The sequence below is a fragment of the Paenibacillus sp. 4624 genome, assembly GCF_050435065.1.
GTDB classification, from domain to species: Bacteria; Bacillota; Bacilli; order Paenibacillales; family Paenibacillaceae; genus Paenibacillus; species Paenibacillus amylolyticus_D.
Genome location: NZ_JBNDJR010000016.1, coordinates 1 through 57,671 on the forward strand (window position 1 = coordinate 1; position 57,671 = coordinate 57,671).

The 57,671-nt window shown below is 47.0% G+C and carries 47 protein-coding genes, 1 tRNA gene and 2 other annotated features (1 of these 50 running past the window's edge); of the genes, 3 read left to right on the forward strand and 45 right to left on the reverse strand.

Annotated features, from left to right (window positions below; genetic code table 11):
- Nucleotides 1–518 precede the first annotated feature (518 nt).
- The 44 genes from ABIE27_RS27170 to ABIE27_RS27385 form a co-directional block, all read right to left on the reverse strand.
- On the reverse strand, nt 519–2,144 hold the full coding sequence (locus tag ABIE27_RS27170; RefSeq protein WP_429351997.1) for a LysM peptidoglycan-binding domain-containing protein: 1,626 nt from the start codon (nt 2,142–2,144) through the stop codon (nt 519–521).
- A gap of 199 nt (nt 2,145–2,343) precedes the next feature.
- Entirely contained in the window at nt 2,344–3,225 is an 882-nt protein-coding gene (gene ilvE / locus ABIE27_RS27175) for a branched-chain-amino-acid transaminase (RefSeq protein WP_123064540.1), read from the reverse strand.
- Between the two features lie 145 nt (nt 3,226–3,370).
- Nucleotides 3,371–4,246: a prephenate dehydratase gene (pheA, locus tag ABIE27_RS27180; protein WP_123064541.1), complete on the reverse strand. Its 876-nt coding sequence runs from the start codon at nt 4,244–4,246 to the stop codon at nt 3,371–3,373.
- Nucleotides 4,243–5,211, reverse strand: coding sequence for a homoserine kinase (gene thrB / locus ABIE27_RS27185; protein ID WP_123064542.1), 969 nt, complete (start codon nt 5,209–5,211; stop codon nt 4,243–4,245). Before thrB ends, pheA begins: the two co-directional genes overlap by 4 nt.
- Complete coding sequence (thrC, locus tag ABIE27_RS27190) at nt 5,208–6,278, reverse strand: threonine synthase (RefSeq protein ID WP_123064543.1); 1,071 nt, start codon at nt 6,276–6,278, stop codon at nt 5,208–5,210. The genes thrB and thrC overlap by 4 nt, the downstream gene beginning before the upstream one ends.
- 103 nt (nt 6,279–6,381) lie before the next feature.
- Complete coding sequence (locus tag ABIE27_RS27195) at nt 6,382–7,668, reverse strand: homoserine dehydrogenase (RefSeq protein ID WP_429351998.1); 1,287 nt, start codon at nt 7,666–7,668, stop codon at nt 6,382–6,384.
- A gap of 46 nt (nt 7,669–7,714) precedes the next feature.
- Complete coding sequence (locus ABIE27_RS27200; protein WP_110898886.1) at nt 7,715–8,152, reverse strand: ACT domain-containing protein; 438 nt, start codon at nt 8,150–8,152, stop codon at nt 7,715–7,717.
- Between the two features lie 253 nt (nt 8,153–8,405).
- Nucleotides 8,406–9,716: a GTPase ObgE gene (obgE, locus tag ABIE27_RS27205; protein ID WP_123064545.1), complete on the reverse strand. Its 1,311-nt coding sequence runs from the start codon at nt 9,714–9,716 to the stop codon at nt 8,406–8,408.
- Nucleotides 9,717–9,732: 16 nt separating this feature from the next.
- Nucleotides 9,733–10,470, reverse strand: a complete 738-nt coding sequence (locus ABIE27_RS27210; RefSeq protein WP_123064546.1) for a Spo0B domain-containing protein — start codon at nt 10,468–10,470, stop codon at nt 9,733–9,735.
- A gap of 150 nt (nt 10,471–10,620) precedes the next feature.
- Entirely contained in the window at nt 10,621–10,932 is a 312-nt protein-coding gene (gene rpmA, locus ABIE27_RS27215; protein WP_110898889.1) for a 50S ribosomal protein L27, read from the reverse strand.
- Between the two features lie 23 nt (nt 10,933–10,955).
- Nucleotides 10,956–11,285, reverse strand: coding sequence for a ribosomal-processing cysteine protease Prp (locus ABIE27_RS27220; protein ID WP_429351999.1), 330 nt, complete (start codon nt 11,283–11,285; stop codon nt 10,956–10,958).
- 13 nt (nt 11,286–11,298) lie between these two features.
- Nucleotides 11,299–11,610, reverse strand: a complete 312-nt coding sequence (rplU, locus tag ABIE27_RS27225; RefSeq protein WP_090919085.1) for a 50S ribosomal protein L21 — start codon at nt 11,608–11,610, stop codon at nt 11,299–11,301.
- A 14-nt stretch (nt 11,611–11,624) separates the two neighbouring features.
- Nucleotides 11,625–11,708: a sequence feature (ribosomal protein L21 leader region), on the reverse strand.
- 56 nt (nt 11,709–11,764) lie between these two features.
- Nucleotides 11,765–13,015: an Rne/Rng family ribonuclease gene (locus ABIE27_RS27230; RefSeq protein WP_123064548.1), complete on the reverse strand. Its 1,251-nt coding sequence runs from the start codon at nt 13,013–13,015 to the stop codon at nt 11,765–11,767.
- A gap of 109 nt (nt 13,016–13,124) precedes the next feature.
- Nucleotides 13,125–13,985, reverse strand: a complete 861-nt coding sequence (locus ABIE27_RS27235) for a M50 family metallopeptidase (protein ID WP_123064549.1) — start codon at nt 13,983–13,985, stop codon at nt 13,125–13,127.
- Nucleotides 13,978–14,919, reverse strand: a complete 942-nt coding sequence (locus ABIE27_RS27240; protein WP_429352000.1) for a peptidoglycan DD-metalloendopeptidase family protein — start codon at nt 14,917–14,919, stop codon at nt 13,978–13,980. The genes ABIE27_RS27235 and ABIE27_RS27240 overlap by 8 nt, the downstream gene beginning before the upstream one ends.
- A gap of 299 nt (nt 14,920–15,218) precedes the next feature.
- Nucleotides 15,219–16,013, reverse strand: coding sequence for a septum site-determining protein MinD (gene minD / locus ABIE27_RS27245; protein ID WP_090919093.1), 795 nt, complete (start codon nt 16,011–16,013; stop codon nt 15,219–15,221).
- Between the two features lie 3 nt (nt 16,014–16,016).
- Nucleotides 16,017–16,679, reverse strand: a complete 663-nt coding sequence (gene minC, locus ABIE27_RS27250) for a septum site-determining protein MinC (protein ID WP_123064551.1) — start codon at nt 16,677–16,679, stop codon at nt 16,017–16,019.
- Between the two features lie 74 nt (nt 16,680–16,753).
- Nucleotides 16,754–17,287, reverse strand: coding sequence for a rod shape-determining protein MreD (locus tag ABIE27_RS27255; RefSeq protein WP_123064552.1), 534 nt, complete (start codon nt 17,285–17,287; stop codon nt 16,754–16,756).
- The gene (mreC, locus tag ABIE27_RS27260) at nt 17,287–18,159 is read right to left on the reverse strand and encodes a rod shape-determining protein MreC (protein ID WP_429352001.1); all 873 of its coding nucleotides are present in this window, start codon (nt 18,157–18,159) and stop codon (nt 17,287–17,289) included. Before mreC ends, ABIE27_RS27255 begins: the two co-directional genes overlap by 1 nt.
- A 180-nt stretch (nt 18,160–18,339) precedes the next feature.
- On the reverse strand, nt 18,340–19,374 hold the full coding sequence (locus tag ABIE27_RS27265) for a rod shape-determining protein (RefSeq protein WP_090919103.1): 1,035 nt from the start codon (nt 19,372–19,374) through the stop codon (nt 18,340–18,342).
- Nucleotides 19,375–19,567: 193 nt separating this feature from the next.
- Complete coding sequence (radC, locus tag ABIE27_RS27270; RefSeq protein ID WP_123064554.1) at nt 19,568–20,257, reverse strand: RadC family protein; 690 nt, start codon at nt 20,255–20,257, stop codon at nt 19,568–19,570.
- A gap of 31 nt (nt 20,258–20,288) precedes the next feature.
- Nucleotides 20,289–20,903 carry a Maf family protein gene (locus ABIE27_RS27275; RefSeq protein WP_429352002.1) on the reverse strand — a complete coding sequence of 205 codons (615 nt, stop codon included), beginning with the start codon at nt 20,901–20,903 and terminating at the stop codon, nt 20,289–20,291.
- An 88-nt stretch (nt 20,904–20,991) separates the two neighbouring features.
- Nucleotides 20,992–21,234, reverse strand: a complete 243-nt coding sequence (locus ABIE27_RS27280; RefSeq protein WP_090919108.1) for a DUF4321 domain-containing protein — start codon at nt 21,232–21,234, stop codon at nt 20,992–20,994.
- 146 nt (nt 21,235–21,380) lie between these two features.
- Nucleotides 21,381–22,646 carry an SPOR domain-containing protein gene (locus ABIE27_RS27285; RefSeq protein WP_123064556.1) on the reverse strand — a complete coding sequence of 422 codons (1,266 nt, stop codon included), beginning with the start codon at nt 22,644–22,646 and terminating at the stop codon, nt 21,381–21,383.
- 278 nt (nt 22,647–22,924) lie between these two features.
- Complete coding sequence (murC, locus tag ABIE27_RS27290; RefSeq protein WP_240036866.1) at nt 22,925–24,244, reverse strand: UDP-N-acetylmuramate--L-alanine ligase; 1,320 nt, start codon at nt 24,242–24,244, stop codon at nt 22,925–22,927.
- 56 nt (nt 24,245–24,300) lie between these two features.
- The gene (locus ABIE27_RS27295; protein WP_429352030.1) at nt 24,301–25,677 is read right to left on the reverse strand and encodes a bifunctional folylpolyglutamate synthase/dihydrofolate synthase; all 1,377 of its coding nucleotides are present in this window, start codon (nt 25,675–25,677) and stop codon (nt 24,301–24,303) included.
- An 88-nt stretch (nt 25,678–25,765) separates the two neighbouring features.
- A complete protein-coding gene (locus tag ABIE27_RS27300) occupies nt 25,766–28,429 on the reverse strand; it encodes a valine--tRNA ligase (RefSeq protein WP_429352003.1) in 2,664 nt (887 codons plus the stop codon).
- 59 nt (nt 28,430–28,488) lie between these two features.
- Nucleotides 28,489–28,773: a binding site (T-box leader), on the reverse strand.
- Nucleotides 28,774–28,940: 167 nt separating this feature from the next.
- The gene (locus tag ABIE27_RS27305) at nt 28,941–30,479 is read right to left on the reverse strand and encodes a LysM peptidoglycan-binding domain-containing protein (protein WP_429352004.1); all 1,539 of its coding nucleotides are present in this window, start codon (nt 30,477–30,479) and stop codon (nt 28,941–28,943) included.
- A 199-nt stretch (nt 30,480–30,678) separates the two neighbouring features.
- A complete protein-coding gene (locus tag ABIE27_RS27310; protein ID WP_123064560.1) occupies nt 30,679–31,599 on the reverse strand; it encodes an RluA family pseudouridine synthase in 921 nt (306 codons plus the stop codon).
- A complete protein-coding gene (gene hemL, locus ABIE27_RS27315) occupies nt 31,596–32,900 on the reverse strand; it encodes a glutamate-1-semialdehyde 2,1-aminomutase (RefSeq protein ID WP_429352005.1) in 1,305 nt (434 codons plus the stop codon). Before hemL ends, ABIE27_RS27310 begins: the two co-directional genes overlap by 4 nt.
- Nucleotides 32,901–33,149: 249 nt before the next feature.
- Nucleotides 33,150–34,151: a porphobilinogen synthase gene (gene hemB, locus ABIE27_RS27320; RefSeq protein WP_429352006.1), complete on the reverse strand. Its 1,002-nt coding sequence runs from the start codon at nt 34,149–34,151 to the stop codon at nt 33,150–33,152.
- A gap of 100 nt (nt 34,152–34,251) precedes the next feature.
- The gene (gene cobA, locus ABIE27_RS27325) at nt 34,252–35,811 is read right to left on the reverse strand and encodes a uroporphyrinogen-III C-methyltransferase (protein ID WP_429352007.1); all 1,560 of its coding nucleotides are present in this window, start codon (nt 35,809–35,811) and stop codon (nt 34,252–34,254) included.
- A gap of 4 nt (nt 35,812–35,815) precedes the next feature.
- Nucleotides 35,816–36,766, reverse strand: a complete 951-nt coding sequence (hemC, locus tag ABIE27_RS27330) for a hydroxymethylbilane synthase (RefSeq protein ID WP_123064564.1) — start codon at nt 36,764–36,766, stop codon at nt 35,816–35,818.
- A 2-nt stretch (nt 36,767–36,768) separates the two neighbouring features.
- Nucleotides 36,769–37,461 carry a precorrin-2 dehydrogenase/sirohydrochlorin ferrochelatase family protein gene (locus ABIE27_RS27335; RefSeq protein ID WP_429352008.1) on the reverse strand — a complete coding sequence of 231 codons (693 nt, stop codon included), beginning with the start codon at nt 37,459–37,461 and terminating at the stop codon, nt 36,769–36,771.
- Entirely contained in the window at nt 37,424–38,251 is an 828-nt protein-coding gene (gene ccsA, locus ABIE27_RS27340; protein ID WP_429352031.1) for a cytochrome c biogenesis protein CcsA, read from the reverse strand. The genes ABIE27_RS27335 and ccsA overlap by 38 nt, the downstream gene beginning before the upstream one ends.
- Nucleotides 38,252–38,265: 14 nt before the next feature.
- Complete coding sequence (gene hemA, locus ABIE27_RS27345) at nt 38,266–39,651, reverse strand: glutamyl-tRNA reductase (RefSeq protein WP_123064566.1); 1,386 nt, start codon at nt 39,649–39,651, stop codon at nt 38,266–38,268.
- 344 nt (nt 39,652–39,995) lie between these two features.
- A complete protein-coding gene (gene yihA / locus ABIE27_RS27350; RefSeq protein WP_123064567.1) occupies nt 39,996–40,658 on the reverse strand; it encodes a ribosome biogenesis GTP-binding protein YihA/YsxC in 663 nt (220 codons plus the stop codon).
- 233 nt (nt 40,659–40,891) lie between these two features.
- Nucleotides 40,892–43,231, reverse strand: coding sequence for an endopeptidase La (lon, locus tag ABIE27_RS27355; protein WP_123064568.1), 2,340 nt, complete (start codon nt 43,229–43,231; stop codon nt 40,892–40,894).
- An 86-nt stretch (nt 43,232–43,317) separates the two neighbouring features.
- Nucleotides 43,318–45,075: an ATP-dependent protease LonB gene (lonB, locus tag ABIE27_RS27360; RefSeq protein WP_429352009.1), complete on the reverse strand. Its 1,758-nt coding sequence runs from the start codon at nt 45,073–45,075 to the stop codon at nt 43,318–43,320.
- Nucleotides 45,076–45,317: 242 nt separating this feature from the next.
- Nucleotides 45,318–46,415, reverse strand: a complete 1,098-nt coding sequence (gene ispG, locus ABIE27_RS27365; protein ID WP_123064570.1) for a flavodoxin-dependent (E)-4-hydroxy-3-methylbut-2-enyl-diphosphate synthase — start codon at nt 46,413–46,415, stop codon at nt 45,318–45,320.
- Nucleotides 46,416–46,535: 120 nt separating this feature from the next.
- Entirely contained in the window at nt 46,536–47,789 is a 1,254-nt protein-coding gene (gene clpX / locus ABIE27_RS27370; protein WP_090919142.1) for an ATP-dependent protease ATP-binding subunit ClpX, read from the reverse strand.
- 12 nt (nt 47,790–47,801) lie between these two features.
- On the reverse strand, nt 47,802–48,392 hold the full coding sequence (gene clpP / locus ABIE27_RS27375; protein ID WP_090919143.1) for an ATP-dependent Clp endopeptidase proteolytic subunit ClpP: 591 nt from the start codon (nt 48,390–48,392) through the stop codon (nt 47,802–47,804).
- Nucleotides 48,393–48,777: 385 nt separating this feature from the next.
- Nucleotides 48,778–50,118 carry a trigger factor gene (gene tig, locus ABIE27_RS27380; protein WP_123064571.1) on the reverse strand — a complete coding sequence of 447 codons (1,341 nt, stop codon included), beginning with the start codon at nt 50,116–50,118 and terminating at the stop codon, nt 48,778–48,780.
- A gap of 135 nt (nt 50,119–50,253) precedes the next feature.
- Entirely contained in the window at nt 50,254–51,144 is an 891-nt protein-coding gene (locus ABIE27_RS27385) for a hypothetical protein (protein WP_429352010.1), read from the reverse strand.
- A 277-nt stretch (nt 51,145–51,421) separates the two neighbouring features.
- Between ABIE27_RS27385 and ABIE27_RS27390 the strand changes: the two genes are divergently transcribed.
- The 3 genes from ABIE27_RS27390 (at nt 51,422) to ABIE27_RS27400 (ending at nt 54,656) form a co-directional block, all read left to right on the forward strand.
- Nucleotides 51,422–51,495 (forward strand) — tRNA-Arg (locus tag ABIE27_RS27390).
- A gap of 964 nt (nt 51,496–52,459) precedes the next feature.
- Nucleotides 52,460–53,698, forward strand: a complete 1,239-nt coding sequence (locus ABIE27_RS27395; RefSeq protein ID WP_429352011.1) for a CynX/NimT family MFS transporter — start codon at nt 52,460–52,462, stop codon at nt 53,696–53,698.
- Between the two features lie 367 nt (nt 53,699–54,065).
- A complete protein-coding gene (locus ABIE27_RS27400) occupies nt 54,066–54,656 on the forward strand; it encodes a GNAT family N-acetyltransferase (RefSeq protein ID WP_429352012.1) in 591 nt (196 codons plus the stop codon).
- A gap of 137 nt (nt 54,657–54,793) precedes the next feature.
- On the opposite strand, the gene ABIE27_RS27405 is transcribed toward ABIE27_RS27400, so the two are convergent.
- On the reverse strand, nt 54,794–57,671 hold the 3' portion of the coding sequence (locus ABIE27_RS27405; protein WP_429352013.1) for a S8 family serine peptidase. It continues 1,022 nt past the right edge of the window; only the last 2,878 of its 3,900 coding nucleotides appear in the window; the start codon falls outside the window, past its right edge; it ends in the stop codon at nt 54,794–54,796.

A 57,671-nucleotide genomic window follows, 5' to 3' on the forward strand; every position in this document is an offset into this window, starting at 1 on the left:
CAGCGTTCGTCCTGAGCCAGGATCAAACTCTCCAATAAAGTTATTGAAAAGAGCGATAAGCTCATTTTGAATCTGACGAGATTAAAAATCTCATTTGTTCATTCTGCAAGCAGAATGTTTACTCACTCGTTGTTCAGTTTTCAAAGATCAAACACGATTGTGTTACTTCATTCTCGTCTTCGCTAAGTTTCAGCGGCGACTTAAATAATGTAACACACGGCCAAAATTAATGCAAGAGTTTTTTAATAATACGTTTAATTTTCTTAAAGGTCTGCAAGTACACTTCAATTGAAAGCTACTTCCAATCCAAAATTAAAGCGCATACATATTATAACATAATATCGAACGGGCTTTCAAACGTTATCTGCAATATTTTTGTTTATTCGACACCTCCATTATTTCAGACACATCTTCTTTTTATCAATCTAACTACGCAAGCGAAAAGGTCAGTTCTAATATGTTGAACTGACCTTTTCGCAACAACCATCACTCTATATCATGTTCTGCTTTGAACCATCTTAATGTTGAATCCAGGGATTACGACGTTTCTTGGCTGGTTTTTGTGAATTTGATGACGTCCTGTTTTCTCTAGTAGATTTCCCAGATACAGCTACCTTTGATTTACTTTTCGCAGGTGTTTTACTTGTTCTTCGCTTTGCCGTTCCATTTTTAGTTGGAGTTGACTTCGGTTTCACCTCAAGTTCAGCACCCGCCTCTTCAAAAGATGCCTGGCTTAAGTTCGCGTTTTCACGTCCTCCCTTTTTCCCACTATTGGAGCCATGAACTTCGGATGGATACATCTCCCCAAAAGCACCGAGCGGAGATGGAGGAACCATATTTTGAGCTGGATACGGATTTTGATAAGCATATTCCATTGGATGATTCGGCATGACAGAAGTTGACATTTCAGGTGGCATGCCATTCGGGTGACCATACATGCCCCAAGTCGGTTCCTGATAACCATACGTAGGATAAGTATATTGAGGAGCATTCATATGCGATCCACATCCGCACGGAGGATACGGAAGCATAGAGTATGGGGAAATAAATGGCGGTTGATTATTCATCTGGTTCGTTGCAGCTGCTACACTTGGGAAAGGACTGTTTATCTGAGCTGCTGGTGAAATTGGAAATGCATTATTCGTCATCTCAGGAGATATATTTGGCATTACGTTATTGTGATTATAAGTTTGTTCAGCTCCCGTCCATGGGCTATTTGGCATGCTACCCATACTATAGGCACCAACATCCTGAACACCAGGGAATGGAGAGTTATTAACCATCCCTGCCGTGTACATGTTGTTTTGCTGAACAGCGTATACCTCTTGTGCAGGTACAGGCACCTGCATATAAGGATGTTCCATCGGAGCATGGAGCATTTTTTGACCACAATCACATGGTTCCTTGACTGTTGGCGCAACATTCACAGCCGGTTCGATGTTAGGCATTACAGGCAGAGGCATCACCTCAGGTGAAAGATTGGGCATTTGAGGTTTTTTCGCTTCGGTTACAGGTTGGACTTGAACCTCCGGCTTCATCTCCTCTTTCTTGTCTGTTATCTTCTCAGGCTTCATTTCAGGCATTACTGGTAATTGCGGTAAAGCCTCCAATTCAGGCATAATATTAGGCTTAGCGGGGGTAACAGGCGCTGGGGCTGGAACAGGGACTGGCGTTTCAACTGCTTGAGGTGGAGGAGATGGCACGACAGGTTCCGTTCCTTCTTTTACACCCGTATACTCTTTGCCTTCAGGTGATAACTTTTCTTGCGCGCCCATATTCCCCATTTGAGTATTCGCGGCCTGATTACCTTGTGTATGCATGGAAGGAATATAGACGGTCTCTCCAACCAGTAGAGCATTTGGGTTCTTCAACTGCGGATTCGCATTGATCATGTCTTTCAGCGGAACTCCCCAAGCTTGTGACAACTTCCATAACGAATCTCCTTGTACTACCTTGTGACTGTGCAGTACACCCTCTGGCTTTGGTGTTACCGGCTGTGCAGGGATTTTGACCTTCATCCCAATATCCAACTTGTCGGGATCTGCAATCTGCGGGTTGGCCGCAATCAATTTGTCCAGTGCGACATTGTATTTTTGGGACAGCAGATATAAGGTGTCGCCTTTTTTCACCATGTGTATTTTCACAGGGAACTAACCTCCTAGACGTCATACTTGGGCAGTACATTCGCCCATACCGTTACTACATCCTATGCAGCAACCGGGCTAATGACATCATTTGAACAAAAAAAATCCTCCCGCCTTCTAAAATCCCACATGCACTAGGCATGCTACATTTTATCGGACAAGGAGAATTCCTGTTATTTATTCAATTCGACATATCCATTTATTCCCACACCTTGTAACCGTCTTTGTCGACAATCTGGCGGAAAGCTTCAAGTAATTTTAATGTAACCGGGCCCGCTACACCAGAACCAATCGTTCTGCCATCCACTTCACAAGCCGCAATAACTTCAGCAGCTGTTCCTGTGAAAAACACTTCGTCTGCAATGTACACATCATGAAGCGTGAAGGGTACTTCTTTTAACTCAATACCCAGCTCCCCGCACAGATCGATAATCGCTTGACGGGTAATGCCTTCGAGTGCTCCAAGGTAACAAGGCGGAGTGTAAACCACACCGTTTTTGATAATGAAAATGTTGTCGCTTGAACCCTCGGTCACGTAGCCTTGGGAGTTCAGCATAATAGCCTCACCTGCACCCGAAAAGTTCGATTGCAACTTGACAAGGATGTTGTTCAGATAGTTGAGGGATTTAATCTTCGGATTCAACGCATCCGGGATGTTACGACGCTGGGATACGGAAACGGCCTTCAATCCTGTAAGATAAGCTTCTTCCGGGTAGATCGCTAGCTGTTCCACAATAATGATCACGGAAGCTTTAGGGCAACGTGTCGGGTCAAGACCCAGGTTCCCTGGTCCGCGCGAAACGATCAGACGAATATAACCGTTACGCATATCGTTGCGGCGCACCGTTTCAGCCATCACTTCAAGCATCTCATCGTAAGACAGCGGAATGTTCAAACTGATGGATTTTGCCGAATCATACAAGCGATCCAAGTGAGCCTTACATCTGAAAATATTGCCATTGTAAATCCGAATACCTTCAAAGATCCCATCTCCATACAAAAATCCATGGTCATATACCGAAACTTTTGCATTTTCCTTGGTTACATACTGACCATCCAAATAGATCCATTGTTCTGACATGACTAACTGCACCTCCATTAAATATGCATTTCCTATATTCCGAAACATAATGAACCTGTCCATTTTACATCATAACTAACAAAAAAACTCTCTAATTTCACATAGATGCCGGAAGATCTCTTTGCATCATCCAACCACTATCCGGTTATTTCCGTGAAGGGTATGTATAACATGGATAACTTCCAAGAACACGTACCTGACAATTCAAAGCCTCGATTTCGGCCATAGCTGCCGTGAGCAATACGGAATCAACCGTTTCAATGACATCAATGTAAAAATAGTAGCTACCCAAACGTTTTTTCGTTGGACGGGATTCAAGACGAGTCAAGTTCAGCTTTCTCCAGGCAAAAGCCGACAACACCTGATGGAGTGCACCCGGTGCATCCTCAGGCAATGTTACAAGCAAGCTTGTCTTCACATGGTCTGCTTCACGCGGAATGCTGACGGGTTCATGGCCAATCAGTACAAAACGGGTGTAGTTATTGTCATGATCCGTCACACGTTCCGCCATGATATCGAGACCATGCTTTTGAGCCGCGAGCTTCGTACCGATTGCAACCCAGCCCTTTCCTGGATTTTTCTTCACAATTTCCACTGCTTCAGCTGTGCTGTTCACGCCTTCGAGATCTGCATCGGGTGAATGCTGCCGAATAAAATTCTGACACTGTGGGATGGCCACGGGATGGGATAGAATCTTAGTAATTTTACCAAAATCATATGTGCCATCGCCTGTGACAAATTCGTTCCCGTGTCCGATAACATTCTGAATGGAAGGGTAGACCCACTCCGCTTGCATGGGGATATCCACCTCATTCACAAGCCAGTCCATATGCAGGCTAACGGAACCTTCAATTGTATTTTCAATTGGAATCACACTGTACTGTACACTCCCGCTATCCACCGCACGAAAAATGTCCGAAATGAGTTTGGAATGTTGTAAATCGAGTGCTTCCCCATTGAAAAGAAAATCGATTGCTTCGTGTGAGACTGAACCTTCTGGTAACACTGCAATTCGTTTCATGCGTTAACTTCCCCTTTGATCCTGTCCAAAAAAGGACGTTCATCTTGATCCGGCAGTATGAGGGCTCCGTCCAGATCCGGGTCCAGCCACAAGGCAGAGGCCGTGATCCCCTCCTGCTTCATGATACCCATTAAATATTGTTCCAGTTCATCTTTGCGGATATCGTGTCGATCCACCAGTGTAAGCACAGTTGGTCCAGCTCCGCTTAGCGCAGCACCCAGCGCACCATGTTCAGTAGCACGTTCTAAAATCTCCGTCATGCCGGGTACCAACGAGGCACGATACGGCTGGTGAATTCGATCGGACATTGCCTTTTGAATCATATCCAGCCTGCCACTGGCTAAAGCAGCAACAAGCAATGAAGAACGGCTTACGTTGTGTACGACATCAGACATACCAAATTGCTGTGGAATAACGTTCCGTGCTTTGGAAGTAGATAGCTGGAAGTCTGGCACGATAACCAAAGTCTGCAAATCCTGATGAGGCTCGATACGAAGGTAGTCGACGCATTGACCATCCCAAGCTGCTGTAATGATTCCGCCATATAATGATGCACCAACATTATCCGGATGTTTCTCCAAAGCTGTCGCCAAATCCAGCAGTTTATCGTTAGACAATGGGCTGCCGATCAATGCATTGGCACCAACCAGCGCACCAACAATTGCCGAAGCACTGCTTCCAAGTCCCCGAGTAAGGGGGATATCTGAATACATCGAAATTTCAAGCTCAGGTACAGAGACCCCAGCCTCATCAAATACCATTTGCGCCACTTCAAAAATCAGATTTGATTTATCCGAAGGCAAGCCCGTCAGATGGTCTCCATACAGGTGAAATGTGGTCTGTGATGCCGGTTTAATCTCAAGCCAGGCATACAAAGACAAGGCCATGCCCAGGGTATCAAACCCTGGACCCAGATTGGCTGTGCTTGCCGGGATTTTTACGGTTACTTTTTCACGCAAGCTCATACAGACCGTTGCTCCAGTTGGGCAATAGCTGCCATAACTGCCTCTTCTGTATCTTCAACCACCAGCGGCTCCACAGCAGCTGTCTTAATCGCAACATTCGGATCTTTCAGTCCGTTACCTGTTAACACGCATACAACCGTTTCTCCACCTTTGAAGTAGCCTTCACGATGCAATTTGTACACACCAGCCACAGATGCAGCAGAAGCCGGTTCAGCAAATACCCCTTCACGTGCCGCAATGGTGCGGTATGCCGCCAAAATCTCGTCATCCGTAACATAGTTAATCTGACCACCGGACTCTTCCGCTGCAGCCACTGCTGTTTTCCAGCTGGCAGGGTTACCGATTCGAATCGCTGTAGCTACAGTTTCTGGCTCAAGGATTGGTTCTCCTTTAACAATTGCCATAGCTCCTTCTGCCTCGAACCCAACCATGCGCGGCAATGTGTTGGATTTCCCTGCCTCGTTATACTCTTTAAAGCCTTTCCAGTATGCTGAAATGTTACCCGCATTACCAACCGGAATAGCCAGAACGTCCGGTGCATCTCCCAATTGCTCAACCAATTCAAAAGCAGCTGTCTTCTGTCCTTCAATCCGGTATGGATTCACAGAGTTTACAAGTGTAATCGGATGTTTAGCCGTAATTTCACGTACAATTTCAAGGGCACGGTCAAAGTTACCATTGATCGCGATGACTTTGGCACCATAGATCATCGCTTGAGCGAGTTTACCCAGTGCAATATTGTTATTTGGAATCAACACGATACAATTCAACCCACCACGTGCGGCATAGGCTGCAGCAGCTGCGGATGTATTACCAGTAGATGCACACATAATTGTACGGCTGCCTTCTTCCATCGCTTTGGCAACAGCCATAACCATTCCGCGGTCCTTGAAAGAACCTGTGGGATTCAGTCCTTCATATTTGAAATACAGATTCAAACCGAGTTCCTTCGACAGATTCTCTGCATGAATCAGTGGCGTATTTCCTTCTTGAAGTGTAAGCTGCGGCGTATTTTCATTGACTGGAAGGTGTTCTTTGTACGTTTGCAATAATCCTTGATATCTCATTGTGGGTAAACTCCTTTAGGTTTAGTGATCTAGATTTATGAATTGATGATTTGCTTACATAAGAAAAATTTTAAACTAATTATATTTTAAAATGACTTAATAACTAGCCTTCTACGCGATAAACACTCTTAATCCGGCGAATCACGTTAAGTGATTCAAAATGCTTGAGTACCTTGTCCATGCTGGCCTTACTTGCATTATGCGTAACGATAATGATCTCAGCGTCAGGATTGTGCTCATTCGGCTGTTGCACAACGGAAGCGAGACTGACTTCATACTCGGCAAAAATTTGCGTAATCTGCGCCAGCACCCCTGCTTTGTCGTCCACGTGCAGTAATATGAAATTTTTCGAAAAAATCTGCTCATCACTCTGAAGTCTCTTCTTTTTATACGGTACGATCGCTTTTACTCCGTTTACCCCAAGCTTGAGGTTTTTCGTTACAGCAACAATGTCAGCAACTACGGAAGTCGCTGTTGGCATTTCACCCGCCCCTGCTCCGTAAAACATCGTCTCGCCTACCGCCTCACCGTGCACATACACGGCGTTGAACACACCGTTTACCGATGCGATTGGGTGGTTCTTTCTCACCATCGTTGGTTGCACACTAATCGTAATCTCATCATCGATACGGTCTGCGATACCAAGCAGCTTCAACTCATACCCTAATCTTTTAGCATACGTGATATCTTCACGCGTGACAGCGGAGATCCCCTTAACGGCAACATCCTTCAATTCCACATTCGTACGGAAACCGAGGGTGCCCAAGATTGCCATTTTACGAGCAGCATCGAGTCCTTCCACATCTGATGTCGGGTCTGTTTCCGCATACCCTAAAGCTTGTGCTTCTGCAAGCACCTCTTCATAGGATGCGCCTTCCTGACTCATTTTCGTCAAAATATAGTTCGTTGTGCCGTTCACAATCCCCATAATTCGAGTGATCCGGTCCGAAGAGAAACCTTCAATCAGCGTGCGGATGATCGGGATGCCTCCAGCCACACTGGCTTCATAAAACACATCGCATTGCTTTTCCTGTGCTTTAGCCAAAATCTCTGAACCGTGCAATGCCATAAGATCCTTATTCGCTGTTACGATATGCTTCCCACGTTCCAGTGCTTCAAGAATATATTCTTTCGTCTGATCGATGCCGCCCATCACTTCAACGATAACATCAATGTCCGGGTGACGAATGACTTCCCAAGGGTCCTCTGTCAGCTTCGCCCGGTCAATGGGAATAACACGATCCTTCTCCGTGTTCTTCACCGCAATCTTCTCAATGATAATTGGCGACCCCACCTGGCTGCTAAGATCCTCCTGATTCCCTTCCACAATTCGGACAACGCCCGTTCCAACCGTGCCCAGGCCCAACAATCCGACTTTTACCGGTTTCACTAACGACCTACCCCCTATTGTCTAATCCTATATTCTCAAAGTCCGATCAACCTTGACCTACAATCCGTGTACGCTTCACTCCAGGCATATCTTGCATTCGGTCCAGCATTTCACCAATCTCTCCATGCAGATGCGTCGTTTCCACGGAGATGACAACATTGGCTCGGCCCTGAAGTGGAATACTCTGATTAATCGTAAGTACGTTGGCTCCATAACCTGCAAAATGTCCAAGCACGCGAGACAGAATACCGGACTGATGCTCCAGGTCAATCGAGATCGTTACGATACGTTCACGCTCCAGCTGATTGATCAGATGAATTCCATCTTTGTACTTGTAAAAGGCACTTCGGCTTAATCCGACCTGTTCGACGGCCTCATGCACTGTTTTGACATCCCCGGAAGCAAGCAGCTCTTTCACCTGCATCGTTTTTACCACAGCTTCAGGCAAAATATCTTCCCGTACTAAGTAATAGCGTTCATTCACAGAACGTCCTCTCCTCAAAGACTCATGTATTCATATAGTGGACATTATATAGGATGAATCCCAAAAGGGCAATACGTAACATGTCTATTTTTCAAAAACTGTTTCCCACAGTATACAGGCTAATGCCTCCATCATGTCAGAAAACAAACAAAAAAAACGCAGCACCACGGTAACTTCCCGTTTCGCTGCGTTTCTCATTTTATTTAGCAACCATCAGCCGATGATGTTTAAAGAATTTTTTTGGCCTAGCAGCTTAGTAGTAACTGCTGCTTTCCACAAATTCAAACTCGAAATCTCCAATACGCACAATCGTGCCTTCCACGGCACCGCGTTTACGAAGCTCATCATCCACACCCATGTAACGAAGTGTACGTGCCAGCTTCAGAATAGCCTCGTGTGAATTCAACTGCATCCGTTTCATCATGCGATCAATCTTGGCACTTTCCACAATGAATGTATCGTTCTCACGCACAATGCGGAAACCTTCGTCCTCTTTTTTCTCCAAACTGTATACTTTACGCTCGGAGAGGTCGGCTACTTCTTCTACCTCAGGCTCATCCGGAATCTGATCCAACAGATCAGCCGCTCGGTACAACAGTTCCTGAATACCTTGACGGGTCAGAGAGGAAATAGGCATCACTTCGATATCTGGCTTCACTTCACGAACCTGTTGCAAGAACTGCTCCAGATTGGCTTCAGAATCCGGCATATCCATTTTGTTCGCAGCTACAACCTGCGGTCTCTCGGCTAGGGCAGGATTGTATAGTCTCAGCTCATCGTTAATTTTCTGCCAGTCTTCGAAAGGATCGCGCCCTTCTGAACCAGACATGTCTACAACATGAATAATAACCCTTGTCCGCTCAACATGTCGCAGGAACTCATGTCCAAGTCCAATACCCTCATGTGCCCCTTCAATTAGCCCCGGCAAATCGGCCATAACAAAACCGCGGCCCTCACCCACATCAACGACACCCAAGTTAGGTGTAATGGTTGTAAAGTGGTATGCCCCAATCTTCGGCTTGGCAGCAGATACAACGGACAGCAACGTAGATTTACCCACACTCGGGAACCCGACTAGTCCCACATCCGCCATGACTTTAAGCTCAAGCACGATATAACGCTCTTCGCCTTCCTCACCATTCTCGGCAAGCTCAGGTGCCGGGTTTCTTGGCGTTGCAAAGCGAATGTTACCCCGACCGCCGCGGCCACCTTTGGCTACAACCACCTGCTGACCATGTCGCGTTAGATCAGCTAATACTTCCCCGCTGTCTTCATCCACAATAGTCGTACCCGGCGGGATACGCACAATCATGTTCTCTGCATTTGCACCATGCTGGCTTTTGTTACGACCCTTTTCTCCACGTGGAGCTTTGAAGTGACGCTGGTAACGAAAGTCCATTAATGTCCGCAGACCTTCATCTACCCGGAAAATAATATCGGCTCCCCGGCCGCCATCGCCGCCGGCAGGGCCACCCTCCGGTACATATTTCTCACGACGGAAAGAGACGATGCCGTCTCCTCCATCTCCTGCTTTTACATAAATCTTCGCTTTATCAACAAACATTGGTTACCCCTTCTTCCTATATTCCACAAGGCATTCTGAATTGTACAAACGTATCCCCAGACGGAAGCTGCTCCGTTCTGACTTTTTTACCTTTGAGTACAGCTGTTAATTGCCGCAGCGTTTCTGGATCTGGGGTCTGATCTCCGTCCAAACGGACGACGACATCTCCATGATCCTGTCCGAAGTTCAAGGTCAGTTTGCGCACCTCTCCCCAAGACGACCGGCCACCGCCATACTGATAGGCCCGAATTGCATCCGCAATCGCCCCCGTAAGCGACTCGCCATCCTCGGGAGAGACCAGAGCACTGAGCTGCAGCTCTTCTTCTACTTCCACATGCAATTCCAGTGCAGCTCCACTGGCCCGAAAAGATTGCAAATAAAAGACGAGAGAAGGTATACCTAATTTAGATATCCGGCTTTCTTCCGTTACCCGCTCTTTTATTCTTTCCACACATTGCAGGGATTTATCAAGTTTGCCCAGCCTAAGATATCCATATAACACTTGGAGATCGTTCATCCAGTCATGCCGATGATGATTTAATGAAGCTATTGCTGTTTTTTCCATGGATTGAATGATGATTCTGCGTTCCGCCTCCGCCTGCTTTTTCATCGCATATCCTGATACTAACATCACTGCGACGGACCAAAATGCGCACACAGCGCTCGCAAAAGGCGCCGGATACAACATAACGAAAACCAAAGGAATCACAAGTGAACATGCCGCAATCCACGGCACTCTTTTCCAGGATTTCATGGCTTCTCCCCGTTCTACCAAACTCGGTTGGTTTCAACCCACCGTAACCAAGTATAACATGTCTTTTCTGCCAGTTCATTATCGAATAGTCGCAGAATGCAAAAAACCTCCGGCAAAAATGCCGAAGGCTCCTTAGGCGGAATGCCGATATTAAGCTTCTACTGCAGCTGCTACTGGAGCAACGTCTACAGGGTAGATGCTTACTTTTTTACGATCGCGACCCCAACGTTCGAATTTAACAACGCCGTCGATTTTCGCGAACAAAGTGTCATCTTTACCGATACCCACGTTTGTTCCTGGGTGAATTTTCGTTCCGCGTTGGCGAACGAGAATGCTACCACCAGTTACAGTTTGGCCATCTGCACGTTTAACACCCAGACGTTGTGCATTACTGTCACGTCCGTTCTTCGTGGAACCTACACCTTTTTTCGATGCGAACAACTGAAGATTTAATTTCAACATGATTGGTTTTCCTCCTTCTTTGCTTATTTGTGTTGCTGTATTTGAATATACTTCCCGTATGACTCTGCAATATTAGAGAGCATAACTACCATGGATTCGAGCAACAACTGTACCTGAGAAAAAGTTTCCCCTTTTTCCAGCATCGGTAAAGAACCGCTTAAAAAGCCATTCTTCATCTTGGCATCCATCTCGACACCAGTTAATGCCTCAATCGAGTTCACTGTACCTACTGTAACAGCAGATACCCCGGCACATACGATATCTTCTCCACGCTTGGCAAAATTGGCATGCCCTTCAATAGAAAAGCGTTCGATGTTCCCGTCCTTATCACGAAAGATTTGAACGATAATCACTTATCGCACCTTCTTACGCTTTGATTTTTTCGATAGTTACTTTAGTGTACGGTTGACGGTGACCTTGCTTCACATGGTAGTTCTTTTTCGGTTTGTATTTGTATACAACAACCTTTTGACCTTTGCCATGTTTCTCAACCTTAGCCGTTACAGTAGCTCCGGAAACCAATGGTGTACCTGCTGTCAAACCTTGATCGTTAGATACAGCCAGGACACGGTCGAACGTTACGCTTTCGCCGTCGTTCGCATTCAATTTCTCGATGAACAGAACATCGCCCTCTTGGACTTTGTACTGTTTGCCGCCTGTTTCAATAATTGCGTACATTTGCCTTGCACCTCCTCATGTCTCAGACTCGCCCGTTCTCAGGTGACAATGCCTTGCGGAACTGTTCTTAAACCTGGTCAGTGCGGTTACAGCATGTGCAAGACCAATAGGCTAAACACATACTTGATGATTATATCACGCAGTATATTAAAAATCAATGCAAAGGTGAAATATATCTTTTCCCCGTGCCATGACAGGAAGAACAAGCCTCTACGTAGGGCAAGGTGCTCTCTTCTCTTACTTTTTTACGGGTCAGTTCAAGCAATCCAAGCTTCGTCCATCCCATCACAAAAGCTTTGGTTCGATCCTTGCGCAGCGCCTGCTCCAGCACAGACGCTACATCATACCGATTCGACGCCTCTTCCATATCGATGAAGTCAACGATAATCATGCCGCCAATATCCCGCAGTCGCATTAACCGAGCAATCTCAACTGCAGCCTGCATGTTGGTTTCGGTTACCGTCTCTTCCAAGCTGTCTCCACCTGCTCCGGTATACTTGCCTGTATTCACATCAATCACTGTCAGCGCTTCGGTATGATCAATAACGATATATCCACCTCCGGGCAGCCAAACTTTGCGTGCAAAATCTTTGTTCAGCTGTTCTTGCACCCCGTAAGCATCAAAGATGGATTCCGTTCCGGAATACACTTGAACTCGAGGCACATGCCCTGGACAAATCTCTTCAAGCAACGTCTGTATTACGCGAGCTTGTTCTTCACTATCCGTGATCACCTCGTCACTACCAGGAGTGTACACATCTCTAATCACTCGCTGAATCATGCTTTGGTCCTGGTGCAGCAAGCTTGGAGAAGGCAAACTGTCTGCTTTTTCTCGAATCAGAAGCCACTGAGCGCGCAACGTCTCCAAATCAGTCTGAATGGCCTCATGCGGCTCTTCCGCAGATACGGTACGAATAATCAGTCCTTCTTCGGCCCGGAGCAACTGCTCTCCCATCGCTTTGAGGCGGGAACGATCTCCCTCCCGGGCAATCTTTTTGGAAACAGCCACATAACCCGCTACAGGCATGTAAACAAGCCAGCGGCCCGGAAGTGAATAATGAGTCGTCACCCGGGCTCCTTTGCTTCCGACCGGTTCCTTCAGAACCTGTACAATTAATTCCTGACCCGGACGCAGCAACTCCGAGATGGAAGGTTTTATTTTGGGTTGCTTCTCCAGATGGGGATGAAGCACATCATCCACATACAGGAACGCATTTTTTCTCTGACCAATATCCACAAAGGCAGCCTGCATACCCGGTAACACATTCACTACCCTTCCCTTGAAAAAGGAACCCAGCAGTCCGCGCGCACGTGTACGCTCTGCCGTGAATTCCACAGCTTTGCCTTCTTCCAGAAGCACCATTTGCATGAGGTTATGTTCATTATGTACAATCATTTGTTTCATGGCTTCACCTCTAGAAGACCCTTCAATTCATCCACATCCATTTCATATTATGGGCAATAATTATCAAAAATGTATTACCCCGTTTGAGAACAGGTTCATCAGCAGGCTTTCACAATTTATCGGTATTTTGTTGAAAATAAGAACCGATCACACGCTGTTCGGGCAAAACTGCCAGGATACGTCCCTGCTTATTCATCACGTATACCATATGGTACCTTTCCCTTTTTAATAGACGCAAAATAGTGTCCAAAGGTTTCGCTGGAAACGAGATTATTGGTTGGGCTAAGCCACCTGTAGCTGCATACCGGACAAAAACGGCTTCCCGGTTCATCAGAAAACGGATGAAACGGTAAGGCACGTTCCGATAATCCGTAAAGTTGGAGTAAAACAAAAAAAGACCTATTAATAAAAGGTTCAACGGAAGCCCGTAATCGCCGGAAATCCACTTGCTAATCGCAACCAAAATAACCCCTGCGCTACACAGGATACTGATGCGATAAGTCCACATGAGCGTAGTATAGTAAGGAGCCCACAGGCTGACAATCGCCTGAACGATTTTCCCCCCATCCAGTGGCAGTACAGGCAACAGATTAAACAAAGCAATGAGCAGGTTGGCTTGGATGATATAATCCAGAAAGAGTGGGTCCCCCAACTGAAATCGCCTCAGAAGCAGTACTATGCCAACCATCAGAATGTTCTGCAACGGTCCTGCCAAGGCTATGACAATCTCGCGGTAAGCCGTCAGTTTGCCTCCATCTTCAATCACAGCCACTCCCCCAAAGGGAAGCATCTGTATAGATAGTACACGGCAGCCCAGAAGGGCCGCCGCAGCAGCATGTCCGCATTCATGAATAAATACGATGGCAAACAGCGTGATTAGTTCAATAAAATGTCCAGTTAGCAGGGAAGTCATCATGATGATGACAAAAAACGGGTGAAGCGAGATTCGCACTCCCCACACCCTAATCAAGGGCAACAACTTCCGCAGGGTCTACGTACTCTTCTCCTTCTTTTATCGCAAAATAAAGCGTAGCAGGCTGATCCGTACTTCCACCTTTTAAACTTCCCACCACATTCCCCGCTTCGACCCAATCGTTCACCTGGACGTCACTCTCGTTCATTCGGCCGTATATGGCAGTCACCTTGCCAGCGTGCTGGATAACGACTGTATATCCGCTGGCTGCATCCCCCAGAACCTCAAGCACACGCCCGGCACCTGAGCTGACGACTTGCACGAGCCCTCCTGTAGTAGCGGCATCTGGAACAATCTCGATCCCCTTCATACTTAAAGCAAATGGCTGAACAACCGTACCTGAAATCGGCTTTCCGAGAAGATGCTTGATTCCTGAGCCGTTCACTACATCGGTGGTATGTCCAAGCACTGGCAGGAAAGAAGGTGTCCCACCGAAATTCCGTTCATACCATGCCGTAGCCGCAGCAAAATCCATATCGTTATGAAGTACATCAGCAATAACGGTTTTGGGTGCTATTGTCCATGATGCATTTAATTGAAACAGTCCCCACACGCCTGCAAATAGTACTGCACTGACTACCGTACGCCGCAGTAGCGATCGAAACAAATTAAAACCAGAACGTCCTGTAGGGCCGAAATGTCCGTTTTCCTTCTTCCACAGCCATTCCGGGTCTCTTTCCGCTGGTTCCTCTACAAAAGCAAACGGCTTCTGCCGGTTCGGTTCATCATGCTCTCTATTTCTGCCTTGATCTTTACTTCCATCTATACTTATGTCTATATTTCTCTCTCTCTCACTGCCTTGGTCTCTTTCTCTTCTACTATCCCATCGAAAAGCCGGCTTTTGTTCTTGTAACACTTCGTGCACTGCCCCATCCATAAGCCGCCGAATCCGTTCTTCTCTTCTCTGTTTGATTCTTTGTTTTGTATTCATACCATGTCCTCCCACTGAGGCTTGTTTACTACATCTTATGAATCAACAGCAAAGAATATGAACAAGCCTCCATACGAACTGAACCGTAAATAGAGCTTTATCTTCACAGCTGGAATGTTGTCGTGTGGGAGTGTCACTACGGCAGTTTACCAAACAGCTGACGCATGCAATAAACCAAAACAATGCTTGTGAGCAGTGAGTATACGAAGTATACACAAAAAAACAGCCGGACACGCTGTCCCGGCTGTTTTTTTTTAAATTTCTATTTAACTAAATTTGTTTCACGCTATACATATCCTTTAGCCCATTCCAAAAAATTTCTTGAAACGAGAAAATGCGCCCTTCTTCTGCTCCATCTGCATTAAAGGAACGGTGTCTCCCAAAATTCGTCTTGCAATATTACGATAAGCAATAGCAGCAAGTGAATCCGGGTTCATCACTGTAGGTTCGCCTGAATTAGCAGCCTTGATGACAAGTTCATCATCCGGCACGATGCCAATCAGGTCGATGTTAAGTACTTGTAAAATACCATCGATATCAAGCATGTCACCTGACTTCACCATATTGTTGCGAATCCGGTTCACCACCAGCTTAGGAGACTGAATATGTGAACTCTCGAGCAAGCCGATGACACGATCCGCATCACGCACTGCTGCATTTTCCGGTGTAGTGACCACGATGGCCTGATCTGCTCCTGCTACCGCATTTTTGAATCCCTGCTCAATCCCTGCCGGGCAGTCAATAATGACGTATTCAAAATCTTTTTTAAGTTCCAGGATGATATCTTTCACCTGTTCTGGCGATACAGAGTTTTTGTCTCTCGTCTGCGCTGCAGGCAACATGTATAATTCTTCAAAACGCTTGTCTTTGACTAATGCCTGATTTAGACGGCAACGGCCGTCCGCAACATCGCACAGATCGTAAATAATGCGGTTCTCGAGTCCCATCACAACATCCAGATTACGAAGGCCGATATCGGTATCGACCAGACAAACCTTTTTGCCAAGCAGCGCCAGGGCTGTCCCGATGTTTGCCGAGGTGGTCGTCTTACCCACACCGCCTTTACCCGAAGTGATCACGATCGCCTCTCCCATGAGCTACACTCCTTTAAACACATTAAAATCTCGGCGCAACCGAACGATATTGCTCATCTTGTCGATCTGCATCTGATTGTCCTGCAAATAAGCAAATTCCATTCCGGTTTCATGGCTCTCCCATTCATCCGGAGGACGACTGATCACATCAGCAATACGCAACTGTGTTGGTGCAAATACCGATGCTGCAATAATAGCCTCTTCGTCCCCGCTGATTCCAGCATGAGCCATACCTCTGAGTGAACCCAAAACATATATATCCCCAGTACACGTCACCGTGCCCCCTGGATTGATATCTCCGAGAAACAGGAGATTCCCCTCATGATGAAGCACCTGACCTGATCGTACCATGCCGCACATCGTCACAATCGGCGGGGGACCTTTGACCTCCTGTACAAGTGCAGGCGAGTCAAAGGATCGGATCAGTAGATTCCCTTTTTGCTTCAATGTATCCAGAATCTCTTCTTTCTGATCTTCCGTAACTTCTCGCGCTCCCAGCTTGATATCCACATGAACAATCGGTCCGGTCAAAATGTTTTGATGGCTGTGTTCCAGCTTATAGCGGAGCTCATAGAGCAATTCCTCGAATTCACATTGATCGTCCAACAGGAAAACCAAGCCGTCTCGGATGCCTTTAATCGTTACGTGATTCGATTTTACCGTCATAAGCCTGTCCCTCCCATCTCATTACATTTCGTGCCCCGGTTCCCAAGTTCCTGCTTCTTGCTCCATAAATGTCATCAGGAAGCTTCATCTGCTTTACTTTTAGGTGTGCCGATCTTCTCCAGCTGTTTGCGCAGAGGCACATAAATGATCAGGGTAAACACAAAGTGAACAAACAAATTAGGGATCATGTATTCGATCAGTGCCCAGTCAAAAGTCACATGATTGAGCTGGAAAAGCTTGTATAAGAAAAATAACATCGTATCATTCAGCAAACTACCAAGCAGGACAACCGAAACCATGATAGGCATTGGTGCACGCGGTGCTTGAAATATGAGTCCCATCATATAAGCAGATAATCCCATGGAGAATCCGTAGGGCCCGATCATCTCCCCGTAGAAGACGACGTCATGCAAGAGTCCAAATAATATGCCGAGCACAAGGGCTGTATGCCTGTGATGATACACAGCAAAAAATAAAATAACGATATAAACCAGATTGGCTGAAATACGCATTTGCCAAGCCGAAGGAATCAATTGTGGCAGAATCGTATCCTCGGCAATAAACAGAACGAACAGTAGCAGAAACAAAACCTGTTTGCGCGTGACCATTATTCTTTAACCTCAGGCGGAATAATTACAATCAGCTCTTTCCAGTCCAGAAAGCTGGCATATGGTTTGATTGTAGCCGTCTGTGTTAAGCCATATTCGCTCTTTTCAACACTCTCAACTTTACCAATACGCATATACTTCGGAAAATTGTTGATGATACCGGAAGAAATGATTTCATCACCTTCAGCGATATTGGAATCCTCTGCAATCTTGGTCATCTTCAACATACCGCTCTTGGGATCGTAACTCTCGATCATGCCAAACACCTTCTCTTTGCCTACAGACGTAGCTGCAATCGCATTCGATGTTGGGTCATTGGCATCCATCGAAGTTAGCAAGTTTACCGTTGATGTATACGAACTGACATGGCTGATCACCCCTACCAGTCCTTCCTGTGAAGTAACGGCCATACCCGGTTTGATGCCTGCGTTCTCCCCGATGTCTATGTTAATCGTTCTGCTGTTCGGGTCCGAATTGGCACTGATAACTTGCGCAATTCGTGATCCATAGTTGTATCGATTCTGTTGTTCTTTTGTAAAATTGAGCGCTTGCTCGAGTTGCTTGTTTTTTTGCTCCAGATCATTGTATTTCAATCGGTCACGTGTATAGTGTCCCATCGCGATGCGAAGCTCTTCATTTTCCTGGTACACCGCACGCATGTTCGCCACATCTTTGAAAAAGCCCGCTACATAAGAAGCGGGCTTGTAAAATACGTATTGTACAAATCCAACTGAATCCTTCAGGAATTTCTCCGGCCAGGATAAATTGGCTCGCGGACTAAGCGTAAAGCCCATCAGCGCGATAAATGTAACAAGGCCCACCAGCAAAACAAAAAGTCTTTTGTTGCCAAGCAGTTTAAACAGTTCCAACACCCTCTAACATCCATTATTCTCTTCCGAGCCCAGCCCGGTGGGGAGACATCAGACCTGAAGTCTCTGCGAGAATATCAATCGATCCTCCCCTGTTAAGCGGGTTATAGCTCTCCCGGAATATCCGGGTACTCTACCTTGAAGTGTTGCCGCCCAATCAGGGATTAGACGGCAAGCAATTCATTAACGCTTGGAACGAACTGCTGAACTGCTTCTGCTTTTAAACATATGAATATTCTCCAATGCTTTACCTGTCCCGATTGCTACACAATCCAGCGGGTTCTCCGCAACAATGACAGGCATTCCTGTCTCACCAGCAAGCAGCTTATCCAGATTGCGAAGCAGAGCTCCGCCGCCTGTCAGGACAATTCCACGATCCATAATGTCTGCTGCAAGCTCAGGAGGGCATTTTTCAAGTGTTACTTTTACTGCTTCAACAATAGCATTCACGGTGTCTGCCAGAGCTTCGCTGATCTCATCAGAAGTAATGGTAATGGTCTTCGGCAGACCTGTTACCAGATCACGTCCACGAATTTCCATCGTTTCCACTTGCTCCAGCGGCATAGCGGAGCCGATATCCATCTTCAACTGTTCGGATGTACGTTCACCGATCATCAGATTGTATTGGCGTTTGATGTATTGAATTACGGATTCATCCATCTCGTCACCTGCTACACGCACTGAACGGCTAGTTACGATACCACCTAAAGAAATGACAGCCACTTCAGTTGTACCGCCGCCAATATCAACGACCATACTGCCTGTCGGTTCCCATACGGGCAGATCTGCGCCAATAGCGGCTGCAAATGGTTCTTCGATCGTGTAAGCCTCACGTGCTCCCGCCTGTTTCGTAGCATCTTCAACCGCACGTTGCTCCACTGCTGTAATTCCGGATGGTACACATACCATCACGTTTGGATGACGCTGAAACATAGAGCGTTGCTTCTGTGCCTGACGAATAAAGTATTTAATCATCGTTGCTGTAGTGTCGAAGTCAGCAATTACGCCATCTTTCATTGGACGAATGGCACGAATGTTGCCAGGTGTACGTCCGATCATTTTTTTAGCGGACTCACCCACAGCTTCGATGCTTTTTGTATCCGTACGCAGTGCAACAACCGACGGCTCGCGCACCACAATTCCTTTTCCACGTACATAAACCAGCGTATTCGCTGTCCCCAAATCAATACCCAAATCTTTCGTAAAACCACCAAACATGACGTATTCTCCTTTTCTGCCTCATATTGCTGCTCCTGTTTCATTGCAAGAGCATAACTTTCATTCCCACGAAACCGTGGAGCTAATATTCGCATGTAGTATTTTGAATCTGAATCTGTAAAGTAAAGTGAACCTATCTTTGACGGACACGTCCGTTATCATTCATAGGAAAACATCAACGCCAACCATTATATTATACCAAGCCCTTCTCCTTCAAACTTACGTATGTTCCATCACCAATAACAAGGTGATCCAGAACGTCAATGCCAACGATTGCGCCGGCTTCAATCAGTCTTTTAGTTATCTGAATATCTTCCGGACTGGGCGTTGGATCACCGCTGGGATGGTTATGTGCACACACAATTGAGGCACTGCTGCATTTGATAGCGGCACGAAATACTTCACGCGGATGTACAATTGAAGCATTAAGGCTGCCCATGGAGAGTGTTTCCTGAGCTATGATATGATTTTTGCTATTCAAAAAAAGACATACAAAATGTTCTTTCTGCAAATAACGCAGTTGTTCCATTAGAATATCCGCAGCATCACGTGGTGTACGGATCGATGTCGAAGGAGCAAGCCGACTCTTGGCAATTCGATGTCCCAGTTCAATGCCTGCTTTAAGCTGCACCGCTTTCGCTTGTCCAATGCCCTTCATAGCTGTCATCTCTTCAAGGCTCAGATCCATCAACGAACGGATGCCACCTGCTTCATTCAGTATCCGCTGTGCCATATGCATTGCGGATTCCTGTCTCGTTCCTGTTCGAAGTAATATGGCAAGCAATTCGGTATGACTCAAGGCGCCCGCCCCATATTCCATCATGCGTTCTCTCGGGCGATCTTCCTGGGGGATGTCGCGCATCATATATTGAGGCGACTCCATACATTCCCTCTTTTCACAGCATCCGTTTTGATTACGTTTGTGGCAACACGTACACGCCAAATCCCTCCAGCATGTCACTAAGCAAAGATAGTGGCAAGCCTACCACATTAAAATAACATCCTTCAATGCGGTCGATCAGTGAAGCGCCAATGCCTTGAATAGCATATGACCCTGCTTTGTCCGAAGGTTCTCCCGTCTTCACGTAAGCACGGATCGTAGCTTCAGACAGTTCCTTCATCGTTACATCCGTCTGACGATAATGCACCACCGAATGTCCGGTAGCTGCATCAATACAGGCGACACCCGTAAACACACGATGTTCCCGTCCTTGCAGACGTGACAACATCTGCTCAGCATCAGACTCATCCACTGGCTTGCCCAGAATCTCGTTGTCAAGCACAACAACGGTATCACTGCCGACAATAATGGCATCCTTACTGATGCCTTCTAGTCCACGATACACAGCGAGCGCCTTGCGCAGAGCCAGTTCTTGCACTGTCTGCTCTGGGGTCCAATCTGATGGTGTATTCTCATCGGCATAACTTGGTATAACTTCAAACGCTAAATGGAGTGACGCGATCAGTTCCTTGCGCCGCGGCGATGTGGAGGCCAGAATAATCGGGCGCTGTTCTGTGTTATTCGACATTAACGGCTCCTTATACTACGGCAACACCTGTCCGAATCACAATAATAGATGTCACTAGTTTATTTTTTGGTCAACATTCGTCATTCTCCTACAGTCTTCGATACAGCCACACAGCCGCAATAATACCAATCAGACTCAGGAGGCTCATTTGAAATTGAAATGAAAGGTCATAACTGAAAATATCGAGATCAGCCTGGGGCGACCAGCGAATCGTCGTGACCTTGGTTAAAAAGGCTACAGCCTTAACAGGCTGCAGTGCCTTGGCGATCCACGCTCCGGCCATCCAGCCAAGCAGTAGAAACAATAATAACACGCCGAAGTTTTTTTTCATCGGTTAATCTTCCCTCGCCATTTTTTGACACCCACATTATTATACGGGGTTTTGTACGTCAATACAAACACAAATCCGGCAGGGGGAACTATTTCCAGTTCCTTGCCGGATAGGAGTTTTGGGACGTTGTTATGGGAAAGGGAGCTTTATTGCTTTATTGACTCAAGCCACTTTTTCTGTTGGAGCACATACTCCATCAAATCAGACTGTACCGCCCACATGTGAACAGCGTCCGGATTTTTATTATACTCGGCAATGGCTGTTATCGCACTGTTCATCGATTTCTCCATGCCGGACACAACCGGTTGCACGTCTACCGCCATGCCAGGCGCAAGGATCTTTATACCAGTCAACCATGTTTGATGCTGAGTCTGTAGGGATGCCATCATCTCTGGTGATATGGCCGCTTGTACTGACTGACCCAATTGCTGGATCGAGAGTGTTGATAGCTGATCAACAAGAGCGGAGCTATTTTTGAAGAAAAGAGCAACGTCCTCCTGCTTGTTACCAAAGATCGCCGGATCCACCGTCGGATTAACGATCTCTTTGACATACAGTTCGACTCCCTGAGACTTTAGTCTGGTACTGAGGAGCTTGGCCTCCTCACGATCCGAAGATATGCCAGCATAGACACGATTGCCATCGTCTGGGTCCGAACTTGCAGCTAAACCCGTTTGGGTGAGTTCAAGCTTCGCTTGTTCCGCTCGTTCCGGGGAACTGAATACCCCATATTGTAGGGCATAATATGTACCACCTGCATATGAGATAGCAAGTTGACCTGCTGTTCCGGCCTCCCCTTCCTGACCTGACACAGTAGAAATGCTCTGATTTACAGGAAGCATTTGATCCGGTTTCACCGCGCTCTCTTTATTAAAAAAGGACAAAATAACCATACCGAACAGCGCTCCGGTTACCAATGCCCCTGAAACAGACCCAATCATTTTCCAGCCTCTGGGAGGACGATTTCGTTTATACGAATAGTTCTCTGATTCGATCATCCAGTTATGGCCCTGATCCAGATCTTCACTTCTTTCAGATTCAGATTCATATTCATATGGATCATACTGTGCATTCCGATCTGAGGCACTGTCTGTATAAGTCGAACGATGATCAAAATCCGCATCCAGGTCTGAAGTCCGGTAGTTCAGTGAATCCGTGTGTTTCAAACGATCCGATCCAGAACGGGAAGCGTCTGCTAGAATCGTTCCTCCCCAGTCCACAGGCATGTCCTCTGCTGTCCATGATGATACTGCCCTGTTGTTCTTGTCTGGTTCAGGATTCGGCAGCGTCTGTACCGTATTAGACAAGTTTCCGTTCATTGTGACCAGCGTACTAGATGCAGGCATCTCCTGGTTCCCCAGCTTGTCCGACTCCTGATCTCCGAAGCGAAACGTCATTCTGGCGTTGCTCACCCGTACCCTCTCCTTTGTCCCATTTATATCATCTATATGTTGAGATGGAGGATAACATTCCACGGAATGATTAAATCTTAGGTTTCACTAATCAAGTTCAAATTCAAGCACAAAAACGCCTGACTCCATGAAGGAGACAGACGTTTTAAGTACGGTAGCCGTTGATCAAAAGATTCATGGAACATACACTCCGATAAGAAATCACCAGGATCGTAGCGATAGTCCTCAGACTTTTTGATCCCTAAGTTCAACCTGTATCATTTTTAGAAATTACAAAACTATTTCAAACCTTTGGCGAGTATATCGCCCACTTTCCAAATATCCCCTGCACCCATCGTAAGCACAAGATCTCCTGGCTGTAACCGCGGCTGCAGATCAGCTACAACTTCCTCTTTGGTCGGCAGGTATCTTGCGGATGCGTTGCTGTTCTGTACGATCAGTTCAACGAGTCTAGCGGAGTGCACACCTTCGATTTGCTTTTCACCGGCAGGAGAATAGATATCGGTAATCAACACCTCATCCGCCTCGGCAAATGCCCGGCTGAACGCATCCAGCAGGAAAAATGTCCGTGTATAACGCTGCGGCTGGAATACGGCAATAATCCGTTTACCTGTCGCTTTTGCCGCACTGATTGTAGCTTCAATTTCTGTAGGGTGGTGAGCGTAATCGTCAATAATCAGCATATCACGCGCCTCACCCAACACCTGAAATCTGCGTTTCGCCCCATGGAATTGCACGATAGCTGCTGTAATCTTCTCAAACGGAATGCCTGCTTCGAGACAGGTAATAACCGTAGCCATCGCATTGTAGACGTTGTGCTTACCTGGTACTGACAACTCCACTGTGCCCATAGCTGTACCTCGATGATTCATGGTGAAAGAGATACGGCGATCCCCGAGAACGATATCTGTAGCTGTGTAATCAGCAGCCTGCTCGATACCGTAAGTTGTAATGCGAGACTTGAGATGTGGCAAAATAGCCTGCACATTTTCATCATCAGCGCATACGATGGCTGTGCCCTCTGGACGGATCTGGCTGAGGAACTGTACATAGGCTTTCTTTAGTTCCTCGAAGTCGCTGTTATAATTCTCTAGATGGTCAGCTTCAATGTTCGTTACGATGCCAAGCCAAGGATGGTACTGTAAAAAAGATCCATCGCTCTCGTCCGCTTCCGCGACAACCCACTCACCTTGACCTGCTTTGGCATTCGTCCCCAAATTCATGATCTCTCCACCAATAATATAGGTCGGATCTATTTCACATTGCTCCATAACCAGTGCAATCATGGAAGACGTTGTCGTTTTGCCATGCGCACCTGCAACGGCCACGCCTTTGCGCTCGTTTAACAAACGTGCCAGCATTTGAGCGCGATGAAGGATAGGTATGTTTAGCTGTTCCGCAGCTACACGTTCCACATTATCCGCAGGAGCTGCTGTAGAGTAAACGACAAGATCCGCTCCGTTCACATGCTCCGCGGTATGTCCAATATATATTTTCGCCCCTTTGGCTGCCAACTTCTCTGTCAACTCCTGTGAAGCGACATCCGATCCGGTAACGGTATATCCCATCTCCAGCATAACCCGGGCGATGGCACTCATGCCATAACCGCCAATCCCTATAAAATGAACATGTTCCGATGTGTTTAACAAAACTTTCACCAACCTTTTTCAGAATCGGTTTGATGCAAAAGGGCCGCCCGCACGTCCGCAATCAGATAAAGCGTGCCGGAAACCACCCCCAGATCCTCCGCTTCCGTCCGTGACTTCAATAGATCAAGTGCCTTTGCCCAATTCGGCTCGACGATGATATCCAGTTCCTGCTTCGCAATGGCGGGACGTACCCGTTCGACAATCTGCAACAATTCGGTTGCAGCCATTTTACGGCGGAAATCTGGCTCGGTCAGGATCAGCGTATCCACTAGTGGCAGTATATGCTGCAAATATGCTTCGTGATGCTTATTCGCCAGCATACCCATCATCAAAATTAACTTTTTTTGGGGATAACCGTCGATAATACTCTTGGCAAGCGACTCTGCCCCTTCGGGATTATGAGCTCCATCGAGGACAATCAGAGGATTGTCACTGACTTTCTCAAATCGTCCTGCCCAGAAGGCATTCTGAAAACCAAGTTTAATATCGTCTTCATCCAGCATAAATGCCATATATTGTCTTAATAATTCGAGAGACATTAATGCTGCAACAGCATTATCACATTGGTATACACCTTGCATGCGAATGTGAATATGGAGATCTCGGAATGGGCCGGTAAATTGAAGGCTTTGCCCCTCCTTACCGCTTTCCAGTCTTCGGTAGGAAAATTGATCTCCAGCCAAATATACCGTGGACCGCAGTTGCTTCGCCCTCTCCTGAATAACCTTTACGGCTTCAGGTTGTACGGCACAAGTCACCACAGGTACTCCTGGCTTAATAATGCCTGCCTTTTCCCATGCAATCTGCTCAACAGTATCTCCAAGCACATCCGTATGATCCATTCCGATATTGGTGATGACGGACACAACGGGAGTGACAATATTCGTTACGTCCATCCTTCCCCCAAGCCCAGTCTCCCATACTACAATATCGGGATAACAGACCTCCGCATAATATAGCAGTGCTAATGCCGTCGATACTTCAAACATCGTTGGTGATCCGAGCGGTGTTGATGCCATCTCTGTCACGAGAGGACGCAAACGATTCGACAGTTTTAACAATGTCTCTTCTGGGATGTCTTCACCGTTATATTGAAAACGGTTTGTAAACTTGGTGATATAAGGTGATGTATACGTTCCAACGTCATATCCCGCTTGGAGCAGTACTGACGTCAAAAAAGCGCAAGTCGAACCTTTACCGTTCGTTCCCGCGACATGAATGAATTTGAGCCGTTGGTGCGGATTGCCAAGCTGTGACATCAGGCTCTCGATACGTTCAAGCCCAGGCCTGATACCAAAAGGAATAAGGCCATTGATCCAGTCCACGGCCTCGTCATACGTCTGTAAAGGAGTAGCTTTATCTGTCCCGTTTAATTCCGTCATCTGATTCACCTTCGGTTCCCTGTTTGATTGAAGATTGAAAAAAGCAGCCGGATGGCGCCAAAAGCGTTCCATCCGACCCTTTTAGGTATTACCCCTTGAGCTCTTTGATTCGTGCGATGACTTTATCCCGTTTATCCGAATAATCCGCTTGTTTGGCGCGTTCTTCCTCGATAACTTTAGCCGGAGCCTTCGCTACGAATCCTTCATTCGCCAGTTTTTTCTCCACGCGAAGTACTTCACCTTCAAGGTTCTGAAGTTCTTTCTCCAGGCGAGCGACTTCCTGCTCAATATCAATCAGACCTGCGAGCGGCAAGTACAATTCTGCTCCCGTGATGATCGCTGTCATGGCTTTGTCTGGTGAACTCAGATCCAATCCGCTCTCGAATTCGGATGTATTACAGAAACGTTTGATGTAATGACTGTTGCGTTCGATAATACTAGATGCCTCATCATTGTTCGCTTTGACCATTAATTCGATCTTTTTGCTCATCGGCACATTCACTTCGGCACGGATGTTCCGAACAGCACGAATGGTATCCATCAGCAGGTTCATCTCCGCAACAGCTCCCGGATTCTCCAGCGCAGGGTCGTATACTGGCCAGGAAGCAAGTGTAATCGTTTCTCCTTCATGAGGCAGATGTTGCCAGATCTCTTCAGAGATGTACGGCATGAACGGATGAATCAGGCGCATGGTCTGATCCAGAACATAAGCCAGCACCGATTGTGTTTTCTTCTTGGCAACCGGATCTTCTCCGTAGAATGACAGCTTGGCGAATTCGATATACCAGTCACACAGATCATCCCAGATAAAGTTGTACAATACACGACCTGTTTCCCCAAACTCATACGCATCGATTAGACGCGTAATATCTCGGGAAGTTTCGTTCAGGCGGTGCAAAATCCAATAATCCGCTGTGCCAAGCTCGCCGCTGATGTCACGATCTGCATAAGTGAAACCTTCCAGATTCATCAACGCGAAGCGGGAAGCATTCCAGATTTTGTTTGCAAAGTTACGTGCCTGCTCCACCCGCTCCCAGCGGAAACGCAAATCCTGTCCCGGTGTACTGCTGGTCGAGATCATGTAACGCATTGCATCTGCACCGTACTTCTCGATAACATCCAGCGGGTCTACACCGTTCCCAAGAGACTTAGACATTTTACGTCCATCAGCATCACGCACAAGACCATGCATCAACACATCCTTGAACGGAATTTCATCCGTAAACTCCAGGGCAGTGAAGATCATACGCGCCACCCAGAAATAAATAATGTCATAACCTGTAACGAGTACATTTGTTGGATAATAACGCTTCAGGTCATCTGTATTTTCAGGCCAGCCTAATGTAGAAAACGGCCATAATGCCGAGCTAAACCACGTATCCAGAACGTCCTCATCCTGTTTCAACTTGCGCCCTGCATATTCAGGCAATGTTGTTGGATCTTCCGCGGATACAATCACTTCACCTGTTTCTTCGTCGTACCAGGCAGGAATACGATGTCCCCACCAAAGTTGACGGGAAATACACCAGTCACGAACGTTCTCAATCCAATTCAGATACGTTTTCTCAAAGCGATCCGGAACAAAGTTAACACCTTCGCCGCTTTGCTGCTTTTTGATTGCTCTCTCCGCGAGTGGTTTCATCTCTACGAACCATTGTGTGGACAAGTATGGCTCTACTACTGCTCCCGTGCGCTCACTATGTCCAACCTGATGCATATGATCTTCAATGTTAATCAGGACACCTTGCTCTTTCAAATCTGCCACAATCTGTTTGCGGCAGTCGCTACGATCCAGCCCCTGATATTTGCCAGCTTCAGCATTCATTGTTCCACTTTCATCCATAACAGTAATTTGAGGCAAGTCATGACGTAAACCTACTTCAAAGTCGTTCGGATCATGCGCAGGTGTGATCTTCACTGCACCGCTGCCGAACTCTTTGTCTACGTAGTCATCGGCAATGACTGGAATCTCACGACCGATGATTGGCAGTACCAGTGTTTTACCGATCATGTCTGCATAACGCTCATCTTTAGGATGAACGGCAACAGCCGTATCACCCAGCATCGTTTCAGGACGTGTCGTTGCCACAGTAATGTGACCACTCCCGTCTTTGAGCGGATAACGCAGATGATAGAGATGACCTTGGACTTCTTTATATTCAACCTCAATATCCGAGAGCGCTGTACGATTCACCGGATCCCAGTTAATGATGCGTTTCCCGCGATAAATGAGACCTTTCTCATATAACTGCACAAATACTTTACGCACCGCTTTGGACAGACCCTCATCCAGCGTAAAACGTTCACGGGAGTAGTCGAGAGACAACCCCATTTTGCCCCATTGCTGACGAATCGTTGTAGCGTACTGGTCTTTCCAATCCCACACTTTCTCCAGAAACTTCTCACGTCCAAGATCATAACGTGTCAATCCCTCTTCACGAAGCTTCTGTTCCACTTTCGTCTGGGTTGCAATTCCTGCGTGGTCAGAACCTGGCAGCCAAAGTGCGTCATATCCCTGCATCCGTTTTGTACGAATAAGGATATCCTGCAGGGTAAAGTCAAGTGCATGACCAATGTGAAGCATACCCGTTACGTTCGGGGGTGGAATTACAATGGTATATGGCTCGGCATCCTTGCGTTTACCCGCCTGGAAATACCCGCGCTCCGTCCAGGTGGAGTACCATTTATCTTCTGCCGCCTTCGGATCGTAAGTCGTCGGCATTTCAGCTGTTGCTTTTTTTTGTTCAGACATGTGTCATTCCTCCGTTACGTCATCTTCATCGCTAAAAAAACAAAAAAACCTTTCATCCATCAAAGGACGAAAGGTTAGCTTTCGCGGTACCACCTTTGTTTCACGCTGATAACAGAGATTATGGTTCGTGCTCTGAATCTGATGGCGTGACACTTCAAGCAGATAACGGCTGCGACCGGCCTATCCTACCTCCGAGGTTAATGAATGTATTACATCCACCTCCAGTACTCAAACAGGCAACTCCCGGGCGACTTCGATCAGTTGGTTCCTGCGGAATCTCACAGCGCATCGATCCCACTCTCTGAAAGGTCATACTGTCTACTACTCCCGATCCACGTCATTATTCAAAAAATCCTAAACACATCATACCTTGCTCGTGCGTGATAGTCAACCTGACAACAGCGGAACGAGGATATTTGATAATCATCATGTTGAAAAACAAGTACAACCCGCAATCCCTATCAGGAATTACGGGCTGTTTCGATATAATACGGTATGCTGAACTGAGTGACTAAGGAATGTATAGAATCTGTCCTTCTTCAACAACCTGTTCAGTCAATCGATTATATAATTGAAGTTCTCTGGTGCTAAGCTGATACCTGTCTGCAATGGCATCGAGTGTTTCTTCGCGCTGTACGATGCACAGTTTGACTTTTCGGAAAGGCGTCTGATCCACAATCGTACCCAGAAACAGATTTTTCCACTCCACATCTTCTGCCTGACGATCCTCTAACGGAACGACTCCATCTGAGATCTCCTCACTGCGCTCACCCTCAACTTCACGCACGGCCCGACCGGATGATAATAGGGAAGAAATGCCCACGCCTTCTTCTTCTCTTCGTGATGATTCTTTCTTGCTACCAAAAGCAACCTTAAGCTCCGGCTTGTCTTCCGCCTCAGCTATCGCTTCTGGGAGAGATTCCTCATTCTGTAACAGCGTGGCTTCCTCTGCCACTTCCAGTGAAGGCCGATCTTCTTCGGGCTGAGCCGTTTCAGATGCAGCAAATACATCTTGCCAGTTCTCAGTCTGCGGCTGTGCCGAAGCATTCGAAGTGAACTGTTCTCCTTGCGAACCACCTGACCGTGCTTCTTCAAAGTGCCATACCTCAGGCGTGTTCTCTTCTAGAGGTTTCCATGTCGCTTCAGAACGCGCTTGCTCAGAAGCCTCTGAACTCCATGATCCTGAATTTTCGGATACACTATTTACCGAAGGTTCAGACCATGCAGAGGTTTCATCCTCTATCGGAAGCAATGGCTCCGCTTCAGGATAAGAAGCTAATCTGTCAGCCGTTTCAGCCATGAATGACGAGATTGGGGAAGGGACTTCTTCCTGTGAGGGTAAAATCTCCTCATTCGAATCAGGCAATCTATTTTCATCCGATTCATTCGTTGAAGCAACATCAGATGTTAACGGCTCGGCGGATGATTGATTCCAGTAAGCTTGCGATAATTCTTCATATCCTGATTGCTGTTCCATTCTTGGAGACAAATCAGCAGATTCCGGAGAACCATATGCGACAAGCTCAGCCGCATTCACCAGCTCTTGCTCTTCGTTACGCAACCCGGCTTGTTCCGACAGCTCGGACTGCTCTGTCTCACTCCATTCGTTCTCCCTGCTGTCAGGCTGAGCCTCGTGAGAATGAACAACCGTGAATTCATCTGCTGACCACACTTGTGGCTCTTCTACCGGGAAACCTTCAATCCCTCGTAGGGACAGTACACCTGTAATATTCAGACTTCGGCTGGATAACAGGTCTACATCAAAATTTTCAATCTCAATTGAAATATCATCAATGGATCTAACCCGGTTTAATGGCACGGTAATTTCGACTGGAATAAAATGCTTTAACTCCTCCGAATCCTCGCTCTCCCCCCGGTACGTTCCTGTAAGTAACAGATGCCCCCTCAAGGTGGCATGGTCGTCCTGTCCAATCACCTGAATACGCGGATAGAGTTCAATTTCCTCCAGTTCCTCAATGGCAGGCACTCCCTCAGACAAATGAACGCGCTCATAAATATCGAACCGCAAACCATATGGTTGATTCAACAAAGGTGGCGTCCTCCTTTCGGCATATGTTCACCATGATCCTTCTCATGGGACTGATCCATGGTCCAATCCTTCGTTACCCATCTATATGCCTGAACCGGGGTGGGCATGCCACCTTTGTTGAAAAAATCCGTTATGGTTACTGCATTTTTGGAGAGCCGAGGAAGCCGAAAACAAAAAAAACAGACCCACTAGATCTAGATCAGGTCTGTCCTTCTACGCTATGACTCTCCCTCGCTGCCAATTGTTCAAAATCCGCTGGCCACGGGTCTTGTACTTTAATTAAAACTCCGGTTAAAGGATGGTTAAAGCTCAGCACTTCGCCATGCAATGCCTGCCTGCCAATGATGTCGGAGCGCCCCCCATACAATTTGTCACCAATCAGAGGATGACCGGCATAGCTGAGGTGCACGCGAATCTGATGTGTACGCCCCGTTTCCAGCTTCAGACGTACGAGTGTTGCCCTGTCCCATACATGCACGATGTCGACATGAGTAATCGCATCCTGCCCTCCTTCGGAGACACGTCTGCGTTGCTTGTGATGCCTGTCTTTACCGATCGGTGCATCAATCCTGCGGAGATCACTGGGTACTTGTCCGCCTGTGATGGCAACATACTGACGATCGATCGCTTTCCGGCGCATCGCTTCATCCAGTTTGGCGAGCGCAAAAGCATTTTTGGCATATATAACAGGGCCGGTTGTATCTTCATCCAGACGATGAACATGACGCACACTGGTCTCGATCCCATTGATCTCATAATACGAAGCTACCGCATGATCCAGCGTAATGACCTGTTCTTCACGGCCTCCATCCGGATGAAGCTTCATCCCAGCCGGTTTGTGCACGACGAGACAGAAATCATCCTCATACAGTACATCCAGATCAGCCCAGCGTGGCTCCACACCCAGCGGTTGCACAGCAAAAAGGGCCAGCCGAAGCCGGTCCCCTGCTAGCTGTACTCCCTGGGTTGCCTTGAGCTGGCGCAGCAGCTTCTCCGGGAACTCGAGTTCAGACAGGAGCCACTGTTCAGCAGCAGCTTGTCTGTCCTCTTTTCCAGTCACCGCCTTGCCTGGCATCAGCTCAAGCCATTGACCGCGACGTTTCCAGCTTTTTATACTCATAGCGACTGCAAAGCCTTACGGTTGGCCTCAATGGTATCCTCGATATCCTGCTCCGTATGCACACCGGACACAAACATCCCTTCATACTGGGACGGCGCCACGCTAACGCCTTGATCAATCATCGCTGCAAAATAACGGCGGAACTGATCCAAATTGCTTTCTTTGGCAATATCATAATTCGTTACCGGTACAGCACTGAAGAATGGGCACACCATTGAACCGACACGGTTAATCGTTACCGCCACACCTGCTTCTGCTGCATTTTTTTCGAATCCAGCCTGCAAACGTGCAGACAACATCTCTAGACGATCATAAACTTCCGGTGTCAAAAGTTTCAGTGTCGTGTAACCTGCGGCCATAGCCAGCGGATTACCACTTAGTGTACCAGCCTGATAGATTGGACCTGTCGGTGCAATCTGTTCCATAAGATCCCGGCGACCGCCATATGCTCCTACAGGAAGACCACCGCCGATGACTTTACCCAGACACGTTAAATCCGGTGTAACGCCAAATCGACCTTGTGCACAGTGAAGTCCTACACGGAACCCCGTCATAACCTCATCAAAGATTAGCAGGCTTCCATACTCCGTGGTCACACTACGCAATCCTTCCAGAAAACCAGCAGCTGGAGGTACGACACCCATATTACCAGCAACCGGCTCCACGATCACACCCGCAATTTCTTCTCCAAATCGTTCAAACGCAAGACGCACGGACTGCAAATCATTGTAAGGAACGGTGATGGTATTTAAAGCCACACCTTCAGGCACTCCAGGACTGTCCGGCAATCCCAGGGTGGCTACCCCTGATCCAGCTTTGATCAGTAAACTGTCTGCATGACCATGGTAGGAACCTTCAAATTTCAAAATCTTACTGCGTCCCGTAACCCCGCGCGCCAATCGAATGGCACTCATCGTTGCTTCCGTACCGGAATTCACCATGCGCACGATATCGATGGAAGGCACACGCTCACACACCAGCTTCGCCATCTCTGTCTCAAGCAGGGTTGGCGCACCAAAGCTTGTGCCTTTAAGAGCTGTCTCCCGGAGTGCTTCCACAACTTCAGGATGAGCATGTCCCATAATTAGCGGTCCCCATGAACCTACGTAATCGATGAACACATTGCCATCAATATCGTAAATTTTGGAGCCCTCACCGCGCTGGGCATAGATCGGCGTGAGTCCGACGGATTTGAACGCCCGAACCGGACTGTTCACCCCTCCAGGTATGTACTGCTTGGCTTCCTCAAATGCGCTGCGTGAGCGCTCATCATTGCGACGATTGCCTTGTTGTGCAGTCATGAACATCCTCCTTAAAGTAAAGGCCTTGCTTGCAGAGAGAGCAATGCAATTAATGACTAGATAAGTTGAACTAAAGATGTTTACACGGACACTCCGAGTTTCCAGTTTTTTTCTGTCCTCTCCGTTTCAGTGTAAACTGAGCCGTTCAACTTATATAGTCTGCTGCATCTGTCTCTTAAAAAAGCAAGGCCTATGGGTTTATTTGTATAAATACAAACGATTTATAGTTACTCGTTGGTAGTCATTGGTTTACTTTTCAGCCAGCCACCTTGATGCATCTTTAGCGTAATACGTAATAATCATATCTGCTCCAGCACGTTTCATGCTAAGTAAGATCTCCATGGCTACTTTTTTCTCATCAATCCATCCTTGAATTGCCGCTGCCTTTACCATTGCATACTCCCCGCTTACATTGTAAGCCACGAGCGGAAGATCAAACTGATCCTTGATGGTACGCATAATATCGAGATAGGATAGCGATGGTTTCACCATCAGCATGTCCGCCCCCTCCAGCACATCCGTCTCCGCTTCGCGCAACGCTTCTCGAGCATTCGCCGGGTCCATCTGATAGGATTTCCGGTCACCGAATTGCGGTGTGGAATCTGCTGCTTCACGGAATGGGCCATAGAATGCTGAAGCGTATTTGACGGAATAAGACATAATCGGAATATGATTAAATCCATTCTCATCCAACCCCGCACGAATGGCCTGTACAAATCCATCCATCATATTTGAAGGTGCGATAATATCTGCGCCTGCCTTGGCTTGCGATACTGCCGTTTTCACAAGCAGCTCCAAGGACTCGTCATTCAGAACATCGCCGCAGATATGTCCATCAATCTCCGTAGTATGAACCATGCCGCAGTGACCATGATCGGTGAATTCACATAGACAAGTGTCTGCAATCACCAGCAATTCGGGATACCAGGATTTGATCAATCTCGTTGCTTCCTGCACAATGCCATCCTCTGCAAAACCGGATGAACCCACACTGTCTTTTGTTTCCGGAATCCCGAACAGCAGTACAGCCGGAATGCCAAGCTCTGCAATTTCTTTGACTTCTTCCCGCAGACGGTCAAGGGAGAAACGAAATACACCCGGCATTGATTTAATCTCGGACTTTACATTTTCACCGTATGTGACATAGATCGGTTGAATAAAATCATCCACAGTCAAGTGTGTCTCTCTCACCATGTTGCGAATGCCTGCCGATTGACGTAAACGGCGATGACGTACGATTGGAAAACCCATCTACCCTATACCTCCTAAAATTTCATTTTGTAAAAAGGGAAGCGCGCTGGTTCTTCTCGAATTCAGCACGCTTCACATATTCAGCCGCAGCTAATCCACCTTAATTGTTGACAGCACTGACACTGCCAGCACGTTTCCACTCACACAAAACATCGATCAGGCTAGTCATTGTGGCTTCCTTCGCCATCAAAGTGACCTCCAGCCCGGCAGCCTCTGCAGTCTTGGCAGTAACCGGACCAATACACGCAACCTCTACTCCCTTCAGCAACGGCAACGGATCTTCCACACCCATTCGTTTCAGCATATTCATGAAGTTCTTCACAGTAGATGAGCTGGTAAAGGTCACCGCATGAATACCGCCCTCTTCAAGCAGTTTGAGTAATTCGTCATCGTCCTCCCCTGCAAGAATGGTGTCATAGATGATCGCCTCGGTAACGTGCAGTCCTCGTTCTCTCAATTGCTCCGGCAACCACGACCGTGCGAGGTCCCCGTGTGGAATCAGCACGTTCTGGCCTGCCTTCAACTCACTTTCAAACGCTTCAAGCATGCCTTCCGCTTGAAAGGGCCCTTTGACAACTTCAGGTGCAATACCGTGCTTGCGCAGCGCTTCTGCCGTAGATGGTCCTACTGCCGCAATTCTTGCCCGATGAAGCGAGCGAATGTCCTTGCCTTCGTTTTCCAAATGACGGAAGAAAAACTCCACGCCATTGACACTTGTGAAAAAGACCCAATCAAACGTATTTAACGCATGCAGTGCATCTTTGACACTTTGTTTGGAAGATTCGCAGGATGGCATAACCGTCTCTATGACCGGGAACTCATAGGGTTCACCACCGAGTTCTTCAATGCGATTCACCAGTTCACTCGCCTGACTACGGGCACGGGTAACCAGAATTCGTTTGCCAAACAGCGGCAGCACCTCTGCCCATTTCAATTGCTCCCGCTGGTTGACCACATCTCCAACGACGATGACGGCTGGTGGCTGAAAATTCGCCGCAATGACTTTGGCTTCGATATCCTCCAGCGTTCCCGTGATGGTATCCTGTTCCGCCCGAGTTCCCCAACGTACAAGTGCTACCGGTGTACTAGCAGGACGGCCATGACGAATGAGTTGTTCACTGATATAACCAATCTTGGCAACACCCATCATAAACACCAGTGTGCCCGTAGCGTTCGTTACTTTATCCCATTGAATGCTGCGGTCCAGCTTGTCCGGGCTTTCGTGTCCGGTAATGATTGAGATGGAAGAAGCATAATCCCGATGTGTCACCGGAATCCCCGCATAAGCAGGCACGCTGATTGCTGCGGTTACACCAGGTACAATCTCAAACGGAATGCCGTTTTTGTGCAGCAACTCTGCTTCTTCTCCTACCCGTCCGAATATGGTCGGATCTCCGCCTTTCAAACGCACAACCACTTTGCCTTCAAGCGCCAGATCCACAAGTAGCTGGTTAATCTCTTCCTGCTTCATCGTATGTCGATCCGGTCGTTTCCCTACATAAATTTTGACTGCACCGGGTTTCATCAGTTTCAACAATCGTGGACTCGCGAGTCGATCATAAACCACGGCGTCAGCCTTGCCTATGCTCTCCCAACCTTTTACCGTAATCAGCCTTGCATCCCCAGGACCCGCACCTACCAAAAAGACTTTCCCCGCCATGCCTTCATCCCCTAACTTCTGCCAGTATCTGTTCAGCCCCGCGATCAATTAATCTCCAAGCCACTTCTTCTCCCAGGCGAACCGGATCTTTACCGCTCAATGTTTCCTTCAAAATCAGTCTGCCATCCGGCATCCCAACCATTCCCGTTAATTGTAACTTGTTTTCACTGTTCAGGGAATCATCTTCCGGCAACCACACCGCATGTGCGCCAATAGGCACCTGACACCCTCCGTTTAACACACTCAGGAAACGACGCTCTGCCATGACCGGCGCAGCTGTTGCTGGATCGTTATAGAGGGTGAGCAAATGTAGTAGCTCCTCGTCATCCTCACGGCACTCAATGCCAAGAGCGCCTTGGCCCACAGCCGGAAGGCAGGCTTCCTCAGACAAATATTCGGTAATCCGATCCTCCCAGCCCATCCGATACAAGCCTGCCGCTGCCAAAATAATGGCGTCCAGTCCTTCGGTTTCGAGCTTTCGCAGACGTGAGTCTATATTGCCACGAATAGATTCCAGCTGAAGATCAGGTCGGTACGACTTCAACTGGCTTGATCTACGAAGACTGCTTGTTCCAACCCGTGCACCCTCTGGCAGTTGATCCAGCGTAAGCCCGCCGCGAGAGACTAACGCATCTCGAGGATCGGCTCGACGGGGAACTGCACCGTTAACAAGCCCTTCAGGAAGCTCGGAAGGCATGTCCTTCATACTGTGTACAGCCATATCAATAGTGCGATCGAGCATCGCCTGTTCAATCTCTTTAACAAACAAGCCTTTACCACCCACTTTGGATAAAGTTACATCCAGAATGAGATCTCCCTTTGTCACGATCTTATGTACCTCAAAGTCAAAAGCTAAACCTTCACGATCACAAATATTGCGTAAATCCTGAATCACATATCCGGTCTGGGTTAACGCCAGAGCACTTTGTCTGCTGCCCACTTTAATTGTACGCATATCTACATTTCCTCCTGATTACGGGATATCCAGTTCCCGATTTTTTCTTCGCTCCACCACTGAAACTGACCCGTGCGTATCGTATCCAAAATGTCCATTTCCGTTAAACGGCGCAGTAGCGTACTTCTTACAGTTGGAGGCAATCCGCGAGATTTGATTTCCATTCTCATCTGATGCAAAAAATCAAGATACGTCTCGTATTCATCTCCAAACTGTTGTTCAAGCAAAGCACGAATCTCGGCCGCCGCCGCAGGTCCTGCACCGGCCGTCGAGATGGCAATGCTTAACCGCCCTCGTCTGACCACACTCGGGGTAATAAAACTGCTATTACCGGAAGACATCGCATCGTTAACCAGTATTGCCCCAGCTTCGGCTTCTTGGACTACGGCATGGTTAACATGCAGATCGTCTGTTGCTGCATATACGAGAAAGGCCCCCCGCAAATCTCCATTGCGGTAGGACCGGGCTATCCACTCGATTCGGGATTCCTGATGCAATTGTTCGAGAGTGGGCGTAAGCAGAGGGCTGACGACCGTAATTCGGGCCTCAGTCTGCAACAATCCTCTTACTTTACGCTCAGCAACACGTCCTCCACCGATCACGAGCACAGATTTGTCTGAAGTATTTACATAAATCGGCGTGTAATGTTCCATATCCTCACTCTCCCGTCCAGCGATGAAACGCTGAATACGCATTGGATAAAAAGCTGATGATGACAAGCGCATATCCAATCAATGTCCATCTGGACATGATCATCATCGAAAATTGCTTTCTTCTCTTGACTACGAAATAACCAACATAAATGGCAATCGCGAGACCCGTTGCAATCACCTTCAGATCGAGCAACAGATGCCACCGTCGTTCCGCAACGATGGACAACACAGCCAGCACAACCGATACTCCCAGAAGCGGAGTACCAATCAATGTGGCACCATCCATATATTTTCCAATGACCTCCAGGCTAGGCAAACGCCGTACCGTATCATTCCATTTTTTGTTTTTCAACTTATGATGTAAGAACAGGTACAACAGCGCAAACACCGAAGCAACCGTTAAAGCTGCAAAACCCAGATTAGCCAGTGTAATGTGCATAATTAACAAACCGTGAACCGTCTGCCAGTTGTGCAATGAGATTTCGCCCGCTGTAAACCATAACCGGTTCAGAACCGTTACCGAGAATCCAACGATGTTGAGTAGCAGGATAACAAACTCCGAGCGTTGAACCCGGGTCATAATCAATGACATCAGCACAATGCTGAAAGAAAAAATAAACAAAAAATCAAATGTAGTATAGATCGGGAAGTGACCTTCAGCCCACATTCGCATGATAACATGGGTCACTTGCAATCCCCAAACAACAACAAGAAACCCTGTGCCTGTCCGCTTCGCCCCCGCATTGCGTCGAATGCAGTCCGAGAAATAGAACAGTAGGCTCAGGGCATACATATAAATTAAAGCTTCATAGACTTGTTCAGCAAGGGTCAAGTTGCCCACCTGCCTTATACGCCTGCCGGGACATAAGCCGGCACGGGGTCTTGCCGGTTTTCGTTAAGGTGAATCGCTGGTTTGCCCAGAGCTGTTGCATCACTCTGATTCACTTTTTCTGCAGCCATTTCCACTGCATCCTCCAGCGCGAAAATCTGCGTAAACATGCGCAGTGCTTCATCACCTTGCTTCGTACCTGCCATTTCCTTGATCCGATTGATCGGATCGGTTGTCATTTGGTTGACAATGCTTTTGGTCAACCGACGAATGACTTTACGCTGATGCTCATCCAGCTCTGGAAGCTTGTTGAACAGGCTATCCATCGTCTCTTCATGAATGGATACGCCTTTCTCCTGCAATGCCCGAATAACTGGACGTACGCCGAGTGTTCTGAGCCACTGGTAATAATCTTCCATCTCCAGCTCAATCATTCTCTCAATCTTCGCAGCTTCCACCTTACGCATCTCCAGATTGCTCTCCACAATACCCTCCAGATCATCGATATCGTAGAGGAATACGTTGGAGATCTCGCCAATTGCCGGATCAATATCGCGTGGTACGGCAATATCAATCAGGAACAGCGGGCGTGCTTGCCGGCGCTTCATGCTTTCCCGAACAATACCTGCATCGAGAATATAACGTTCTGCTCCTGTAGAGCTGATGACGATGTCTACTTCACCCAGTCTCGTAATGGCCTGATCCATCGTACACGGCGTTCCCCGGAATTTGCTGGCAAGCTCCTCGGCTCTGGCGAGCGTCCGGTTGGCCACAATAACTTCAGATGCACCGTTGGCATACAGATGTTTAACCGTAAGCTCACTCATTTTGCCGGCACCCAAAATTAGCACCTTCTTGTCTGTGAACATACCAAAAATCCGCTTGCCCAGTTCTACCGCAGCATAGCTGACCGAAACGGCACTCTCCCCAATGGAAGTTTCCGAATGTGCCCTCTTGCCCAAGGTAACTGCCTGTTTAAACAATTTGTTAAACCAAGTTCCGGTTGCTTTCTCTTCCTGTGCTTTGAAAAAAGCCTGTTTCACTTGGCCGAGAATCTGAGTCTCTCCAATGACCATCGAATCCAGTCCGCAAATGACCCGGAACAGATGGCGCATGGCTTGATCATCCTCGTATATATATAAGTGTTGCGTAAATTCTTCCCGCGGAACGTTAAACCACTGCTCCATAAAAGTTCGAATAAAATAACCGCACATGTGAAGACGGTCGACCACAACGTACAATTCCGTACGATTACAAGTGGCTACGATTACACCTTCCAATACACTCTTGGTCAGCTTGAGCTGCTGCAGCGCTTCAGACAAGTCCTTTTCTGCAAATGTGAATCGTTCTCTGACCTCTACAGGCGCCGTGCGATAATTCAAACCAACAACAACGATGTGCATTGCAAGTTCACCTGCCTAATAAATTTCCAATCAAAGTGCTTACTGTATATCTCTATCCAATTCAGATTGACATAGTTAATTATATCACATATCACATCCATCCCTCGCCCATTTTTATGAAATGTTTATGAAATCAACATGATGATTATCATATGCATTGTGATATATTGTAGTGTCTCACCAATGTACGTCGTTATTCGTTATATGGAACGAATAGTGAATATTTGAGAAAACGGAGATTTTTGCAAACCTGTTCAAGACTGCTTATAACAAATAGTCATGGAATCATTCCATGACTATCTAGGTGCGGGAAACATGATGTGTTTTTCAAATATTAAATATTATCAATTGTCGTCTTCAGCTGTTTGAACCGTTTCTACAGTCTCGTGATCCGCTTCATCTTCAACTGGTGCATATTTGTCTATACGGGCGTGGCGAGTAATAATATCCCACAGCTCTTCCTTGCCCAGACCTTCTTCGGATGAAAAAGGGACAAACAAGTCGCCTGAGCGAAGACCGAGTGCTTCTTTGATAACTTTAATGTGTTTGGCTCTACGTGTCTTGGGGATCTTGTCCATCTTCGTAGCCACAACGACCAGCGGCAGACCATGATGGCGTAGCCATTCATTCATCATCTTGTCTTCCTTGGACGGCTCATGTCTCATGTCCACCATCTGCATGACAAGCTTCAATTCATCGCGCTGTAGCAAGTACTTTTCCATCATTTTACCCCAGGCAAAACGTTGCTCTTTGGATACCTTAGCGTACCCATAACCCGGAAAATCGACAAAATACAGATCCTGATTGATCTTATAATAATTAAGTTGCTGGGTCTTACCCGGCGTAGCACTTGTACGCGCCAGATTTTTACGGCTGATCAAACGGTTGATCAGTGATGACTTACCCACGTTGGAGCGCCCCGCCAGGGCAATCTCCGGCAGGCCATCATCTGGATATTGTTCAGGCCGAACGGCACTAATTATAAATTCAGATTGATTGACTTTCAAATTGCATCTTTCCTCTCTTGAACTCCTGTCTTACAAGCATAACATTTCCACATTTTCATCCCGTATTATGCCATCATTCCTTCTATCATATCAAAAAAAACCTCTCGTGTACCCAAAAAACAACTTTTGTACCCGAAAAACATCAAATTATCACGAAAAAAACCGTTCCAGCGGACGCCGAAGCCCCCGCCGAACGGTCTACTCTCCATTTAATCTTTGCGGATACGTGTAGATTACAGATGAATGCCTGCCTGTTCCACAAGAGCATGCTGCAACACCTGATCCATATGAGCTACGGGCACAAATTCCACATCTTCCTTGATGCTATCCGGAATGTCGCGCAGATCCCTTTCGTTGTCCTTAGGTAACAATATTTTTTTGTAACCCGCACGGTGGGCTGCAAGTGACTTTTCTTTCAAGCCGCCGATCGGCAACACCCGTCCGCGTAGTGTAATTTCACCTGTCATAGCAATGTCTTTCGACACATGTTTATTCGTCAGCGCTGAAATCAAGGCCGTTGCCATCGTAATACCGGCTGATGGGCCGTCTTTAGGGATGGCACCTTCCGGTACGTGGATGTGAATGTCGTTCTTCTCATGAAAATCAGACGCAATGCCCAGCTGTGCTGCTTTCGAACGTGTATAACTGAAGGCCGCCTGAGCCGATTCTTTCATGACATCTCCCAGCTTACCTGTAAGCGTCAGTTTGCCTGTTCCCGGCACCACAGTTACTTCGATCACAAGCGTGTCACCACCCACTTCAGTCCATGCCAGCCCGGTCACCGTACCAATCTGGTCTTCCAGCTCAGCCATTCCATAGCGGAATTTGCCCGGGCCGAGATAGTCTTTGACATCATCTGCCAAGATCACAATCTGACCCTCTACGCCGGAAACGATATTTTTAGCCGCCTTCCGGCAAAGCGATGCCATTTGCTGTTCCAAATTCCTTACACCTGATTCACGCGTATACTCACGAATGACTTTTAACAAGCTGTCCTCCGGAACTTCCAGCTGGTCTTCTTCGAGACCGTGATCTTTCTTCTGTTTGGGTAACAAATAGTTTTTGGATATTTGCAACTTCTCCAGCTCGGTGTAACCCGGAATATTCAGCATTTCCATGCGATCTAATAACGGACGCGGAATGTTGTGCACCGTGTTCGCTGTAGTTATGAACATAACGTTGGATAAGTCAAAAGGCAACTCCACAAAGTGATCACTAAACGTATTGTTCTGCTCCGGATCTAGCACCTCCAGCAATGCAGCCGAAGGGTCTCCGCGGAAGTCGGAAGCCATTTTGTCGATCTCATCCAGCAAAAATACAGGGTTAAGTGATCCTGCTGTTTTCATCCCCTGAATGATACGTCCAGGCATCGCACCTACGTAGGTACGGCGGTGTCCACGAATCTCTGCTTCATCCCTCACGCCACCGAGAGAGATACGTACAAACTCCCGACCCAGTGATCTTGCGATCGAACGGGCAAGAGAGGTTTTACCTACTCCTGGCGGGCCAACCAGACAGAGGATTGGACCTTTGAGCTTTTTGACAAGCTTCTGTACAGCCAGATACTCCAGTACACGTTCCTTGGGCTTCTCCAGACCGTAATGATCCGCGTTAAGTACATCTTCGGCCTTTTGGATATCCAGATCATCATCCGTCATCTGGCTCCAAGGTAGAGCAAGCAGCCAATCCACATAGTTGCGGATGACACCACCCTCTGCAGAGCTTGCGGGCATTTTCTCCAGTCGATCAATTTCCTTCTCGACCTTCTCTTTTACCTTGTCCGGCAGGCCCAGACTTTCCATCTGATTACGAAGTTCTTCCACTTCGCCCGCACGACCCTCTTTTTCACCGAGTTCCTTCTGAATCGCCTTCATCTGCTCACGCAAATAATACTCTTTCTGGGTTTTCTCCATCTGTTTCTTCACACGCTGGCTGATCTTGCGTTCAAGCTCCAGCACTTCACGCTCATTGTTCAGGATGTCCAGCAATTTCTCCAGACGTTCCCGAACGTCGATGGTCTCCAGAATTTCCTGTTTGTCCTTGATTTTCAAAGACAAGTGGCTTGTAATGACGTCCGCAAGACGCCCAGGTTCTTCAATGTCAGACACAGCGGCCAGTGTCTCGGGGGTTACTTTTTTGGACAGATTGATATAATTCTCGAACTGGTTCAGAACGGTACGCATGAGGGCATCTGTCTCAGGATGAGCGTTCTCTTCCTCAGGCAGTTCCAGCGCCAGCACCTCATAGTATTCTTCGTTGTCCGTATATTCAATAATTTCAGCCCGTTCCAAGCCTTCCACAAGTACTCGGATCGTTCCGTTGGGCAGCTTCAACATCTGTCTTACCTTAGCTACCGTTCCAATGCGGAAAATATCCTCTCGTGTAGGTTCCTCAATATTTACCTCGGCTTGAGAACATAGGAGAATCAAATGTTCTTCTACCATCGCTTTTTCTAAAGCCTTGACCGATTTCTCCCGGCCCACATCGAGATGCAGTACCATACTCGGGTAGACGAGAAGTCCTCTCAAAGGCAGTAAAGGAAAACGACGACCTTTCGCTTTGCTCGGTCCCATCGCTTTCGCACCTCCAATGGCTCTCAGGTTGTAGTCATTCATTATTCTATCAAATGTTCACATAAAAAACCAATGAAGGGAAGTGCTTAGCAGCTCCCCGAATCTGTAACTGAACCTGGACGAGGTGACTCTGCCCGTAAAAAAGAGGCGGATGCCGGAGGAAAGATCTCCGGTTTAGGTAACGCAGTCTCTTCTGCAACTACCTGCTGTTCCACTTGCTGCGCTCCCGGTTCCCAGCCAAAGACTTCACGGAATACATCCTGGACCGTATCTACAGGGATCACCCGCAACCCATCCAGATTATCAAAAATGGACTGCCAATTCTCCGCCGGTATAATGACCGTCTTCGCCCCCGCCTGAAAAGCCGCCTCCACCTTCGCCAGTACACCGCCAATCGGTTTAACCCGGCCATGAATACTGATCTCGCCTGTCATTGCAAGCTCATGGTCTACAGGGCGTCCTTGAATGGCTGAAGCGATTGCTGTAGCCATGGCAATTCCGGCCGATGGACCATCAATCGGCGTACCTCCCGGAAAATTCACATGTAAATCATAATCACTCGTGCGGATGCCCATCGCTTTTAAGACGGTTAACACATTTTCAACCGAGCCTTTAGCCATACTTTTCCGCCGAAGTGTACGGGAACCGCCTCCAATCTCTTCCTCATCCACCACGCCTGTGATGTTGATGCGGCCCTGGTCTTTTGGTGCAGGAACCGCTGACACCTCAATCTCCAAAATAGTACCCATGTTCGGTCCGTAAACGGCAAGGCCATTGACAAAACCGACCTGCGGCTTGGAAGGAACCTTACGATCCGGCCTTGGCTGGATCTGACTGCTTCCAGCAACCCACTCGACATCAGAAGCCTGAAGTGTCTCACGCTTTTCCGTGAGTGCAAGTCCAGCAGCTAGCTGAATGATGTTCACCGCTTCGCGCCCATTGGTCGCATATCGTTTGACTACATCCACGGCTTCCGGACAAGGACTGAACCCGATTTTCTGAACAGCATCTTCCGCAATTTTTCCAATCTCCTCCGGTAACAATGGACGGAAATAGACCTCCATACACCGTGAACGTAAGGCAGGAGGAAGCTCATGCGGGGAACGTGTCGTCGCCCCAACCAGACGAAAATCAGCAGGCAACCCATTCTGGAAAATATCGTGGATATAAGCAGGAGTATGCGTGTCTTCCGAGTTATAGTACGCACTTTCCAAAAAGACCTTGCGGTCTTCCAGCACTTTGAGCAGTTTATTCATCTGAATGGAATGTAATTCTCCAATTTCATCAATAAAAAGCATACCACCATGCGCTTTCGTCACCGCACCTGGCTTTGGTTGAGGGATTCCTGCCACGCCCATAGCTCCTGCTCCCTGATAGATCGGATCATGAACGGAACCAATCAAGGGATCCGCAATACCTCGCTCATCAAAACGAGCCGTTGTGGCATCCAGCTCCGTAAATTTAGCATCGGCTTTGAAGGGAGAAGTCGGGTTTTTCTTCGCTTCTTCCAACACTACCCTTGCGGCTGCCGTTTTCCCTACTCCCGGCGGGCCATATATAATCACATGCTGCGGATTGGCACTACATAAAGCAGCCTTGAGCGCGCGTAGTCCGTCTTTTTGCCCAACAATATCGTTAATGGTGGCTGGACGCGTCTTCTCCGCCAGTGGCTTCGTCAGTGATATCGAACGCAGCTTTCGCAGCTTCTCCAGTTCTTTTCGTGATTCACGCTCAACAGCAGTTCGATTCGTTTTCTGGCCTCGAAGCAAATTCCAGAAGTATAACCCGATCACCACGCCAAAAAATAACTGTATCAACATGAATATCATGCCAAACTCACCCATATCTCAACATCCTCCTGTTCTATCCTTCTTCTCATCTGTAATCATGCTAATACTTGGTAGTATAGCCTTTTCAGCGAGACGTAAACGGAACAAGCCGAATTTGTGCTTGAGAATTTGTTCCTGAGCATGCAAAAAGCCCGCCACGTATGACAGGCTTCCACATTTCACCTATTTAAACGTATCACTATCATTTGGATAAGATAGGAACCATTTCTTATGGAGAACACTTGTACATAAAAAAATTAGTGCGAACGTCCAGGGATAACCCCTGTTTCTTCATACGCTTCAACAATTTTGTCGATTTCTTTTTTCAATTCCTCTACCATGATCTCTTCCGGCACTTTACGGATCATTTTGCCATGACGGAATAAAAGACCTTCTCCACGGGCACCCGCAATGCCAATATCCGCTTCTTTGGCTTCTCCTGGACCATTTACCGCGCAGCCCAGTACAGATACTTTGATCGGTACCTTAAGCTTGGAGATATACTCTTCCACTTCGTTGGCGATCGAGAAGAGGTCAATATCCAGACGCCCGCAAGTTGGGCAAGAGATCAATGTAGCTGCATTGGAAATCAGTCCAAACGTTTTGAGCAGATCGCGCGCAACTTTAATCTCTTCAACCGGATCGGCACTAAGCGAGATACGCATCGTTGAACCAATTCCCATAGAGAGCAGTGCGCCCATACCCGCGGAACTTTTGATTGTGCCCGAGAACAATGTGCCCGCTTCTGTAATGCCGAGGTGCAACGGATACGGAATAATCTGAGCTGCCTTCGTATAAGCTTCAATGGCCATCGGTACATCGGACGCTTTGAGTGAAACGATGATATCGTGGAAATCCAGCTCTTCCAAAATGCCAATGTGGAATAACGCACTTTCGACCATAGCATCTGCTGTAGGATAGCCATACTTTTCAAGCAGATGATTCTCTAGTGAACCCGCGTTTACCCCGATCCGAATCGGAATACCCTTTTCCTTGCACGCTTTGACAACCTCTTCCACTTTAGCACGTTTACCGATGTTGCCTGGATTGATCCGAACTTTATCAATACCATTCTCGATAGCAAGCAAGGCGAGCTTGTAGTTAAAATGTATGTCTGCCACGAGCGGGATGTGAATTCGCTTCTTGATTTCCTTAATCGCAGCCGCAGCTTCCTCATTATTCACTGTTACACGTACCACCTGGCATCCAGCCTCTTCCAATCGCAAAATCTCTGCAACTGTCGCTTCAACGTCAGCTGTTTTGGTCGTACACATACTTTGAATAATAACTTCGTTACTGCCACCAATGGTCAAGTTCCCTACTTTTACGGGACGGGTGTCTTGTCTTAAATACATGAGTGATTTCTCTCCCCACAACGTCAAAGCTCCACTCTGACAAAAGACCATATATAAGCCTTCTGCCCAAGTGGAGAACTGACAAGTCTATATTTCAAAGCTCAGCTGAAGCAGTACCCATTAGGCACTCTCTTCCTGCTTATCGTCCTTTGATTGGCCAAGTTCAGGCACAACTTTTTTCTCAACAACTTCTTCCGTAATGACACAGCTGGTCACGTCTTCACGTGAAGGCACTTCATACATAATTTCGAGCATGATCCCTTCAATGATCGCACGCAAACCACGTGCACCCGTATTACGCTTGATCGCTTCTTTGGCAATCGCCAGCAATGCACCCGGTTCAAACACCAGATTGACATTATCTAGCTCAAGCAGTTTTTGGTACTGCTTCGTCAGCGCATTTTTCGGTTCGGACAGAATCCGTACCAACGTATCTTCATCCAATGGCTCCAACGTAGAGATTACTGGCAGACGGCCTACGAATTCCGGAATCAAACCGAATTTCAGCAAGTCTTCCGGCAATACCATACCAAGGTATTCACCCGGTTTCAGATCTTTTTGCTCCGTAGCGGCGTTAAAGCCAATGACTTTTTTACCGATCCGGCGTTTGATCATTTGCTCCAGACCATCAAAGGCACCACCGCAGATGAACAAAATATTAGTTGTATCAATCTGAATGAACTCTTGATGTGGATGCTTGCGACCACCTTGTGGCGGCACTGAAGCAACTGTACCTTCAAGAATTTTCAGCAAAGCTTGCTGAACACCTTCACCGGATACGTCACGCGTAATGGACGGGTTCTCCGATTTACGTGCTACTTTATCAATCTCATCAATATAGATAATGCCGCGTTCTGCTTTTTCTACATCATAGTCAGCCGCCTGGATCAGCTTAAGCAGAATGTTCTCGACATCCTCACCCACGTATCCCGCTTCTGTCAATGAAGTTGCATCCGCAATAGCAAAAGGAACGTTCAGAATTTTCGCCATCGTTTGTGCAAGCAACGTTTTACCGGAACCCGTAGGTCCTAACAGCAAAATGTTACTCTTCGACAGCTCTACATCTTCAATCTTGCTTTGTGTATTAATCCGTTTGTAGTGGTTGTACACTGCTACAGACAAAGATTTTTTCGCTTGTTCCTGACCAATAACATATTGATCAAGAATATCACGAATTTCTTTTGGTTTCGGAATATCTTTCAGGTCTACTTCTTCATCATGACCGAGTTCTTCCTCTACGATTTCGGTGCAAAGTTCAATACATTCATCACAGATGTATACGCCTGGTCCAGCGACCAGCTTGCGAACCTGCTCCTGAGATTTACCGCAAAAAGAGCATTTCAGCTGCCCTTTCTCATCGTTAAATTTAAACATGAAACCACCCCTTTAGGAATTGATCGGTCTGCTGAGCACCTGGTCAATAATGCCGTACGTTTTTGCTTCTTCCGCACTCATGAAAAAGTCACGGTCTGTGTCCCGCTCAATTTTATCAAGGGGCTGACCTGTACGATCAACATATATTTGATTCAGTTTCTGACGAGTTTTAATGATCCATTCTGCGTGGATTTTGATATCCGCAGCCTGTCCTTGAACGCCGCCAAGCGGCTGATGAATCATCACTTCACTGTTCGTAAGCGCATATCTTTTGCCTGGAGCGCCTGCGGTCAGCAATAGAGAGCCCATGCTTGCTGCCATGCCTACGCAAATGGTAGATACATCCGGCTTGATAAATTGCATCGTATCGTATATACCCATCCCTGCCGTTACAGAACCACCAGGTGAATTAATATACAAGCTGATATCCTTCTCAGGATCGTCGGCTGCCAAAAACAAAAGCTGAGCTATGACAAGATTGGCTACATCGTCATCAATCGCACTGGTCAGAAAAATAATGCGATCCTTCAGCAAACGTGAATATATATCGTAAGAACGCTCGCCTCGATTGGTTTGTTCAACAACCATTGGCACCAGACTCATGAGACCAACCTCTTTTCTACATGTAATTAGACATAGGCTGACTGTAAAGCAAACCCAAAATCATTTTAACATGTTCCTTTGACAATGTCATTTTTCAGAAAACACGTTATTTTAGGGATGTTTACGATGTAGCCTGATCATATTTAACCATGTTTTCTATGTATGTGCAAATTACATCCATCCTATGCCGTCTTGGTATTTTTTTATTTCCGTCCAAGAACAAAGGTTTGAAATCAACGGAAAATGGGCACCTTGCAATAAAATGAATGAGAATCCATATCAACACTCATTTTTCTATAAAATGGATGTCGCAATTTAAAAATAAGGCACGCAATGACTCACGTGCCTTATCGTTTATATAGCTGTCGAAATCACACAGCCTGTCTTATTTTTCGTCAGCTTCTGCAGCAACTTCTTCGGCTGGAGCTTCAACTGGCTCAACAACTTTGCTGTTCTCAACGAGAACATCGATTGTTTTGCGCAATTTAACTTCATCACGAAGGCTTTCCAGGGAACCGTTACCTTCGAGGATGCCACGGATCTCTTCAGCAGGACGCTTGTAAGATTCAGCCATTTTCTCGAGTTCTTGGTTCACTTCTTCATCAGAAACTTCGATGTTTTCCGCTTTACCTACTGCTTCAAGCACCAGGTTGTTGCGAACACGTTTCGAAGCATCGTCTTGCATTTGTGCTCTCAAGTCAGCTTGAGTCTGACCGGAGAAGCTCATGAACATTTCAAGGTTCATGCCTTGGCTGCGAAGACGGTTGTCAAAATCGCGCATCATGTTCTGTACTTCACTGTCAACCATTGCTGCAGGGATGTCCACTTCAGCGTTTTCAGCTACTTTTTCTACAACTGCATTTTCCTGTGCAGCTTTGAACTCATCTGCTTTACGGGATTCCAGTTGTGTTTTGAGGTCAGCTTTGTACTCTTCCAGAGTATCAAATTCGCTAACATCTTTAGCAAACTCGTCATCCAATTCTGGAAGTTGTTTGCGTTTGATTTCATGAACTTTCACTTTGAATACTGCTTGTTTGCCAGCCAGCTCTGTTGCATGGTAGCTCTCTGGGAAAGTCACTTCCACGTCTTTGAAGTCGCCAGTGGACAGACCCACTACTTGCTCTTCAAAACCTGGAATGAATGTGTTGGAACCCAGTTCCAAGGAATAACGCTCAGCTTGTCCACCTTCGAAAGGTACACCATCAACAGAACCGTCGAAGTCGATTACAGCAACATCGCCGTTCGCTGCAGCACCTTCGTCAACTACAACCAGTTCAGCATGACGCTGTTGCAAACGCTCCAGCTCTTCTGCAACTTCTGCATCCGTTACTTCACCTTTAGCTACAGCAACTTCGATTCCTTTATAGTTACCCAGGGTAACTTCTGGTTTCACAGTTACTTTCGCTTTAAATTTGAAGGATTGTCCTTTACCGAATTGCTCGATGTCTACATCAGGACGATCCACTGGGAAGATATCCGTTTGATCAATCGCTTCTGTGTAAGCTTCTGGAAGCAAGATGTCGATTGCTTCTTGATAAAGGCTTTCCACTCCGAAACGAGCTTCGAAGATTGGACGCGGCACTTTACCTTTACGGAATCCAGGCACGTTCGCTTGTTTTACTACTTTATTAAAAGCTTTGTCGAGTGCTTCTGTTACGCGCTCTGCACCGACTTCAACCTCAAGAACCCCAAGGTTCTTCTCTATCTTTTCCCAAGTTGCTTTCATTGTATACTTTCCCCTCCAAAATTCACATGTTCACGTAGGCGATCACGCACAAAATAACCATTTTAGTATAAACAAGTTTACATTCTTTTTCAAGGGGAATCCCTTGATACGGTTTAAGGTAAACGTTTCCGTCTCTTAATGACCGTCCAAACCGGCGGAAACAAACTGTTTCATAGAGCGATACGCCTGCTCCAGTCGAAACCTCATTGCACCTGTCACAGCGTACATCGAGCGCGTGTTTTCCTCATCGTGCGAGCCTCCCAGACTGTCTGCAACCGTCATATGTAGCGCAGCCGCCCAAATGTCCGTCATCGCATCATTTTGCTCAAGCATGGATTGGTAATCCCGTGTTCCATAGACCGCCATAACATATTGTATCCACAGTTCCTGGGCAAAATAAAAGAGCGTAGGTTCATGAACCTCCGTCTGGTCTGCCACCCGTTCCAGAATCTGCACAATCTGAAGTGGGAATTCTTCCGGTTTAAGTGGAACGCTAGCGATATCAACCTCTACTTCTTCGTCACCTCTAGTGAAATGAATGATGTCTTGTACTCCTCGACGACGCAGGGTTTGCATGACTCTGAACTGTAATAGAGGATGAAGCACCTTCGTTTGCAGCCACCCAATCAGTTCTTCATCCACCTTCGGAACGTCCAAAAATGCCAGTTGCTCGAGAGCCAGCATCGTCTGTTCAGATAGCGGGCCTTCCATAACCGTCCGGAGCAGCTTATCTGCGTAACCATCGTCCTGAGCAAGTTTCGATATGGCGTGTTGCCTTGCCATTTCTTCCTCGCTGATGTCTTCTTCCTCTTCTTCTCGAATGGTCTGCATTTCTAATTCTTCATATTGAGGGAAAGCAGCCTGCAGCCACTCCAGCAACGCCCTCCACTCGTCATAGTGGCGTTCTTCCTGCCCTTGGCATTGCAACAAAAAGCGAAGCAAGTCCATTGCTTCACCGTAACGTTCATTTTCAAGCATAACTGTCAGCTGTATTTGGTAATAGTCCAGCGTTTTTGGAAACAGCACAATTTTATTGTTGTGCTCGGTTTCCGGGGTTGTGGATTCCTTGATAGGAGCACCTCCTCTGTTCCTGAATCTCCAGCCCGAATCGGCCGTGAATAGATATATATCAAGGAAATATGGATCTATTTTCTGATTTCTTCTGATATTCTAACATAACCTTAATTAGAAAGAAAAAAACGTTGCGGCCGCCAAATATCATATATGAAAACAAGCCTAAAATAAAACATTTGATATATCTTTTTATTTGTGATAAAATCATTTTTGCTTGAAAAATTTCTATGTCTCAGTAGCTCAGCAGGATAGAGCAACGGCCTTCTAAGCCGTCGGTCGGGGGTTCGAATCCCTCCTGGGACGTCAAAAAAGGAAGCTTCCTTCGGGGAGCTTTTTTGCGTTCTGGGGATGGGAGACCCCATAGGTTCGCCGGAGCATCAGCTTCGCTTGGCCTTGGTTGGTAAGTATTCGCTTCGTCTGCTCTACCCTTAAGGCTTTGACGAAAGGAGCAAGCCGTTTCTGAAAGCTAACAAGCCATTTTGCAGTTAGGTCACCCCACCTCCCCACCATGCCAAAAATTCTAACGATCACCAGGAAGCTTATTTGCCCCATTTTCGCCGTTCTAATTTTCTTACGATCACCAGAGAGCTTATTTCATCGATTTCGTGCTTACTTTGTGCTTTTTCGCGCTAAATTGTCTAAATAGCGTTCCTGAGGATCGTTAGAATTTGAAAAGGTTCTTTTTCCTCCAAATAAGGTTTCTGGTGATCGTTAGAAAACAGTGTCCATATTGAGTCATTTCCAAATTCTCTGTGATCCATGTGAGCACAAGATAAATAACGGTATGACTAAGTTTTATTTTCCCTTCTAAAATTACCTTACACGAGATACCTTTTACACACTCAGTTCCTCTCTCTCCGGTCACAGCATATCATTTCCTACATTTCCCCAGCCTAACTCTCTATTATCCACCTCTCGACGCCTTCGTTAGTATTACATCTCATTTTCTTGCTCAATCCTTACGATTTCACTCCAGCTCCATCACAATTGCCCTAGTTATGACAGGGGGCGGTTCGCGCAAAGTACTTCACATAATCCTAAAAGTCATCTGTCACCACACTTAGTCCAACTAGTAATGTCAATGTAAACTATCAATAAGAGCAAACATTTGTTAAGTTTTGCTTTCCATTGCCCCATATGACACACAATGTTATGCTTGTTTAATGAATATTGTACCAATCCATACATATCAACTTCCTATAGAAGCTGTACTTTGTTTGGTTCAGTAATTCGCTTTACATATTTATTTGGAAACAGGAGATTAATGATGCCCTCACCTACTACACAACTACAGCATTCTGCTCCTTCCGGGGGAGAACAACCGTCTCAACAAACATCTCAAACATTCGGGTTGTTACTCGCCGGAATAATTGTTATCGCTGCTACGATGCGGTCACCCATCACAGCCACCGGTCCCGTCGTGGAATTAATCCGTTCAGACACCGGCATCGGACATACGATGGCTGGATTACTAACGTCGCTGCCTTTGATCGCTTTTGCAGCTGTCTCTCCTTTTGCCCCGCGCCTTGCCAAACGTTTTGGGCTGGAGACCGCCCTCCTGCTTGCTGTCATTATTGTTACCAGCGGAATCACCTTGCGCTTACTCCCTTCCGTGCTTGCTCTTTATGCGGGAACGGCACTTCTTGGATGCGGTATCGCCCTTAGCAATGTACTCCTGCCAAGTCTGATCAAACGTGATTTCCCGTTACGAGTCGGCATCATCACCGGACTGTATTCTGTTTCGATGAATATGTTTGCCTCAATCTCTTCGGGTATTAGTGTACCCGTGGCAGAAGCCTCTTCGCTTGGTTGGCGGGCTTCCTTAGGCGTGTGGGCGTGTCTATCCCTACTGGCTGTCTTTCTATGGCTTCCGCAGGCACGGAGAGGGCGCAAACAGATGCTCTATGTCACTTCCCAGAGCGAGAACGCAACCACACGTTTACGGACTTCTTCTCTCGCCTGGTTCGTGACGTTGTTCATGGGCATTCAGTCGTTAATCTTCTATACAACGATAACTTGGCTTCCCGAGATTCTGGCGGATCAAGGTTTCAGTGCGGCTTCAGCTGGCTGGATGTTGTCTCTGATGCAAATGGTTAGTGTACCTGCTACCTTTATCGTGCCGATTCTGGCTGGAAAAACACGAGATCAACGGTTGCTCACCACCATAACGTGTTTGTGTCTCATCATCGGATATGCGTTACTATTCAGCGATGCGCCTGTTCTCGTCACCATCGGAGTTGCGCTAGCCGGAATTGGTGCCGGGGCCTCCTTTGGTCTGGTCACGATGTTTTTTGTTCTTCGCACAAGTCATGCGCGAGAGGCTGCAAGTCTTTCCGGAATGGCTCAATCCTTTGGGTACATGCTTGCAGCAGGCGGCCCTTTACTGTTCGGTTTAATGCACGACTGGACGAAAGGATGGACACTTTCACTGCTCATTCAGGTACTTCTCGCGATCGGGCTGCTTATGACAGGACTTCAGGCGAGCAAAGATCGAACCGTTTCTTAGTTTTATGAAAAAAGTCCACCAGGATATCGGATATCTATCCTTCCCTGGAAGCAAACAACAAGAAAAGGCCTCCTCCTGTACACTTAACAGGAGGAGGCCTTTTTCATATCTAGATACCGTCTTGGTCACTGGCTAAGCCGGGACTTGCGAGGCAATACTTACTCAAAAAACACGCTCTGATTGAGTTCTTTACAAGAAAACATACCCTGATGTTCTTTTACCATACAAGAGTGTTATACTAATTATAAAATACATAATTTCCATAAAATAGAAGTTAAGGGTCAACATTTATTCACATCATAGCCTATATTTAATTTACATAAGCAACCTTGTAGTGATTAACTTTAAGTTGATTGGAGAAGGAATCATGAAATTAGTAATTGAGAAGTTAAAAGATGCAGACTTTGAAAACCTACATAAGTTTGAAATTGAAAACAGAACTTTTTTTGAGGAAATGATACCATCTCGAGGAGATGATTATTACAGACCTGAGAGTTTTAGAGCAAGAAATGAACTGTTGCTTGATGAACAAGCTGAAGGGCTCTCCTATTTTTATTTAATAAAAGATGAACATCATTCTATTCTTGGAAGAATAAATTTAGTGGATATCAACTTTTCAAATAAAATAGGATTTCTCGGCTATAGAGTAGGAAAAATCCACACCGGGAAAGGCATCGCGAAAAAAGCTTTACAATTATTACTCCATACAGTCATTGATTTAGATATAAAGGAAGTCCATGCCAAAACGACCACCCACAATATAGCATCTCAAAAAGTTTTAATGCAGAATGGGTTCAAGCATACGGTGACTAGTGAAGAAGAATTTGAAATGAATGGACAAATGCTACAATTCACCAATTATATATGGATAAATAAACATTATTCCACTTACCACCCAGACGTATTTCCTGAGATACCTCATACCACCAGGAGAACGGATCTCGATCCCTCCCTGTAAGCAAACAACAAGAAACGGCCTCCACCTGTACGCTTAACAGGGGAAGCCGTTTTTCATATCTAGATGTCGTCTTGGTCACTGGCTATGCCAGGACGGACGAGGGTTTAACTTTTCCAGACAATACGCTCTCACTGCCTTTACTTCACCTTCACCGTAATGGTATTGGTGGTTGTCACCCCCGCAGCGTTAACCAGCTCGGCACGGTACGCATACGTACCAGATGCTTTGCCTTTTACTGCAGTTATAGCAAATTGAGGCAGTGGTGTTGTCGCTTTGAGTGACTGTGTATCAATCAACTCATCATTCTCATAGAGACGGTACGCGGTTGCGTTTGTTCCCCACCACAAGTTCATCATCACTTTGTAGTTGCCGTCCATATCCCAGTTATCATGAGAGAGTACTGCTTTGCCAGGCAAAGCATCGGTTACCCGTACAGTCAGCATCTGACTGCGCGTTACCCCCTTATCATTGGCCAGCTCTGCAACATACGTGTAGGTGCCATTGGTTTTACCTTTAATTTTCGTTTGAGCGAACTGAGCCCAAGGTGCATTGTAGGTCAATTTTTGCGAATCAACCAACACGCCATCCTCATACAACTTGTAACTCGTCGCATTCTCACCCCACCACATGTTCATGGACACCGTGTAGTCGCCCCCTAACAGACCGTTCACAAAGCCGTTATTGTGGGACAACGTAGGTGTTCCAGGTGCTTTCGTAGCCGGTGTTTCAGGTTCAGTCTGTGCAGATTCCACTGTAATGGTAGTGATAGCCGTACCAGCAAGACCTTGCTCGTCTTTTACCGTCGTTTCCACGGTGTACGTGCCGCCTTCAACACCCTCCAACGTATATTGGAAGCTGCCGTCTGCCTGAACATTAAACGTGCCTTCTTTCAACGTTGAGCCATCTTCTTTTTTCACCACGTAGGATGCTTTGAGTGCTGTCGTCGGATCGAGCGTAATGCTCCAGCCTTTAGCCAGTGCAGGCGCAGCACGGAAATACAGGTCATCCACCGTACCGTCAATTACAACAGCATCCTCCGCTTTGAACTCCAATGATTGCGGAGCAGTTACTGCGGGAGCTGTCTTTTTAACCAAAAACGGAGGTGTATCTTCCTTATAGGTCTTGCCATCCGTGCCGATGGTTGTGATATCTACGGTATACACGCCATCTGCAAGTTCGGTGACTGCTTCCGTTGTGTAATCCGAATACTGACCATCCCAAGCCAGCGTGTATCTGGCATTTGCGTTGAAGTTATAGTAATTGCCAAAGATTGAGCCAATGTATCCGTCTTGATAGTAACCACCCTCAGGGTCGAGGCCGTTATAAATTTCAATCAGTGCAAACGTCATTGGATTATGGAATTCCATTGCAACGTTCAACGTATCCAGCGAACCGTCTGCCTTCAACGGATAATAGAACGGATTTTTCGCAGTTCCTTTTACCGTTTCAATATATTTCACACCGCTTGAAGTCACATTAAAGTGAGCCACATACGGTACTGTAAACGTGTTGGTTCCATTCGTAATTTCAATGTAGCCCTGTGCCTCAGTTAATGCAGTAACACCACGAGGAACCGTAACTGTTACGGCGAGTTCTTCTTCTCCATTCAAAGTGAATGAAGTTTTATCCACGGAAACAGATACCCCAGGCACGGTACGAGTCGGATTCACATTCACCGTGTACTCGCCGCCGCTTCCGTTCAAGGCCTGAACCTTGATCGTTTTGCTTACTGTTTTTTCATCCGTACTTAAGAAGTTACCGTAGTTAATGCTTCCTGTGATGTTTTCTTTCTCGACAACCGATCCACTCTCGGTATACTGGGTCACATCCATGACTTTAACAAAAGCGGCAGGATCAATCGATTTTACCGCTTGAATGCGGCCTGCACCTTGATCAAACACGTCATATTTAGCTGTGTCCATGATTTTGGCGTTATTCATCAAAGCAACCTTAACATCAAAAGGCGTCCAGTCCGGGTGCTTTTCAAGCAACAGTGCAGCCAGACCCGCTACATGCGGTGCAGCCATACTTGTTCCACTTTTGCGATCATACGCTTGGGCATAATCGGCTCCTGGCTCATCTTTGCCGTAAGCAGGAATGGTGGACAAAATGTTGGAGCCCGGTGCAACAACATCCGGTTTGATATCCAATGTTACTTTTGCAGGCCCACGGGAACTGGAAGAACTCATCTCATCCCCAGGTGTCTGACTGCGCTCAAAATCACTGAAGCTTACTTCAACAGGTTGCCCCGCGTCTAATTGAGCTTTAACGACTTCACCATCTTCCTTCGACATGCTCAGTGTCGGAATCAGGTCGAAGTTATCACCAAGACTTACGCCAATCGGGCCGGGAATATTGTTATACACAATAACAGCCACGGCTCCTGCCGCTTTGGCATTTGCAATTTTTTCGACAAAAGCAAGTTCCCCGCGTTGAATCAACGCAACTTTGCCTGTGAAATCTTTACCTTCGAAATCAGCAGGTTTACCCAAAGCTGCAAATTCAACGTCATATCGATCTGTCAAAACCGCTTGAGGATCAGCAGCAAGACTCCAGCCCATCACATCCAGACGATATACAGATTCGGTAACAGCTAAAGGGGTCACTTCGTCCGCTGTTTCATTGCCAGCATTTGCTGCCGGGCCCTCAGCTTGATCAGATTCAGGCTGTGCAGATGTTGCATCTCCCACTTCGTCTCCCGGTGTAGTCGCTTCCGCTCCACTTTCTGGTGCGGTCACCGGCGTAACGACTGGTTCCTGCGTTTCAGGTGCATTCCCCAATTCTGGAGTTTGCTCATTTTCTGGAGCTGGCTGTTGCTCAGGCGCCGTTTCCCCACCTTCTTCACCAATCCAGAAATGTGTATTCGCCGTGATGACCTGACTAGGCCCTGTAGAGTTACCTACGGTAATTGCCATAGCGGATGCACCCGGCGAACCCAAAGTATAACGATTAGGGCCACTGTTACCACTGGATACAACCGCAGTTACACCAGACAGCATCGCGTTGTTCAATGCA

Excerpts from the sequence above, each read along its gene's own strand:
- ilvE (WP_123064540.1), bottom strand. The coding sequence starts at position 3,225 with ATGTCAGAACAATGGATCTATTTGGATGGTCAGTATGTAACCAAGGAA.
- pheA (WP_123064541.1), bottom strand. The coding sequence starts at position 4,246 with ATGAAACGAATTGCAGTGTTACCAGAAGGTTCAGTCTCACACGAAGCA.
- thrB (WP_123064542.1), bottom strand. The coding sequence starts at position 5,211 with ATGAGCTTGCGTGAAAAAGTAACCGTAAAAATCCCGGCAAGCACAGCC.
- thrC (WP_123064543.1), bottom strand. The coding sequence starts at position 6,278 with ATGAGATATCAAGGATTATTGCAAACGTACAAAGAACACCTTCCAGTC.
- obgE (WP_123064545.1), bottom strand. The coding sequence starts at position 9,716 with ATGTTTGTTGATAAAGCGAAGATTTATGTAAAAGCAGGAGATGGAGGA.
- ABIE27_RS27210 (WP_123064546.1), bottom strand. The coding sequence starts at position 10,470 with ATGAAATCCTGGAAAAGAGTGCCGTGGATTGCGGCATGTTCACTTGTG.
- rpmA (WP_110898889.1), bottom strand. The coding sequence starts at position 10,932 with ATGTTGAAATTAAATCTTCAGTTGTTCGCATCGAAAAAAGGTGTAGGT.
- rplU (WP_090919085.1), bottom strand. The coding sequence starts at position 11,610 with ATGTACGCAATTATTGAAACAGGCGGCAAACAGTACAAAGTCCAAGAG.
- ABIE27_RS27230 (WP_123064548.1), bottom strand. The coding sequence starts at position 13,015 with ATGAAACAAATGATTGTACATAATGAACATAACCTCATGCAAATGGTG.
- ABIE27_RS27240 (WP_429352000.1), bottom strand. The coding sequence starts at position 14,919 with ATGAATACAAAACAAAGAATCAAACAGAGAAGAGAAGAACGGATTCGG.
- minD (WP_090919093.1), bottom strand. The coding sequence starts at position 16,013 with ATGGGAGAGGCGATCGTGATCACTTCGGGTAAAGGCGGTGTGGGTAAG.
- minC (WP_123064551.1), bottom strand. The coding sequence starts at position 16,679 with ATGACGGTAAAATCGAATCACGTAACGATTAAAGGCATCCGAGACGGC.
- ABIE27_RS27255 (WP_123064552.1), bottom strand. The coding sequence starts at position 17,287 with ATGGTCACGCGCAAACAGGTTTTGTTTCTGCTACTGTTCGTTCTGTTT.
- ABIE27_RS27265 (WP_090919103.1), bottom strand. The coding sequence starts at position 19,374 with ATGTTTGGTGGTTTTACGAAAGATTTGGGTATTGATTTGGGGACAGCG.
- radC (WP_123064554.1), bottom strand. The coding sequence starts at position 20,257 with ATGGAGTCGCCTCAATATATGATGCGCGACATCCCCCAGGAAGATCGC.
- ABIE27_RS27275 (WP_429352002.1), bottom strand. The coding sequence starts at position 20,903 with ATGTCGAATAACACAGAACAGCGCCCGATTATTCTGGCCTCCACATCG.
- ABIE27_RS27280 (WP_090919108.1), bottom strand. The coding sequence starts at position 21,234 with ATGAAAAAAAACTTCGGCGTGTTATTATTGTTTCTACTGCTTGGCTGG.
- murC (WP_240036866.1), bottom strand. The coding sequence starts at position 24,244 with ATGAGTGCCATCGCCCGGGTTATGCTGGAGATGGGATATACCGTTACC.
- ABIE27_RS27295 (WP_429352030.1), bottom strand. The coding sequence starts at position 25,677 with ATGACGGAATTAAACGGGACAGATAAAGCTACTCCTTTACAGACGTAT.
- ABIE27_RS27300 (WP_429352003.1), bottom strand. The coding sequence starts at position 28,429 with ATGTCTGAACAAAAAAAAGCAACAGCTGAAATGCCGACGACTTACGAT.
- ABIE27_RS27310 (WP_123064560.1), bottom strand. The coding sequence starts at position 31,599 with ATGAGTATAAAAAGCTGGAAACGTCGCGGTCAATGGCTTGAGCTGATG.
- hemL (WP_429352005.1), bottom strand. The coding sequence starts at position 32,900 with ATGACTGCACAACAAGGCAATCGTCGCAATGATGAGCGCTCACGCAGC.
- hemB (WP_429352006.1), bottom strand. The coding sequence starts at position 34,151 with ATGGGTTTTCCAATCGTACGTCATCGCCGTTTACGTCAATCGGCAGGC.
- cobA (WP_429352007.1), bottom strand. The coding sequence starts at position 35,811 with ATGGCGGGGAAAGTCTTTTTGGTAGGTGCGGGTCCTGGGGATGCAAGG.
- hemC (WP_123064564.1), bottom strand. The coding sequence starts at position 36,766 with ATGCGTACAATTAAAGTGGGCAGCAGACAAAGTGCTCTGGCGTTAACC.
- ABIE27_RS27335 (WP_429352008.1), bottom strand. The coding sequence starts at position 37,461 with ATGCGTATTCAGCGTTTCATCGCTGGACGGGAGAGTGAGGATATGGAA.
- hemA (WP_123064566.1), bottom strand. The coding sequence starts at position 39,651 with ATGCACATCGTTGTTGTTGGTTTGAATTATCGCACGGCGCCTGTAGAG.
- lon (WP_123064568.1), bottom strand. The coding sequence starts at position 43,231 with ATGGGACCGAGCAAAGCGAAAGGTCGTCGTTTTCCTTTACTGCCTTTG.
- lonB (WP_429352009.1), bottom strand. The coding sequence starts at position 45,075 with ATGGGTGAGTTTGGCATGATATTCATGTTGATACAGTTATTTTTTGGC.
- ispG (WP_123064570.1), bottom strand. The coding sequence starts at position 46,415 with ATGTATTTAAGACAAGACACCCGTCCCGTAAAAGTAGGGAACTTGACC.
- clpX (WP_090919142.1), bottom strand. The coding sequence starts at position 47,789 with ATGTTTAAATTTAACGATGAGAAAGGGCAGCTGAAATGCTCTTTTTGC.
- clpP (WP_090919143.1), bottom strand. The coding sequence starts at position 48,392 with ATGAGTCTGGTGCCAATGGTTGTTGAACAAACCAATCGAGGCGAGCGT.
- tig (WP_123064571.1), bottom strand. The coding sequence starts at position 50,118 with ATGAAAGCAACTTGGGAAAAGATAGAGAAGAACCTTGGGGTTCTTGAG.
- ABIE27_RS27395 (WP_429352011.1), top strand. The coding sequence starts at position 52,460 with ATGCCCTCACCTACTACACAACTACAGCATTCTGCTCCTTCCGGGGGA.
- ABIE27_RS27400 (WP_429352012.1), top strand. The coding sequence starts at position 54,066 with ATGAAATTAGTAATTGAGAAGTTAAAAGATGCAGACTTTGAAAACCTA.